Genomic DNA, 57,671 nt, shown 5'->3' on the forward strand with positions numbered 1-57,671 from the left:
CGGCGGAAATGATCCTGATGTAGCTATTAGTTTTCCATTAAGAAAAATTTCCGCAACGTCATCAATAACGCCCAATGATAAATAAAGTTTATTCTTGCCGTTTTTAACATTTAAGTCGAATTCTTTTCTATACCAAGCGTAACCATCATAACCGTTATAACCTTCATCTTCCCATCTAGATGGAACTTTTATCGGGTCCCAATCTGAATCATTATAATTTGGATTTGCCCACATTTTGTTATCGCCGAGATTAAATTTCCAAAGTCCGTTCAAATTTTCAATTCTTGAGAATTTTTGCTCGGCGGCAATTCCGCTGTTTATTATTATAAGTAAGGCAAATCCAATTATGTATAATCTAATGTTCATGATGTTAAACCATTATATTGTATTTAATTTCTTAACAAAATTATTTAGTCTCAATAATATTATCAACAAATGCTTCAAAATATTTTGATCTTAATTTATCATAAGCATACAAACTGCTAAGTAATTCTTCGCAAAAATCAGTGTATTCCGTATCTGAATTTTCTATTACCGAATTCTTAATTGTATTAATGCAATTAAGTGAACCAAGCTGTGCCAAACTTAACGCAATGATTTTTTTATCATTTGTGTCTTCAGTTTCTCCAAGCATTTCAATTAAATTATCTTCAAAATTAGATAATTTGTATTTACCAATATTTTCAACCGTGCTCATTACAACACCATGGTTTTCCGAATCTAATGATTTTTCAATGTTCTTCATTATTAGATCTAATGTAACATAATCGGATGTATTTTTTGAAGTAATATAGTTTTGAGCATTCATTTGAAAAGTTGCCAATATTAAAAGCGCGAAAACCGAAATGAATTTTACGGTTAATTTTGTTGTGTTTAAGTTTCTCATTGTAAAGCCCTCCATTTGGTGTTGAAAAAATATTATTTGTTTTGTTTTCCATTGTCATTTGTACGTAAATTATTGTCACAAGTTGTCATTAGTTTTATTTCTTTGCGATCTAAATAATTTTACGTTCACCAATTAAGACGAGAACTGCACGAGGAGAGTTGTCAAATAATTGTTACAATTTGTCACAAGTTGTCATGAATAAAATTTGAGGAGAAAAAGAAAAGATCAAGTAATTTTTGTTTATGATAAAAGCTTATATCCTATTCCGTGAATAGTAATTATTTTTTTTGGCTCATTAGGATTCGCTTCAATTTTCTGCCGTAGTTTTAAAATAAAATTATCAATTGTTCTCGAGGTTGTATAAACATCATTTCCCCAAACATTGGAAAGGAGATCATCCCTAGAAACAGTTTTATTTTTATTATTCCACAAGTAATGCAGTACATCAAATTCTTTGGATGAAAGATTTAAGGATTCACCATTTTCAGTAGCGTTGTAAGAATTAAAATTGACTTCAATTCTACCAATTTTAATTTTTTCTGAAGACTCGGATTCGGAATCGCCTCTGCGAAGAACCGCTTTTACTCGAGCCAATAATTCTCTTAAACTAAAAGGTTTAGTTATATAATCGTCAGCGCCAATTTCCAATCCAAGTACTTTGTCAATTTCCTCGCTTTTTGCGGTGAGCATAATAATTGGAGTTTTAATACCCAAACTTCTTGCCTTTTTGCAAACATCGAAACCAGATAATTTTGGTAGCATTACATCGAGTAAAATTAAATTATAAAAGTTATCCTTAATTTTTTTCAAACCTTCTTCGCCGTCTGATGCGAAATCAACTTCATAACCGTCATATTTTAAATTGTTGCCAAGTCCTAACTGCATTGTTTCTTCGTCTTCAACTATTAAGATCTTTTTCATTTTGTTTACTTAACCATTAATTTTGGGAAAAATTAATTTAAACTTACTTCCGGCGCCAAGTTTACTTTCAACAATTACATTTCCATTATGCGCTTCCATAATGTTTTTAACTAAAGTTAAACCCAAGCCGCTACCTTTTGTATTATGCACATTTCCGGTTGTTACTCTAAAAAATTTGTCAAATATTTTTTTCTGATTTTCTTTAGAAATGCCGATTCCGTTATCGCTTATTTCCAAGTAGATTGCGTCGTTGTTCATTCCGGTCGAAATTTCAATAACGCAATTATTTTCACAATATTTAATAGCGTTGTCAATCAAATTGAAAATTGCTTCCATTACGGATTCTTTATCTATTGAAATTTCCGGAAGGTTTTCAAATTTATTTACTTTGCATTTATTTTTTGTACCGTTCAACTCATGCTGATAAGTATTCAAGACTTCATCAAGAATTAAATTCAAATTCTCATTCTTAAAATTATATTTTTTATTATTTGATTCCATTTTAGAAAAATTTAAAATTGAATTTACTATTCTTGTTAATCTTTCGGTTTCTTTTCTAATAATTTTATAATATTCAATTTTTTGTTCTTCCGAATCAACTCTGTTTAACTCCAATGTTTCGGCAAACATTCCAATTAGCGAAAGCGGAGTTCTTATCTCATGCGAAACGTTTGAAACAAAATCCGATTTAAGTTGAGATAATTTTATTTCTTTTCTAATTGTAACAAAAAGAAAAAATACACCAAGAAGGATTAAAACGTTTAAAAAAATAAGGATTATTAAATTAGTAAAAGTTCTTTCTTCAACAAGATCTTTAATTGTGCTTCCGGGCGTGCTAATACCTAAATAGTAATTTGGCAAATTCCATAATTCTTTGTATTCAATTAATTTATCGAATGAAACATTAGTGCCGCCGGTATAACTAACCAAAGATTTATCATGAAAAATTGAAATCATAAAATCTTTAGTGGAAATACTGTTGATCTTTTTCATTAATATATCATTGATAAACCTTTTGGTATTTAGAACTAAAGTGGCGGATATATTTTTATTATTACTAATTATAAAAGAAAGCAGAGGCGTGTTATCCAATGTATTTTTTAATGGCTGCACTTTTGTATAGCCTAAATTTTTAAAATCTTTCAATGAATTTAATGTCTCGGCGTTATCATTTAAAATTTTCTGCATTTTAATTACAGCATTTTGAGATTTTTTAATTTTATTTGAGGCATAAAATTCCATATTTGCCGAATTTAGGCTGTCCGAAATTATTATTAATGATATGGAAGGATTTGCTTTGCAGAACTCACTCATTTTATCTTCAAAATATAGAGAGTCATTCAAAACTATATTATTTATGTTTTTAATCCAGCTTTGAAAACTATCTTCCGTATATTGATTAACGCTAAAAATAATAGTGTTCAGTTGTTCCGCGTAAATCTTTTCGAGGAATTTTTCATCTTCAGAAATGTTATTTAATTGAATATAAGTATAGATGATTAAAGGCAGCAGTAAAATTAAAACAATAATCAGAATAAATTTTTTTAATGAGGAAAACATAAATTATTTAATTTCTTTTTACGAACACTTCATTTATAAATTTTTCTTTAATTAAATATCACCAATCTTTTTAATTAGCTTAGTCCAAAGTTCACTGCCATTTTCACCGTTTGTCATAATTACAATTCCCGAACCATCTTTTGGACTAAATTGCGAATAACACCTAAATCCGGTTTGATTTGCGCCGCTATGGTAAATAACATCTCCCGTTATTGTTGAATCAATTGCCCAGCCTAATCCTCTAAAAGCCTGAAATCCTAAATTTCTTCCCGGTCTTTCGGTAACTTCTCTGGATTCAACCCGAACTTGATGAGATAACATTTCGGTAATTAAATTATTTGAAATAATAGAATTCTTATTTTTGTAAGAATTCATTAATTCTAAAATTATTTTCGCATAATCATTTGAAGTTGTATAAAGCGTAAACGCCGCATTTGCGTGTAAATATTTTTTTCTTTCATTGCAATTGCCTAGTGAATTATGTCCGGTTGAAATTTGTCCATCGAAATTATCACGCCAAACAAAACTTGTCGATTTCAAATTCAGCTTATCAAATAAGTTATCATTAGCAAATATTTCTAAAGGCTGTTTGGTAATATTTTCAATAACTCTTTGCAGATAATAAATTCCTTCTCCCGAATAATTAAATTTAAGTCCCGGTTTGAAATAAACGGGAATAGGTCCGTTTCGCTCTTCATCGCCCATTCTCCAATTTGGCATTCCGCTTGTGTGCGTTAAAATCATTCGCGCTGTTATTTGTTTGGTATAATCGTCATCTGCGCTAACAAAATTTTCAGCATAATAATTAAACAACGGTGTATCTAGATCAAGTATTCCTTTTTGTACTAATTTTAATGCTAACATCGCGAATACAGGTTTACTCATTGAACAAGCTTCAAACATTGTATTTTCTTCAACGGGCGTTTTGGTTCCAGCGTCGGATATCCCAAATGTTTTGGAATAAGAAATTTGATTATTATTAATAATTGATATTGAAACCCCGGGTACGTTTAATTCCGATATTAGTTTAGGGGTTAGACTTTCCACAATTTTTATTTTATCGGAAATATCTGGAACAACATTTAATAATGATTTATCTATTTTTGATATTGAACAAAATGCAGCCCATCTTACGTTATTATCTTCGTCATATAAAAGTTTCTGTAATTCCGGAACGGATGACGAAACAATTTCTTTAAATTTGCCTAACGCCAACGCCGAACACCAACGTACATTTGAATTGTCATCTTTTAAAGCGTTTATTAAATATGGAATTGACTGAATTCCTTTCGGTGATATTTTCTCCAGCGCAATTGCCGAGCACCATCTCACATTTTCATTATTCATTGTTAGTGATTCTATTAGCTGATTTACAGAAGACTCTCCGATTTTAACCAATTCATCAATCGCTTCTCCGTTAACCCAAGGATCTTCATCGCTAAATTTATCAATAAGAGATTTGATTTTGTTCAATTGATTTGAAGTATTTGGCTGAGCAATTAAAAACTCATTTCCAATTAGAATAATAATTAATATTGCGGGTATGATATTTTTTGAGGTAGTCATTTTATTTATATATCTTTTTACAGTTTAAGGTTTCACTCAATTCTTCTTCGAATGAAAAAATAATTGGAATTCCGCCGGTGTGAATGAAAACCACCGGAATATTTTTATCAATTATATTTTTTTCCGCAAGATCAAATAACGCTGACATAACTTTCCCGGTATAAATCGGATCGAGTAAAATTCCTTCTAAATTTGCGCAATTGAAAATCGCGTTTTTACTTTCTTCAGTAATGACGCCATATTCAGTATGATAATTATCATAACACTCAATAATAATATTTCTTTCTGTATTATAATTTAAAATTGCAGAACTTTCATCAATTAGTTCTTTCGTTCTTTTTATAATTGCTTCTTTTGTCCTTGAAACGCTTATACCTATTATTCTTGCATTCGGAAGAAATAATTGCGCGCCCAAGATTATTCCCGCATAAGTTCCGCATGAACCGATTCCTAATATTATTTGCACATTATCATTATCCAACTGATTTGATAATTCTTGCATTGCTTTCACATAACCCAAAGAGCCTAATCCGGTGCTTCCACCAATTGGAATAATAAAAGGTTTTTTACCAATTGCAGAAAGTTCATCAGCCCAAAATTTCATTTCATTTTCTAAACTTGAGTTTGCGTCGTCATCCACTAAATATCTAATATCCGCGTTATACAAAACATCAAGGAGCATATTTCCTTTGACTTTCATAAAGTCGGGACCGCCTAAAACGAGTTTTATATCTAAACCGAATTTTCTCGCGGCTGCAGCTGTCATTCTTGCATGATTAGATTGAATTCCGCCTGCAGTTAAAACCACATCAAAATTTCCATTTAAAATTTCGGCAAAATCATATTCAAGTTTTCTGGCTTTATTTCCGCCTCCTGCAAATCCCGTAAGATCATCTCGTTTTATAAGAAGTTGTGATAACCCGATTCTTTCAGCTAATCTTTTTGCATTCTGCAGCGGAGTAGGCAGATTTGAAAGTTTGACATTTGGAATATTGTCTAAGTTACCATTCATTTTTATAATTATTCGGTATATGTTTTATTTATTAAAATATTTAAAATCATCCAAATCAAATTTAGTCATTGTTGTTAAATAAAATTATTATTTTTAAGAACAAGTTTAGATATTTTTCTAAACATTTTTGGTGTTATATTTAAATCAATGGTTACAATAGTCGATGTTTTTAATTGCATAAATTGTTTGAAAGATTACCTGTTGTAAGCTAAAAATAAAGATTATAAATTTGACGAATTATTTATAGTAAAAATATTTTCAACGGGTATTCATGTTCTATCTCAAAAACAAAACATTTCTTATATCAATTATTTTCATTTTTCTCACATCAAATATTCTTTATTCTCAATACTCAACCATAAAAGGTACAGTAATAGATTCAACTACAAAAGAAATTCTTCCGGGAGCAAATATTCTAATTTCGAAGACGAATTTCGGAACGGCAAGTGATAAAGACGGTAGATTTATAATTAAAAACATTCCTTCCGGGAACTATCAAATTATTGCTAGTTACGTTGGCTACGAAGAAAAAAAAATAGATGTGAAATTATCGTCCGGACGCACAACTGAAATTCTCATAAAATTAAATATCGAAAGTATTGAAAGCAAAACGGTAACAGTTACCGCGCAAGCAAACAGTCAGATTGAAGCTATAGCAAAGCAATTAAATGCCGAACAAATTAAAAATGTTGTGTCTTCAGAACGTATATTAAAATTGCCGAATGGAAACGCGGCTGATATTGCGAGCAGACTTCCAGGAATATCGTTGATTCGGAGTGGAGGTGAAGGCGCCGAAATTGTTATACGCGGTTTAGCGCCTCAGTATAATCAAATTACAATTGACGGTATTCAGCTTCCACCGAATATTGCGGTGAACGGAGAATATACCAATTCAACATTAGTCGGTGACCGAGCCACAAATTTAAGTATGATATCATCCGGCATTCTCGGCGGAATTGAAGTAATTAAATCAATCACGCCGGATATGGATGCGGCGGTATTCGGAGGAATTGTAAATTTTGATTTGAAAAGAGCAAAACTGGATAGTTCCGCTTTGCCATCATTTGAAGTCGTAACTCAAGGCGGTTACAATTCGATAAAAGATAATTATAAAAATTACAGAATTTCGGGTGTTTATCAGCAGAGGTTTTTTTCTCAAGACTTAGGAGTTTTTATTCAAGGGTCATTTGAAAACAGAAATCCAAGCGGAAATACCTTATACGCAAATTATTATCTTAACGATAAACTTCATGGTGATTTGGGTAAACCTGAATTGACAAGTGTAAGTTTAGGTGATTATTTAACTAGATATGAAAGATCGGATATTACTTCGGTAATTGACTATAAACATACTTTCGGAGAAATTGAATTTAAAAATCTTTTATCACAATACGATATAAAAAGAGAATATAGAGGACAGTCAATGAACTCAAACGGCGTCAGTTATTCGGCGACTGATATTAAAGATAAATTAAGTTCGATAGTAAATATTTTTAGAATTAAAAATGAAATTCCTTATTTCAATATTGATTTGAAACTCGCGCATGCTTATTCGGAAAGCGATTCTCCCCAAAAATTATCAATAGGATTCAGTCAAAGATATAATTTCGGAAACATTTCAAGAATGACTCCAAAGGATTTGGTAGCTAAAGTTGTACCTAACGAAAACGCGGCTCGTTATGGTGGAATTTCTAATACCTCGAATTTGGTAAAAGATAGAACTTATACAATTCTTGCTGATCTGATTTCGAATAATTATACAACTGAAAATTTTATGGCAAATATAAAATTTGGCGGATCGTTTCAATACCGTAAAAGATTATATGATTATAATCAATGGTCCGGACCTTCATCCGCTCCTTCCGTTTCAATTTCACAAATATTAAACAATTATTGGGGAACTCAGCAAGTCAACTATAGTTCGGTAATTAAAAACTTTATCGATAAAGATTATTCGTTTGGTGATTATTTCAATGGAGAATATTCAATTAATTTTCCAATAGACGTAAAACTATTAAATTTGATTTATGATAATTATTGGACTCCGGCAATAACGCCTAACGATAAATTTCAATCGACAATTCAAGATTATAATGGAACAGAAAATAGAAGTGCCGGATACTTAATGGCAAAAATTAATTACGGCGATTTGTTAACGATTGTTCCAGGTGTACGATATCAAAACTTAACTACTACTTATTTAGGTTATAGAATTATAATAACTCTTCCGGAAAATTACGATTATAAAATTGCCGAAAGAACTGTATCCAATGGTTATTGGCTTCCGATGCTGCATTTGATATATAAGCCGGTGTCTTGGTTTCAATTACATTTCGCGTATACAAATACATTAAATTATCCGCCGTACTCCGCTATTGTTCCAAGTTATACAATTGATCAAACTTCAATAAGATATAATAATTATGCACTTAAACCGGCTACATCAGAAAACTATGATCTTGTATTTTCATTTTTCAATAATGAGATTGGACTTTTTTCAATCAATGGATTTAAAAAGAAAATTGAGAATCTCGTTTTTTCAAATCACACATTTGAAACCAATTTAAGCGCGTATCCCGATCTGCCGCAGAATAGCAGTCAATTATATTCTTTCGATACTTATATAAATAATCCGTTTCCAATTGATGTATTGGGAATTGAAACAGAATGGCAAACACATTTTTGGTATCTTCCGCAGCCGTTTTCTTGGTTGGAATTTACTATAAACTACGCGCACATTTTTTCACAAGCTTCTTACCCAAAAGGTGAATTGTATTTTGATTATAAAGAAGACGGTTCATACGAAAGAATAGTGCTTAACGAATTTTATAAGTCAAGACTTTTAAACCAACCCAACGATATTCTAAATTCTTCCCTGGGTATTGAATACAAAGGATTTTCAGGAAGAGTATCCGTTGTTTATATAAACAATATATTTCAGAAAGCGGATTTTTGGCTGCAGAACAGAATTGTTTCGGATAAATCGGTTAGATGGGATATTTCAATAAGGCAATCTCTTCCGTGGCTCAATTCACAATTATATCTTGATTTAATTAATTTGACCGGAACAGATGAGACAAGTCTAAACGAAAGGACTTATTATCCTCAGTCAATTTCACGCTACGGCATGTTTGCTAATTTAGGATTTAGAATTAATTTGTAATAATTTTCGTTAGAAGAATTTAAGTTTATATTTTATTAAAATTTTTCCATTAATATCTATATCGATTTTACTCTTAAAAAAGTTTGCTATTTTAACATCTCTTACTTACTATTTTACTTTTATAAATGAACCTTTTTGTTATAATAGAATTGTTTGACAAAAATTAAATTTGAAAATAAAGAAAGGCAGCGCTTCAAATGAGCAAAATAAAAAGTAATAAAAAAGAATTATCCGCAGAACAACTCGGAGAGCTTTTAAAGACCTTAAAACTTCGTTTTGAAAAAAACATGAATCGACATAAAGAAATTTCTTGGGAAAAAGTAGAAGCAAGACTTAAGCAAAATAAAGAAAAATTATGGTCGCTGAATGAAATGGAAAATACCGGCGGTGAACCGGATGTTGTAGGATTTGAAAAAGCGACAAACGAAATTATTTTTTATGATTGTTCAGAAGAATCTCCAAAAGGCAGAAGAAGTTTTTGCTACGATCGTGAAGCTTTAGATTCGAGGAAAGAACATAAACCACAGAATAATGTTATTGACGCGGCGGAATCTATTGGCATTGAATTGCTGGACGAACAGCAATACCGTAATTTACAAAAACTTGGAAGTTTTGATTTGAAATCATCAAGCTGGATAAAAACGCCGGATGAAATTCGCAAACTTGGCGGAGCAGTTTTCTGCGACAGAAGATACAATACCGTCTTTGTTTATCATAACGGAGCCGAATCATATTATGCGGCAAGAGGTTTTCGAGGATCTTTAAAAATATAATGTTAACTCAAGTATATTTTCAAAAAAATAAATTCTGAATTATCATTCTATTAATGATTTTATCAAAAATATAAATTGATTTTCAGTATTTGTTCATTTTTATTATTGATCAGAACATAATTTGTGGTATATAATTTGAGGATTAATATAAAGAAATTATTGGGTTAATTATGATCAAACATAAATACTTCTTTGTTGTTCTTATAAATTTTTTAATTATCAAAAATTCATTCGCCCAACAAGGTTTTTTCCTTAACGATTGGCAGCCTAAAATAATTGATAGTCCGGCAGAATTTACTGATTTTACAAAACCTTCAGAAGTTTCAGATTTAACTTTAATAATTGATTTTGCGGATACCTTAACAAAAGTTCCTAAATATGTATTTGGGAATAACGCCAACACATATTCTACAATAATGTGGAATAACGCCAAACTTGTCAATGATTTAAGAAATTTAGATATTCACGTTTTAAGATACCCGGGCGGAAATCTTTCAAATGAATTTTTCTGGGATCGTGCACCTAATAACAAACCTTCCGATATTCCAAATGATGTTAATGTTTGGTACGGAAAAAACGAAGAAAATTGGACTATGTCTGTCGGTAACTATTACAGATTACTAGACACTTTAAGCGTTACCGGAATAATTACAATTAATTATGCTTACGCAAGATACGGAACTTCATCTGATCCGGTTTCGCAAGCCGCGCATTATGCGGCAGATTGGGTTAGGTATGATAATGGCAGAACAAAATTTTGGGAAATCGGAAATGAAAATTTTGGTAATTGGAATAAAGGATATCAGATTGATCAGACATTAAACAAAGATGGGCAGCCAAAAATAATTGACGGCGGTTTATACGGCATGCACGCGCTTGTATTTGCAGATTCAATGAAAGCCGCTGCTGCAGAAATTGGTAATGAAATCTTTATTGGATTTCAAGCATATGATGAAGAGACTTCATGGGACGCGGTTCAGACTAATTGGAATGAAAAGATGATGGCGGTTGTTGGTGATGCGCCTGATTTTTATATTGTTCATAATTATTTTACGCCTTATGATCAAAATTCAAATGCGGATGTAATATTGGATTCATACACAAAGACAGTAAATTTTAAAAATCAAGTGAACAAAGATCTCAATGAAATTGGACTTGCGCCTAAACCCGTTGCATTGACTGAATTTAATATTTTTGCCGTTGGTTCTAAACAAATGATTTCCAACATAAATGGAATGCATAGCGCTCTTGTAATTGGTGAAGCGATAAAACAGGAATATGGCTTGGTAAACAGGTGGAATTTGGCAAATGGCTGGAGTGAAGGAAATGATCATGGAGCTTTTGCCAGAGGAGAACCGAACGTTAATGATTTTACACCTTATCCGACTTTTTATCACATGACATTCTTTCAAAAATATTTTGGAGATGTATTGGTTAAGTCAAAATTTAACAAAGCGCTAAATTCCGATATAACCGCGTTTACTTCTAGTTTTAATTCGGGGCAAGCGGGAATAGCATTATTTAACACATCATCAAATAATAAAACACTTAAAATTGATCTGCAAAATTTTGAAGCGGGTGAAAATATATATTGGTATCAGCTTCAAGATGAATTTGCGAACGGTAATTTTTCAAGTAAAGTTTTTATAAATGGTAATGGCCCAAATCAAGCGTCTGGCGGGCCGAATAACTATTCTGAAATTCCACCGTATTCATTCTCAATAGAAGATTCGATAAAGATAAATTGCCCTCCATTTTCGGCAATTTATATGTTGATTGACGGAAAGACAATTGTAAACGTAGAAAATACCGCAGATAATCTAAAACCGGAAATTTTTGAATTATATCAAAATTATCCAAACCCGTTTAATCCTTCAACAATAATAAGATATTCAATTCCTAAAAAATCTAATGTTAGCCTTAAAGTATATGATTTGTTAGGGAAAGAAATAGCAACACTTGTAAATAGCGAAAAATTACCCGGGAATTATGAAGTTGAGTTTAGCGCTTATGGACTTGCAAGCGGTGTATATTTCTATAAGTTAAATGCTGATAATTTTTCAAAAATTAAAAAGTTAATGATACTTAAGTAATTTTATCTATTAAAATAATTACTCACTTAATGAAATAATAGAGAATTATAAAATCAGCAAATTTTTATAGTCAATAATAATAAGGCCGAAAGCTCAGAAATTATTTTCCTTGAATGTATTGATTCCTCCTCATTTAAATATTCAACTTAATTTCAATCAAATAGTTCAATTACTTTTGTTTATTATATTTAAGTATTTTCAAAAACGACTTAATTTATAATTCCTAAACATTCGTCGTATATCCAATATCTTTATGAAGATAAAATCAAATTTACACGCTTATCAATCAATTATGAATTAACTGACTAAAAAAAACAACATTTGTTTAAAGTAATGTAAGATACTTAATTATTAATAGGATATAATGTCAAAGAGAAATGAAATTTCGCTTATTGCTATTTTTTTACTTAACTCTACCAATAAAGTGAGTTGAGCAACTTGGATAGATTGTATTATTTTACAAGTTTGTGATAAAGATCAAATTGATAAAAAATACTTTTATTATACTAAATAAAATAATACAATTAATATTATATTGAATTTAAATAACTAAAAATATATGTTGTAATAAACAAGAAAGTAATTTATATGTAAAATAATATTTAAATATACTCATTAGAGTAATTATGAAGACATCTCTATCTATTTTAACTACGTTATTATTTTTTACATCAATATTTGCTCAAACACCGGGGACAGTAATCTGGGAATTTCAAGCGTCGGGAGAAATAAACTCATCTCCGGCTATTGATGATAACGGAATAATATATTTCGGTAGCAGCGACAGCAGTATGTATGCGGTTTATCCGGATGGAACACAAAAATGGAAATATAGGACAGAAGGAGAAATTTATTCTTCACCGGCAATAGGAAATGACGGAACAATATACTTTGGATCATACGATAGTTGTTTCTATGCGCTAAATCCGGATGGAACATTAAATTGGAAATATGAGACAAAAGGAAAAGTAAAATCATCACCGGCAATAAGTGAAGACGGAACAATATACTTTGGATCATATGACAGTTGTTTTTACGCAATAAATAATGATGGAACGTTAAAATGGAAATATAAAACCGGGGGAATAATAGAACCATCACCGGCAATAGGAAATGACGGAAGCATATATATTGGATCAGATGATAATGTATTTTACTCATTTAGCAAGGATGGAATTGTAAACTGGACCTATAATGGTAGTGGTTTTTCATCAGCTTCATTGGGATTCAATGGAAGAATTTATGTTTTATGTAAAGGTATATTATTTGTACTTAATAATGATGGTTTGATGAAATATTCTTGTGATATTTCTGACACTACCTCCAAGTTTTCGCCTCTTGTTGATTTGAATGAAAGCGTATATTTTAAAGTGTTCAAATATTCTGGGTCGGCCGGCGGGATCGAATTTTTAATTTCAATTAATAACGAAGGTGAAGAGAAATGGAAATATGGAAGCGACTATTTAGTTCCTGCATTCTTATGTGATACTTCAATATATTTAGTTGATTCACATTTGGAAAAAATTAATTATGAAGGGAAAGAAATATGGTCAATTTATAACTCTTCATTTTTACCTAATTCATATATTGCAATGAATAAAGCTGGCTTGCTGTATTTATGTTCAGCAAACAAATTAATCGCAATAAAAACTGATAATGATGATTTAACAAAAAGCTCATGGCCATCTATTAGGCAAAACTCAAAGAATACCGGAAGTATAGAAAATTATCCATATGCGCTTGTCGCAAAAAATCATATTTCGATAGATAGTTCCGGAACAATTTTACTTGATACATCCCCATCATATGATCCGAATGGAGAACAGCTTACATATTTATGGAAAATAAAAAAACAACCGGAAGGAAGCTCAATAATTTTAACAGATTCAACTTCACCAATAATTAATGTTGAAATTCCTAGAACTAGAGGTGAATATATATTTAGTGTAGAAGTAAAGAATCAAAAAGGAAAAATATCTTCAACAATAGTAACGATAAGCAATTTGCTTAAGTGGAAATTTAAAACCAATGGGGCAATTGCTTCATCTCCGGCAATTGGAAATGATGGTACAATATATTTTGGATCAGATGATAAAAATTTATACGCGATAAATACGGATGGAACAAAAAAATGGGAATTTAAAACTGAAGGATGGATAAAATCATCACCGGCAATTGGTAAAGATGGTACACTATATTTCTATTCAACAGCTTATAATACTGATTTTTATGCAGTTAATCCAGATGGTACACTTAAATGGAAATATAATACAGATTATCAAATACATTCATCACCAGCCATTGATATTGATGGAAGTGTTTATACGTTAAGTAGAAATGGTAATAATTATAATTTATTGTCGTACAATTCAGATGGTTCGTTAAATTGGAAATATAGTCTTAGTATCGATAGTGATAATTCACCGGTAATCGGAAGCGATGGGACTATTTATGTTACCGGGTATCGACTTTTATATGCAATAAATCCGGATGGGACAAAAAAATGGGAATGTCCTCTTTTAGCCTCAGAAAGTTCATCTCCCGCAATAGATAATAATGGTACTATATATATTAAAAGTAAAGATTATTCTTCATTTCCAAGTAAATTAATTATTTCGGCAATAAATGAAGACGGTACAAAAAAATGGGAAATTAAAACTGAAGGAAATGATTATTCTTCTGCTGTGATAGGTCTTGATGGTACAATTTATGTTTCAGTTGATACAACATTGTACGCAATATTTCCAGATGGAAGCCAAAAATGGAAAGTTCATCTAAATAATTACTTTTCTTCAACACCGGCAATAGGCAATGATGGAAATATTTATATCGGTACAACAAATGGAAAATTTTATGCAATTAGTTCTTCCGGTGAAATATTATGGAAATATGATGCGTTTCAATTAATAAAATCATCTCCCGCAATAAGTAATGATGGAACAATTTATTTTGGATCTACTAACGGTAACTTATATGCAATTTTTTCAGACAGCAAAGGGTTAGCTGATAGTCCTTGGCCAAAGTTTAGAAAAAATAATTTAAATACCGGTAATGCATATAATAATTTAACACTAAGGGCAAAAGTAAAAAGTAATTCATTTAAGTTGGCATTTGGAATAATAACATTAGATGGATCACCCTCTTTTGTTCCAAATGGAAGTGCGGTAAGTTACCAGTGGGCTATAGTAAAAAAACCGGATAATGCATTTATAGATATAAAAAATCCAACATCCGTTGTAACTGAAATTGATATTCCAAGACTTCATGCATCTTATATTTTATCTCTAAAAATTACAGATACAATGGGAGATTCATCTTTTACATATGTATATATAAACAATGAAAAATATTGGGAAATTCAAATTGATGATAATTATAATCTTTTTTCACCAGCAATTGGTAAGGACGGAACTTTATATTTTGCAAGCCCATATGATAAAAAACTATATGCCTTAAATCCGGATGGAACAAAAAAATGGGAATTGACAGTAAACGAACTTATTTACCATACTCCGACAATCTTTGATAATAATATATATGTTACAGCTTATAATAAGATAATATCATGTAGTTTTTATGGAACAAAAAATTGGGAATATCAAACAACTGACTTTATCTCACATGATATAGTGATTGGAATTGATGGAACAATTTTTTTTGGTACTGATTCTTGGTCGGGCTTGAATAACCAAAAATTCTATGCACTCAATTCGGACGGGACAAAAAAATGGGAATATGTTATAGCTGAAAGGTTTTGTTCATTTCCAACAATTGGAAGTGATGGAACAATATATATTGGATCACAAGATGGATATTTATATGCGATAAATCCGGATGGAACAAAAAAATGGAGATTATTTGGTGATTTGTTTTCTACATCATCAATTGGTGGCGATGGGACAATATATGGCGTATCGCATAATAGAAATTTATACGCGATAAATCCTGATGGAAAAAAAAAATGGGAAGTTGAAACAAATTCCAGAATAACCTCTTCACCGGCAATAGGTGTTGACGGAACAATATATATTGGGTCAGATGATAAAAATTTATACGCGATAAATCCTGATGGAACAAAAAAATGGGAATTTGGAAATATAGGACACGTTTATACTACACCAATTATTGGAAAAGACGGTACTGTTTATATAGCATCATATGATAGTACATTATATGCAATAAATTTCAATGGAGAAAAAATCTGGGAATATAAAACTGAAGTAGAAATAAACAGGCCTATAAAAATGAGTGATAAAGGTCTTATCTATTTAGCAGTTGGTAATAAACTTTTTGCAATATTTACAGAAAGTGATGGTGTAGCAAATAGCCCTTGGCCAGAACCTGGAGGCAATAAATTTAACTCCGGAATGTCTCATTACATTGTTCCCGGTTTCTCAGCTGATACTTTATCCGGTAAATTTCCTCTTACCGTTCACTTTTCGGATGCTTCTTTTGGAAACATTTTTAATTGGCATTGGGATTTTGGCGATGGACAAACAAGTACTGAAATGAATCCGGTTCATACTTATGCTTACCCCGATTCATTTACAGTTACTTTAATAATTTCTAATCCAAGTAAAACAGATACGTTAACAAAAGAAAACTACATTGTTGCATTAAACGCTACGGGAATTGCAGATAATTCAGAACTGCCCAAAGAATTTAAGTTATATGAAAATTATCCCAATCCTTTTAATCCTCAGACAAATATAGAATTTGATGTTAAGGAAAAAACAACAGTAAAGCTGAGAGTATATAACGTAGTTGGTCAATTGGTAACAACACTCACGGATAATATGCTGGAAGCGGGACATTATAAATATCAGTTCAATGGAAATAATTTAGCATCGGGAATATACTTCTACAAAATAGAAATGGGAAAATATGTTTCAGTTAAAAAGATAATATTGTTAAAATAACGGTAAATGAATTTATTAAAAAAGATATTGGATTTCCTCAAAGGTGATTATATGAATAAACATATCAAGGTAACAATAATTTTATTGTTATTTATTTTTGGTAATATATTTGCTCAAACACCGGGAACAGTCAACTGGGAATTTCAAACAAGAGGTAACGAAATAACATCACCAGCTATTGATGATGATGGGACAATATATTTCGGCTCTTCTGATAGCAGTTTGTATGCATTAAATTCTGATGGCACTAAAAAATGGGAATTTAAAACTGGCGGTATTATTACTTCTTCTCCAGCTATAGGGAATAATGGCACTATTTACTTTGGATCACATGATCGTAAATTATACGCAATAAATCCGGATGGAACAAAAAAATGGGACTATGAAACTGGTTGGAAAATATATTATGCTCCAGCAATAGGTGAAGATGAAACAATTTATATTAAATCTGATGATTCGTATTTGTATGCATTTAATTCTGATGGATATTTAAAATGGACTTATTTATATAGCAGCTATGAATCTGGAGAAAATAAAGACTTTTTTAGCTCAGCAATAATTGATGATGATGGTATTATATATCCTGTTAATCCAATTATTGGAAATTCTTTTGGGTTAAATCCAAATGGAACTGAAAATGAAAAAATTATACCACAAGTTGAAAAATACTTTAAAGGTGTAATTGATAATGATAGTAATTATTGCATGCGTAAATCTGATAGTCATGGTGAAGGAGAAGATCGTTTTTGGCTAAAATTAAGAGATAAAAATGGTAGCGGCGGATGGAGTAATGATTCATATTTATACTATCCGATAATTGGAAATGATTAGACAATTTATACTATTCAAAGAAATGAGAAACTGATAGCGCTTAATTTTTCTGGTGAAGTGAAATGGGATGCAAATATTAGTCTAAATGATTGTGCCCCTTTAGCAATGGATAGAGTTGGAAATCTTCTTGTTCCGCAAATTGGCGGTAAACTTACGTCAATACTATCAACAAGTACGGGATTAGCAGATACACCATGGCCCAAATTTAATAAAGATTATAAAAACACATCAAGAGCTGAAAAATTTCCCAATGCTATTGTAACTGAAGAATTTATTTCGAAAAAAGATCCTGGAATAATAACTCTTGATGCATCACTATCAAATGATAAAGAAGGATTAGAGTTGACTTATTTATGGTCGGTAGTAAAACAACCGGAAGGAAGCGAAATAATATTAGCAGATTCTACATCCCCCATAATTCAAGTAAATATTCCTCCAAATAGAGGCGAATACTATTTCAAGGTTAGGGCAACAAATAGCAAAGGTAAATATTCAACCAATGTAGTACATATTAGTACTTTACTTAAGCGGCAATTATCCAACTATATGGATTATTTAGCTATGAGCTTAGATGGTACCTTATATTATATTGATTACTATAAATTTTACGCATTTTACCCAGATGGGACAAAAAAATGGGAAATTAATATATCTGAACATATAGAGTATAGAGTAACTTCTACAACAATAGGATATGACGGTACAGTTTATTTTAGTACATCAAATGATTATTTGTACTCAATTAATTCAGATGGTTCTGAAAAGTGGAAATTTAAAACGGATGGATATATCAGATATGCTCCGGCAATTGGATCTGATGGGACATTATATTTTGGAACCAATAGGAACAAGTTCTATGCTATAGATTATGATGGAAATAAAAAATGGGAGATAGAAGATGATTTTCCGGCTGAGTCCTCGCCTGCAATTGGTATGGATGGAACAATATATTTCGGCACAGATATTTTATATGCTTTTGATCCAAACGGAACAATTAAATGGAACAGTTCAGCTGATAGATTCTGGGATTCTGCACCAGCGATAGATACAGAGGGCACTATCTGTATTGTATGTGGAGACCACAATATGTATGCAATTAATCCTGATGGAACAACTAAATGGAAATTCTTAGCGGATGCTGGTATTTTTTCATCCGCTGTTATCGGTTCAGATGGTTCAATATATTTTGGGACTCAAGGGAGTACTTTTTTTGCACTAAGTTCAGATGGTACAAAAAAATGGGAATTTGAAGCAAATGGTGAAATTTATTCACCTCCCGTAATTGGAAATGATGGAACAATATTTTTTGGTACTGATAGTTGGTCGAGCTCGAATAACCAGAAATTCTATGCACTCAATACGGACGGGACAAAAAAATGGGAATATAATTTTTATGAAGGAGATAAGTTCTTTCCTGCCATTGACAATGACGGCACTATTTATTTCGGGAACTATGCATTGTATAGTGATTGTACTGGTTTGGCAAATAGTCCGTGGCCCAAATCTTCAAAAAATAATCAAAATAATTCGATATCAAATAGTAATCCATTAGTTCCGCATGCGTTAGTTACTCAGAATAAATTTTCTATGAAATATGGGACAATTACTTTGGATGGTTCTCCATCGTATGATCCAGATGGTGATAACCTGAACTTTCTATGGAGTATCTATAAAAAACCAGAAGGATGTATTGTAAATATAGAAGACTCAAATTCTGCAAAAACTGAAGTAATAATTCCCCAAATACCCGGGATATTTATTTTCTTGTTAAAAGTTACTGATACCAATGACGGAACATCATATGCTAGTATAACCATAAATAATGAGAATAAATGGGAGTTTTCTCTTCCTTTTAGATCAAGATTTTCTCCGGCTTTAGATTCTGAAGGTAATATTTATGTCTCTGCAGGTCATAGCTTATATTCATTAAATCATGAAGGAACCTAAAAATGGGAGTTAGATTTGGAAAGTGAAATACGATGCTCTCCTATAATTGATCAAGATGGATGGATTTATGTAACAACCTATGATTATAAATTACATGCGATAAATCCTAATGGAATTAAAATCTGGGAGTTTGAAAAAGTTAGATATCATCGACCAGCAATAGGTTTTAACATAAGTAGTGATTTGAAAAATGAAAAAGTGATCTATATTGCATCTGCATCTTGGAATAAAAAAATGTATGCTCTAAATAAATCAGGAAATTTAATATGGGAATTTCAAGCAGATGGCTCTTGTTGTTCGCCTTCAATAGGTGAAGATGGAATTATTTATTTTGGATCAATAGACAAAAACATATATGCATTAAATCCGGACGGTTCCCTAAAATGGAAATATAATACAGAAGAACAATTTGAGGTTCCTTTTACTTCACCAGTCATCGATGGAGATGGTTCAATATACATTGCTTATTCCTATGGCACATTATATTGTCTTGATCAAAATGGTTCTTTAAAATGGAAATATGATAACGAATCTAACTACAATTATGAATCTTCTCCAATAATAGGAAATGATGGAACACTTTACATAATGTCGTCTAATGATAGAATACTGATGGCATTAAATAATGATGGAACAAAAAAATGGGAATTTGAAAGTAATATAAGTAAAAATGAATTTTCACCAATAATTGGATACGATGGAAAAATTTATATAAATTCACAAGGGTTTTGTATCTTAAATCCTATGGGAGAATTAATTTATAAATTTGATTTGCGAAGTTTGGAATATTCTTCTCCAACAATAAATGAAGAAGGAACAATTTATATTAATTCCGATTATTCAATTTATGCATTAGATACTGAAAGCAAAGGTCTTGCCAATAGTCCTTGGCCAAAGTCTGGAGGCAATAAATTTAATTCCGGAATGTCTCATTACATTGTTCCCGGTTTCTCAGCTGATACTTTATCTGGTAAATTTCCACTTACCGTTCACTTTTCGGATACTTCTTTTGGTAATGTTTTTAACCGGCATTGGGATTTTGGCGATGGACAAACTAGTACTGAAAAAAATCCGATTCATACTTATGCTTACCCCGATTCATTTACGGTTACTTTAATAATTTCTAATCCTAGTAATACAGATACGTTAACAAAAGAAAATTACATTGCCGCATTAAACACAACCGGAATAGCGGATAATTCAGAACTGCCCAAAGAATTTAAGTTATATGAAAACGATCCTAATCTGTTTAACCCGCAGACAAATATAGCATTTGATGTTAAGGAAAAAACAACAGTAAAATTGAGAGTATATAACGTAGTTGGTCAATTGGTAACAACACTTACGGATAATATGTTGGAAGCGGGACATTATAAATATCAGTTCAATGGAAATAATTTAGCATCGGGAATATATTTCTATAAAATAGAAATGGGAAAATATGTTTCAGTTAAAAAGATGATGCTGCTGAAATAAAAGCGGAATTGAATTTATTAAAAAAAAGATATTGGATTTCCTCAAAGGTGATAGTATGAATAAACAAATCAAGACAACAATAATTTTATTGTTATTTATTTTTGGTAATATATTTGCTCAAACACCGGGAACTTTAAAGTGGAAATATCAAACAAATTATAAAATTTCTACTTTCCCCGTAATTGGTTTAGATAACACAATCTATTTTTTATCAAGTGATAGTTATCTAAATGCATTAAAGAATGGTACCCTAGCTTGGTCAAGATATTGTGAGTTAAACTCATTACCGACTCTTGATAAGTATGATAATATTTACATTTCAACCGGTTATGATATTTCAGTTATAACCCCACATAATGGGGTAAAGGAAAATTACTACTTAAATGAATATATAAATGGTCCTTCTGCTATTAGTGAAGATGGAACTTTTTATGCTTCTTCAAATGAAGCAAATATTTTTGCATATAGCGCTGATGGGGAAAGAAAGTGGATTTTTGAAACACATTCTTATATTTATGAAAATAACTCAATTGCAATTGGTCTTGACGGCACAATTTATTTTTGTACGGCTAAATTTTTATACGCACTAACAAATGAAGCTGAACTAAAATGGAAATTAGAGTTTAATGAAAATATTAATTCTCCACTTTCTATAGGAAATGACGGAACAATATTCTTTTCCACACAAGACAGTACACTTAATGCAATAAATCCAGACGGTACTAATAAATGGTATTACAATTCTCCTTTTCAAATAACAAGTGGTATTTCAATTTCTGAAGATGGTACTATTTTTTTTGGTTCTGATAATTCTTTATTTGCATTAACTCAAAATGGTAATGAAAAATGGCATTTCGATACAAATGGAAAAATAACTTCTACACCAGCAATTGATAATTACGGCTCAATATATTTTGGATCAAACGATAGAAAATTTTATGCATTAGATAATCAAGGAAATGAAAAATGGGCATTTTCAACAAATGGAAGCATTAACACTTCTCCAAACATTGATAATAGTGGTATTGTATATTTTGGTTCGGATGATGGAAATTTGTATGCACTCTATTCAGATTGCAATGGATTGGCAAAGGGATCTTGGACAAGTTTTGGCAAAGACAACATAAATTCAAACAATAATATTAATAAAAATGCTCCAATTGCAAAGTTGAAAGAAAGGGATATTTTTCTAAATTCAATATCTAATGCTGTTTTAGATGCTTCCGGTTCCATTGAACCAAACAATGGTAAATTAGAATTTTTATGGAAAGTTTTAAAACAACCTGAAAATGAAAATATTATATTAGATGATTCTACTTCCTCTAAAATTGAAGTAAATATACCTGCATTTAGTTCAGTTATTTTCTCTGTTAAAGTAACGAATGAACTTGGAATATCTTCTTATGAATGTGTGAATGTTTCAAATGAAAAAAAATGGGAATTTTCACTTGATAGAAATTATTGTTCACCGGCCGCTATTGGTACTGACAACTCAATTTATTTTATCTCAGATAAATTATATTCTTTAGATTCATTAGGTAATAAGAAATGGGATTGGACAATTTCAGAACACTTTATTGATGAAATTTATCCTGTCGTAGGGAATAATGGAATTATTTATTATATGTATTATTATGGCTTGGTTGCATTAAATCCGGATGGATCTTTTAAATGGAGTTATAACACTGACTACCTTGGAGATTATTCAAATCCAATTATTGATAATCAAGGTAATATATATGTTTTTATTCACCAATATTTACATGCCTTTGATATGAATGGAAATATAAAATGGAAATTTTTTGCGCCTATTTACAATAATGTTTCAATTATATTGGGACCAGATGAGACTATCTATTTTTTTTACGATAAGAATCTTTACGCAATCAACTCAAATGGAACAATGAAATGGCAATTAAATTTACCACAATTTAATTGGTGGAATCATCCCGAACTAACAATTGGAAAAGATGGAATAATCTACTTTTCAACTAACGAAAATAAATTATTTGCAATTTATCCAACCGGACATTTAAAATGGATTTATAAAAATGTATCCAACGTTCCGCCTTCCATTGATGAAGAAGGGAATCTTTATTTTGCCAATAAAGATACACTAATCTCAATTAATTCAGATGCAGAAATAAGGTGGAAATTTAAAACAAATGGAAAAATTAATTATAGTCCTACTATTAGTTCTTCGGGTAATATATATTTTGGATCAGAAGATACATATTTATATGTATTAAACTCTGAAGGTAAAGAAGTAAGGAAAATTAGAACCAACGGCGAAATAAAATCATCCATTTCCTTATCTGAAAGCGGGACAATTTACTTTAGTACTTCAAATCATAAATTCTATGCTTTCGCAAGTGAGAGTAAAGGATTGGCTGAAATTGGATGGCCAAAATATTTAAAAAATAATCAAAATAACCTTGATTGTTCAAATGAGAATTTTCCTAAAGCAATTGTAGAAAAATATTTTGTATTTGCAGAAAGCGACAAATTAGTTTTGGATGCTTCAAAATCGTTTGACCCAAATAATCGTCCAATTTCATTTACATGGCAAGTTTTTAATCAATCGGATTCTAACTTTACATTTATCGATTCAAAATCTGAAAAATTAAAACTTGATTTACCGAAAAGATTTAATGCAGAATTTGTTGTAAAAGTAACAAATAATTTGGGAATGTCATCATATGCAACAATTAAAGTCAGTTCAGAAAAGAAATGGGAATATGAAACTTACAATGAAATAGTTACTTCGCAAGCAATAGGAAATGATGGAACTATCTACATAAATAATACGCGAGATTTAATTGCAATTAATAAGAATGGTGAAAAAAAATGGGTTTGCAAAAATTGGTTTAATGATTATCAAGGACCTATTGTTGGGAAAAATGGATTGTTGTATTTAAATGATTATGATAGTCTATTTGCTATTGATAGTAAGGGAATATTTATATGGAAAATTAAAAGTTATGTACCAATTATATATAACGATGATTTGCTTTGTTCTGCATCTGAAAAAGGAATTAAACTAATAAATGCAAATGATGGAACAATTAAGAAAGAATACAATTTCTCTTTAAATTCATTTAAATTATTAGCAACTGGAAATGACGGTACAATATATTTTTGTAGTTCAAATTATTCTAATAAAACATACCTTAGCGCTCTTGATACAGATGGCACAATAAAGTGGAGTTTACAACTTAATGGAATAATAGGAAATTTAGCAATCGGAAGTGATGGTACACTATATTTTGCAATTAATTATGGATTTTATGCTGTAAGTGCGGATGGAATTTTAAAGTGGAACATTAAAATAGATGGGTACGATTGCAGTTCACCGGCTATTGGACTTGATGGAACAATTTATTTCTCTACAAATTTAGACTATGACAATAACAAATTTTACGCTGTTGATAAATTTGGTAATATTAAATGGCATTATAAAACAGATTCAAAATATGATGATAATGGTGGATATAGCATTTGTTCATCACCATTAATTGGTAATGACGGAACAATTTACTTTGGATCAGTTGATCATAAATTATATGCATTTGATTCAAATGGTATTTTGAAATGGACATTTTTAACAAATGATAAAATAATTTCTTCCCCGGCAATGGGTGATGACGGGACTTTATATGTTGGTTCTATTGATGGTAAACTTTATGCAATAAAAACAGAAAGTACGGGTCTTGCAAAAAGTTCTTGGCCAAAATTCAAAAATGATAATTTTAACTCCTCAAGCGCATTTAACCCAAAGTCACCTCACGCAGCTATTAAATCACATTATGTTTTTGCAGACCCAGATGGAAATGCATTACTTGATGCTTCAGAATCAACAGATCCAAACAATAGCAAATTGTCATTTTTGTGGAAGGTTATTTCTCAACCAAAGAATAACAATTTTATTTTAACCGATTCAACTTCGTCAACATTAAACATAAAAATTCCGCCACGAACAAATTTTACTTTTTCAGTAAAAGTAACAAATGAAATGGGTCTTTTTTCATACAATATTGTTGAAATAAGTTCAATAATGAAATGGAAATTATTAACAAATGGAGATTTTTCCAGTCCGGCATTAATAAATGATTCAACAATTTGTTTTTCTTCATATTATAAAATTTATTCAATCAATTCTTATGGGAAAATAAATTGGTCAAATAAATTCTATGGAAATGATAAACCTGTAATTGACATAAACCAAAATTCAATTCTATATATTGGAGGAAGTATAAATATTATCAATGGAAATTTTAATTGGAGCTCCGGAGGTTCAACACTTCCAACAACAAATGATGATTTTATCTATGGAGGCGCTTTTAGAAAATTTTATAGATTAAATAAACAAGGGAAACTACTAAGTGAATTTAATGTTAGTGATACATTAAAATATCAACCTGTTATTGGTCCAGACGGAAGTATTTATTTTTCTACACAAGATAAATATTTGTACTCCTTAAATCAATATGCTGAATTAAAATGGGAATATAAATTAGATTTCAAAGCTACTTCACCAATATCCGTTGATAAGGATGGTACTCTTTATTTTGGATGCGCGAATAATAAATTATATGCGGTTAATCCGGATGCAACTATTAAATGGACATTCGAAACCGGTAATATAATAAAATCATCTGCTTCAATTGGACCTGATGGCACAATTTACTTTGGCTCCACAGATAATAAACTTTATGCTTTGAATAATGATGGAACAATAAAATGGGAATTTTCCACAAATGGTCAAATTCTATCATCGCCAACAATTGGTAAAGATAGTATAATATATTTTGGGTCATTGGATTCAAACTTCTATGCATTAAATACGGATGGCTCATTAAATTGGAAATTTTCAACTGAAGGAAGCATTTATACTTCAGCTGTAATAAGTAATGATGGTTCATTATATTTTGGATCAAGTGATAAATATCTATATGCGTTAAATTGTTCAAGTTTGGGCTTAGCTGAAAGTCCATGGCCTAAAGCTAGCAAAAACAATTATAATAATCCTAACTGTTCTAATGTTAATTATCCTTTAGCTATTGTGAATAATAGAAAAATTCTACAAAACTCCGGAACAATAAATCTTGATGCAACAGCTTCATTTGATCCTAATGGCGATGAATTAAGCTACTTATGGAAAGTATTTAAACAACCTACAAATAGCAACATTACAATTTCTTCCCCAAATTCTAAAATAGTTACAATAAATATTCCTCAAATAAAGGGGGATTATATTTTTATAGTAAAAGTTACCGATAACAATGGAAATTCTTCATATAATACGGTTTATTTTTATAATCAACTTAAGTGGGATTTTAATATTGGGAGCAATTATAATTCCTCACCGGCTATTGATGATGACGGAACAATTTACACTTATGCAGAAAAAAACAAAATATTTGCTATAAATCCGGATGGTACAAAAAAATGGGAATTTGTTCTTTGGGAAAATGTAAATACTAATGAAAATGACTTTAAGAATTTTATCAATTCAGCAACATTAACCATTGGACATAATGGAACAATTTACTGTCCTTCTTTAGATTCTAGCATTTATGCAATAAATCATGATGGGACTCTAAAATGGAAATTTGAAAATATTAGTATTAGAAATCCCAAAATATTTATTGGACCAGACGACAAATTATATTTTATAACAAATAATTCTCAATTAGTATCATTATTTCCCAATGGTACCGAAAACTTTAGAACAAGTCTCATTGGAAATCGAATTCTAGGTATTAATAAAATTGGTACTAAATTTATTGCTGAATCGTCTGAAATTTATTATTACAATGAAAGTTATAACTTTTTTGCGGGAGGATCTGATTGGATCTCTGCTTTTTCTATTGGAAACAATGGTGCTATTTATTACAGTAATTTTGATGGCGATGGTGAAAGTCAATATACACATATAATTGCAAAAAATACGGATGGAACAAGTAAATGGATCCAGTATTCTAGAAGTTTTACTAGTTTCACAGTAGTTGGAATGGATGAGACTTTATACTTTGGAACTGAATACGATAGTTATGAGTACCATGGTGCAAATGCACTTTATGCAATTGATATTACCGGAAACTATAAATGGGAAACTTTACTAAAGTCACCTATTATTTCATCTCCAGCATTGGGATCAGACGGAACTATTTATGTTGGAACAATCGATAGTACGTTTTACGCATTTGATTCTCTTGGAAATAGAATTTGGGAATTCCCAACGGGTGGTAAAATTTACTCATCACCAGCCATTGCAGATGATGGAACAATTTATTTTTGCTCTGATGACAATAAACTTTACGCTCTAGCTTCAGAAAGCAAAGGTCTTGCGAAAAGTTCATGGCCAAAATATATGGCAAATAATAAAAACAATGGTTTAGTAAACGGAACCATTACGGACATAAATGTAGAGAATTTGCACTTACTTGCTTTGGATTATAAACTTTATAATAACTATCCCAATCCTTTTAACCCGCAGACAAATATAGAATTTGATGTTAAGGAAAAAACAACAGTAAAGCTGAGAGTATATAACGTAGTTGGTCAATTGGTAACAACACTTACGGATAATATGTTGGAAGCGGGACATTATAAATATCAGTTCAATGGAAATAATTTAGCATCGGGAATATATTTCTATAAAATAGAAATGGGAAAATATGTTTCAGTAAAAAAGATGATGCTGCTGAAATAAAATTAAAATTGAATTTATTAAAAAATAGATATTGGATTTACTCAAAGGTGATAGTATGAATAAATATATCAAGACAACAATAATTTTATTGTTATTTATATTTGGTAATATATTTGCTCAAACACCGGGAACAGTAATCTGGGAATTTCAAGCGTCCGGCAAAATAAACTCATCTCCGGCAATAGATGATAACGGAATAATATATTTCGGGAGCAACGATAGCAGTATGTATTCTGTTTATCCGGATGGAACACAAAAGTGGAAATATAAGACTGAAGGAATAATTTATTCATCACCGGCAATAGGGAATGACGGGACAATATACTTTGGATCATACGATAGTTGTTTCTATGCGCTAAATCCGGATGGAACATTAAATTGGAAATATGAGACAAAAGGAAAAGTAAATTCATCACCTGCAATAAGTGAAGATGGAACAATATACTATGGATCATACGATAGTTGTTTTTACGCAATAAATAATGATGGAACATTAAAATGGAAATATAAAACCGGGGGAATAATAGAACCATCACCGGCAATAGGAAATGACGGAAGCATATATATTGGATCAGATGATAATGTATTTTACTCATTCAGCAAAGATGGAATTGTAAACTGGAAATTACAAACAAATTATTCATCATATGGAAGCAATGGATTTGAATCAGCAGCATTGGGTTATAATGGAATAATTTATGTACCAAGCAAAAGTGAAAATAAAATTTATGCGTTAAATAGAGATGGCAGTGTAGTATTATACATTGACAATTATTCTCTTTCAATTTGGGGAAATTATTATCAACCAGATAATTTCCCAATTCTTATTGACCAATATGAAAATATTTATTTTCAGTATTCTACACAAAATGAGGATGGTATTAACTATTATAATTATTGTTATAGTAAAAAGCTGATTTTAAATGGGAGGTAAATTTACAAACTAGATCATTCCCAATATTGTGTAATGATGAGACTATTTATTTCCCAAGTAATTTTATAGAAGTACTTAATTTGGAAGGTGAAAAATTATGGCATACTAAAGATGAAAACCATTATTTTAATAGTAAACCAACAATGATGTCTGATGGAACCTTACTTATAAATAAAAATGAAAAATTATATGCAATAACAACTAAAGATAAAGGACTATCAAAAAGTTCATGGCCTAAGTTTAGACAAAATTTAAAAAATACCGGAAGTATTGAAAATTACCCTTATGCTCTTGTCGCGGAAAATCATTTTAAGTTAGATAGTTCCGGAACAATTTCACTTGATGCGACTCCATCATATGACCCGAATGGCGAACAGCTTACATTTTTATGGAAAATAAAAAAAAACCCGGAAGGAAGCTCAGTAATTTTAACTGATTCAACTTCTGCGGTAATCCAAGTTAATATTCCAAAGAATAGAGGAGAATATATATTTCTATTAGAGGCAAAAAACGAAAAAGGTAAAACAGCATCTATGGTTGTAGAAGTAAATAATTTAATAAAATGGGAATTTCAAACTGGTTCGTACATAAATTCTTCCTCTGCAATTGGAAATGATGGAACAATATATATTGCATCATATGATAAAAATTTATGTGCAATAAATTCGGATGGAACTGAAAAATGGGAATTTCAAACTAATATTATTAAACGTTCTTCTCCTGCAATTGGTAATGATGGTACAATATATGTAGGATCAACCGATTATAATTTATACGCGATAAATCCGGATGGAACAAAAAAATGGGATTTTCCAAGTGGTGGTGGAATAGAATCTTCACCGGCAATTGGAAATGATGGAACAATATATATCGGTTCAGAAGATAATAATTTATACGCGATAAATCCTGATGGAACAAAAAGATGGGAATTTCAAACTTTTGATGATATATATTCTTCTCCTGCAATAGGAAAAGATGGAACAATATATGTTGGATCATGGGATAATAATTTATACGCAATAAACCCGGATGGAACAAAAAATGGGATTTTAAAACTGGTTCGTATATATATTCTTCACCGGCAATAGGAAATGATGGAACAATATATGTTGGATCATGGGATAATAATTTATACGCGATAAATTCGGATGGAACTGAAAAATGGAAATTTCAAACTGGTTCGAACATATATTCTTCCCCTGCAATAGGAAAAGATGGAACAATATATATTGGATCTTATGATAATAATTTATACGCGATAAATCCGGATGGAACAAAAAAATGGGAATTTCAAACTGGTTCGTACATATATTCTTCACCGGCAATCGGAAAAGATGGAACAATATATATTGGATCTTATGATAATAATTTATATGCACTCAATCCGGATGGAACTAAAAAATGGGGCTATAAATTATATGGTTCAATTTCTTCACCAACAATAAATAAAAATGGTACTCTTTATTTAGTTACTTCCGGTCATCAAAACAAACTTTATGCAATTAATACCGATAGCAAGGGATTGGCTGATAGTCCTTGGCCTAAGTTCAGAAAAGATATTTATAACAACGCAAATTCTGAATATATATTAAATCCTAAAGCAAGAGTAATTAAGAATTATTTTTCAATGACTTTTGGTAAAATTATTTTGGATGCATCACCATCATCATCATACAATGGAAGCAGCTTAAGTTATTTATGGAGTGTCGTTAAAAAACCAAATGAAATAGGATTAAATATAAAAGGTTCAACATCAGTTATTTGTGAAATAGAAATTCCCAAAATTCATGGAGAATATATTATTTCTTTACAAGTTACTGATAGTGAAGGAAATAAGTCATTGACAATTGTTAGTATAGCCAATGAAATATTATGGAAATATAAAACTGGTAATCATATAAGTAGTTCTCCGGCAATAGGCAACGATGAAACAATATATATTGGATCTGCATATAATTTATATGCAGTAAATCCGGATGGAACAAAAAATGGGAATTTCAAACTGGTTCGTACATATATTCTTCACCGGCTATAGGAAATGATGGAACAATATATATTGGATCTAGTGATAATAATTTATATGCAATAAATCCGGATGGAACAAAAAAATGGGAATTTAATATTGATTATGGAATAATTTCATCACCGGCAATAGGTAATGATGGTACAATATATGTTGGATCAACCGATTATAATTTATACGCGATAAATCCTGATGGAACAAAAAAATGGGAATTTAAAACTGGTTCGAACATATATTCTTCACCGGTAATAAGTAATGATGGAACAATATATTTTGGATCGTATGATAAAAATTTATATGCAATAAATCCGGATGGAACTGAAAAATGGAAATTTCAAACTGGTTCGTACATATATTCTTCACCTGCAATAGGAAAAGATGGAACAATATATATTGGATCTAGTGATAATAATTTATATGCAATAAATCCGGATGGAACAATAAAATGGGAATATCAAACTGGTTCGTACATATATTCATCACCGGCAATAGGAAAAGATGGAACAATTTATGTTGGTAGCGAAGAATTTTTATATGCATTCAGTCAGAATGGAATAATAAAATGGGAATTTTATGATGGCTTCAGTATAATCTCTTCACTTGCAATAGGTAATGATGGAACAATATATTTTGGATCTGATGATCATAAATTATACGCAATAAATCCTGATGGAATAAAAAAATGGAATTTAAAACTGGTAATTCAATAAGATCTACACCGGCTATAGGTAATGACGGAACAATATATTTTGGATCAGATGATTATTATTTCTATGCTATATTTTCTGAAAGTACGGGATTAGCCGACAGTCCATGGCCTAAATCAGGAGGGAATAATTTTAATTCCGGAATGTCTCATTACATTGTTCCCGGTTTCTCCGCTGATACTTTATCCGGTAAATTTCCTCTTACTGTTCACTTTTCGGATGCTTCATTTGGAAACATTTTTAATTGGCATTGGGATTTTGGCGATGGACAAACAAGTATTGAAAAGAATCCGGTTCATACTTATGCTTACCCCGATTCATTTACGGTTACATTAATAATTTCTAATCCAAGTAAAACAGATACGTTAACAAAAGAAAATTATATTGCCGCATTAAACACAACCGGAATAGCAGATAATTCAGAACTACCCAAAGAATTTAAGTTATATGAAAATTATCCCAATCCGTTTAACCCGCAGACAAATATAGAGTTTGATGTAAAGGAAAAACAACAGTAAAGCTGAGAGTATATAACGTAGTTGGTCAATTGGTAACAACACTTACGGATAATATGTTGGAAGCGGGACATTATAAATATCAGTTCAATGGAAATAATTTAGCATCGGGAATATACTTCTACAAAATAGAAATGGGAAAATATGTTTCAATAAAAAAGATGATGCTGCTGAAATAAGGAGAAAACATGAAGAATTTCTTGAAATTTATTTTTCTTATTACCGTATTTTTTTCTACAAATCTGATTAGCCAAAATATTCAATTAAAAACTGTTATAGAAGAATTTGAAGTAAAAACGTGGGAAGATGGTCCCGAAAGTGCTGAACTTACAAATCATGAAGTATCTGGTCATAAAGACGGAAACTATATTGTATACTGGAAAGGAGATGTGGAGAGAGATTATGAAAGCAGATACTATGGAAATTTGTACAACAATGAAGGAATATTATTAAAAAAGAACATAAGATTTTTTAAGGAATTATCTTTAAATGATTATTCACTCGTAGATTTTTCCCCAAAAATAATTTTTAATAGAGATAATAGTTTTAAGGTTTTTGGAATTTGTAAAGATGATGGTTATTATGTTGTTTATGAGGAATATGACAGATATGGCGATTTAGTAAAGGGGTGGACTAAAATATTTATACTAAGTTATTTAGATAGATTTATTGTTTCATCAGATTCTACGGGGAATTTTATAGTTGCAAATGAAAATAGGTATTTAAATCGTGGAATATTCGTTCAAAAATTTGATATCGATGGAAATAGGATTAATGAAATAAAACCGATTTCATCGGGAAATTCCCCAAAAATTTGTATAAATAATAAAGGAGACTTTTTAGCTGCATGGACAGAAAGTACGATTTATACAAAAAAAGTTGGGCAATTATTTAATTCAAATTGTGATCCGATTTCTGAAATATTCACAATTCAAGATTCATTACAATATTTTAATTCTAACTCAAATAATTGTTCAATTACATACAATAAAAATAATTTTATTTTTCTTCTTTTCAAAATTACTAAATAATCAAATTAATTTAAACTTACATTTAATTTCAATAAATAATACGGATAGTTTAATCTCGATAAAAATAGATGAAAATTTATCATTATTTCATAATGTATTATTTGTAAATGACAGTACTAATTTTATCTTTGGTACTAATTATGAAATATTTGAAAATGGAAAAGTTCGGTCTTCTGTAATAGGCCAAAAATTCAATTTAAATGGATCAATTATTGGCAACGCTATTATAGTTTATTCAAGTACTGATTCATTATATAAGCCAACTTATTTTGAAGATGATATTTATAAGTTTAGTTATGCAAAATTAAATTTACAAAGCCACTTAATAAATGATAATAAAATTTTACTAACATGGGAAAGATCAATTGGAAATAATTTTCAAAATAATAAGAATAAAGGTATTTATGGAATTACATATAACTTAAACGGGCAAGTAAGTGAATTAATTAATATGAGTAATAGTCCCAATTATTCTAGGATATTTTCTTCTGATATTTATCCAGAATCAAATGGAAACTTTAAGATAATGTGGAGTGACAATAGAGAACAAGATGAAAAGAATATAAATAACATAGGTGTTTATCAAAAAGAATTTGATGCAGATGGTAAGATTGCTAACGAAGAAACAGATTTACAATTGAAGAGGTATCCCTTATTTTATCTAAAACTATCAAATGATAATTTTGTTTTGATTTATTATGAGTATAATCCTAATCAGAAATTATTTTCTCAAATTTTTTCCAAAAATGGGGAAAAAATTGGTGAAAAATTATGTTTTGCGAATATCGATGACGATTCAGAAATGAGGTTTTCTACCTTATCTTATACAAAAGGTATATCGCTTAAAGATAAATATTTTCTTACATGGGGAGAAGGAACTGAATATAATGAAAATATTTATGGACAACTATTTGCAAATAATGGAGAACCAGTAGACACTATAATTAAAATAAATTCAAATTCAAGTGCTGAGACTAGAGCATTTGATGGGATACAAATTCGCAGTTCAAAATCAAAAGAATTTATTATTACATGGAATTATAAAAAAGATTACTTTAATGAAGATAGTGTAGAATTAATGGGTCAATATTTTGATAATGAAGGCAATAAAGTTGGAAATAATTTTAGTATTTGCAATCGGACTTATCGTGACTACAATTATAAACGTCAGTTAAACACACAATCTTCTGATCTGATTCTTGTTCCATGGAAAACTATTCTTACATCATATTTTGATGCAATTGTTGGTCAATTTTTTATTAAAGACGGAATATCCTTTGGATCAAAAATTATTTTAGAAAATTTTTCCGTATTAACTCAACGATTTTATGATATTTATAGACCAATTGTAAGAGTAGAACATGATGAAGAAGGAAATTTTGTTGTTTCATGGGATGATAATGGAGAACTAATTCAAATAATTTATATTCAGTTTTTTAATAAATATGGTGGAAAAATAGGCTATACAATTGAAAATTTTAATGAGGGTAAATTAGGAATAATGTCCGAATACAAACTTAAATTAAGCAATGGAAAATTATATTTAACATGGGTAAGTGACGGCAGAATCTTTGCAAAAGTATTTAGTTATCAAGATATACTTGTAGATTTGAACGAAGAAATAGAAAACTTACCTAAAAGCCTTTCACTTTACCAAAACTATCCAAATCCATTTAATCCAACAACGAAGATAAAATATAGTATTCCGGCAAACGAAAAACGTGAAACGGCAAACGTGAAAATTATTGTATATGATGTTTTAGGAAAAGAGATAAAAACATTGGTTAACGAAAACAAATCTCCCGGAAATTATGAAGTAAACTTTGATGCTTCTAATCTTGCAAACGGAGTTTATTATTATCAATTAAAATCCGGCGACTTTGTTCAAACTAAAAAGATGGTATTGTTGAAGTAAAAGTTAATACACGGGATATTATGAAAACACAAATTTATTATTTGGTCATTTCCCTACTTTTTTTTGCTTCGGTAAATTTTGGGCAGGATAGTTTGTTTAGAACAATAGTTCCGGAATTTAATGTATGTATTGATACTGCTGGATTACATAATTCTAGTAAAGGAAGTTTAGAATTTGCAAACAATTCAAATGGAGTTTCAGTACTTGCATGGGTTGATTCTAGGAATGAAGACAGAAATATTTATGCTCAAATTTTTTCTGGAAGCGGTGAAAAAAATGGAATAAATATTAAAGTTACGGATAATCCGCTTTCTGATAAATCCTATTATATGGGGAAAATTTTACTTAATGATAGAAATGAGTTTATTGTAACCTGGACAAGTAATTATAAAGAATATCTTCAAAGATATGATAAAAATGGAAATAAAATAGGTGAAAATATAAGTTTAGATACACTTTTAGGTTTTAATTTATCAAGTGATAGCTCTTTATATAAATTACAATATTTTTCTTTTGCTCCGTTTTCAGATGGAAATTTTTTAGTAGGTTATAAAAAAAACGATACTGATACACTTTTCTTTCAAAACTTTAATATTTGGGGATCAATTGTTGGCAGAAATTTTATTCTTGATTTGAAGCCAGAAGACAACTTTAATTTAATCCAATTATTCCCCATTAAAAACGGAGAAATATTTTATACTCTATGGGAATACAATAAACAATACAAAGTTAAAATTATTAATGTTCTCGAAAATGAAATTTATGAATATCTAATTACAGAAAACGCAGATTATTTTAATGAATTTGAATTTCAAACAATAGATTCAAATAGTGTTGCGTTATTATATTCATTACGAGAACAATACAAAAGAATGTTTAAAATAGTTTTATTTGACAACAATGGAATACAAAAAAATACATTAGAAGTTAGTAACGGTTTAGATTTTAATGTAATATTTCTTAAAAATGAATTCTATGTAATAAATGAAAATTGTTTTGGACCTGGATGCGATGGTAGTGGCGGGATTTATGGCTATTACTTGACTTATCAAAGATATAATTATCAAGGAGAAGAGGTTGACAATCCTGTTTATGTTAATTCTGATACTGGAAATTTTGAGTTTAAATTTGCTAAACTAAAAAATGAAGAAATATTAGTTTCTTGGTTTGAAAGAGATACATATAGTACTAATATTTGTTCACAAATACTACCTAAAAGTGAGAGCGCTAAAAAACCAATTCTTAAAATAAATGATGATATACCTTATGCATTCCAAGGGAACCCGGATTTTGCCATTGATAATGATAAAAATATAGTAACTGTTTTTGAAGATGATAGAAATGGTAATTGGGATATTTATTCGCAAAAAATTGATTCTCAAAGCAATTTAATTGGTTCAAGTTATAAGGTAAATGATGATACGACAAACTCGGATCAACTTTTACCATCAGTTTCTTTTGAAAAAAATGGTAATTATATGATTGGTTGGATAGATAATAGATTTAATGATAGTAGAGCCTACGTGCAAGTATATTCTATGGAAGGTGAAAAAATTGAAAATAATATTGATTTCGGATCGGCAATTAAAAACATTAAAATTAATTCCATTGAAGATAAATTCATTGTAACATGTTCTTCTAATGACGATACAGCAATATTTAGCAGATTATATTCAAATAAGGGAAACCCAATAAGTAACAAAATTCAAGTTACTGGTTTAATGGGAAATATTGGTGGCTATATTGAGATAAAAAATTTTGATGTTCAAACTACAAACGATGGAAAATATTTTATTTATTGGAAAATGTTTAATAATGACTATCAAATTGAAATAAGAGGTCAACTTATTGATACATTAGGGAACAAAGTAGGCCCAGTCATTCAAATAAATAAGGAAACTGAACTTGAAGATAATAATGAAAATTTGCTAGATAAAATTATTATTATATGGCAGTTTGGAGATTACAATATTTATACTAGAATAATGTTGAGTAGCGGAGAGTTTATTACCCCAATACTGAAAGTTAATGAAAATATATATGATTATAATCTAAAGAATATTCCTGAAATTTATAAGGATGAGAATAATAATTTTATTGCTTACTGGGATCAGTATATACAAATATTTACAAATGAAGCTATTAAATTTGGCTCAAATAAAAAAATTATTCATTCTGATGCCAATAAACATGGCTTTTATTTAAATAGTAAATCACTTTTAGATGATCAAAAAATATATGTAGTTAGTGAAAAACTTATTCATGATTATGGAACTAATTATGATGTAAAATTAGAAATTTACCAATTGAATTATATAATTACTAAAACTGAAAACAATAAAATTGTTCTAATTGATAATTATTTATTATCCCAAAACTACCCAAATCCGTTTAACCCAACAACTAAGATAAAATATAGTATTCCGGAAAACGTAAAAAGTGAAAAGGAAAATGTGAAACTTATTGTATTTGATGTTTTAGGTAAAGAAATAAAAACATTGGTTAACGAAAACAAATCGCCCGGAAATTATGAAGTAGAATTTAATGCAAGTTATTTAAGCAGCGGAATTTATTTTTATAAAATTCAAGCGGGAAAATTTATAGAAACTAAAAAAATGATATTAATTAAATAAATTATTCAAATTCATGGTTGTTTATTTATTAATTATTTATTTTTAAATAAAATTATATTTCGAACATGGAGTTGTTATGAAAAGACTAAACCTTCTTTTTATAATTCTTTTCAATTCTTCAATTTACTCACAAGAATTTTTTACGCCACAAACTAATATTAACTTGCAAGACCCAGATATAGCATTTTGGTTAGATTATGATAATGACAATGATTTGGATATTCTAGTTTGTAAATATTCTACAACAGATCTTAAGACCGATTTATTTATTTATGAAAATTATAATTATACGTTTAATACAAAAATAACTTTGCCGAGAATTTATAATCATATTTTTAAAATTGTACTTGAAGATTACAATAATGATGGAAATGTGGATATTGTTGTTAATGGTAGGGTCAATAGTGATTACAAAATAACTCTATTTTTTTATAATAAACAAAATAATTCATTCGAGTGGAATTATCTAAATCTAAACCCCAATAAATATCAAAATTTTGACTGTGGTGATTACAATAATGACGGCATTATGGATATTATAACAACAGAAATTACTGACTGGAGTACTCACGATGGTTTATTAAAAATATGGAACAAAGAAAATAATGATAACTATTCTTATACCAATATACAAATTACACATGCTGGTGAAGGTACATGTAAATTTGGGGATTGTGATAATGATGGAGATCTAGATATTCTTTTGAGTGATGGAATATTGATTAACAATAATAGTGCTTTTTAAAGTTAAATACTGTTATTTTTCCTATTTCTGATACTGGTCCAACTGAATGGGTTGATTATGACTCAGACGGTGATCTTGATGTTTTTTTTAGCGGCTGGATTACTAGCTCCGATGGAATAACAGCTGGTCCAAAAATAATATTATATAAAAACGTTAATAATAATTTTATTGAAATGGCTTCCTTAATTATTAGCGTAATTACTCAAGGCACAAGTGAGTGGGGAGATTATGATAATGATGGAGATCTTGATTTATTAATGAATGGATGGACTGATTCGTATCTCCCTTCCAGTAAAATTTATAAAAATGAGGGAAATGATATTTTCTCTGAAGTATCTGAAAACATTTTAAATACTACAAATGGAAAATGGGGAGATTATAATAATGATGGCTATCTTGATATTTTATTATCTGGTTCTTATATACCGACAAATCCATTAAGTTATGTATATAGAAACATTATACATGCAAAAAAAATTAGTTATTCAATTCAAATGCCTAATTGTGGAAACACAAATGATCCGATTGAAATATTTAGCGGAAATATTTATGAAGGTAATAAAATAGAATTTCCGGAATATACGCTTCCAACCGAATTAAGTTTTTTCCAAAACTTTTACAATATGCTCGTAGGCGCTCAAATTGTATTCCCAAATAATGTCTTGAAAGAAAATATTCATATAAATGTAAATCTAAATATTTTGTGTGAAAGCGGATTATCTGATAATCCAACAACAGAAGATATTTTGGAATTACTCTCGCTTTATGTTCAAGTTACCGGAGATTCTTCAGGCACACACGATTTATCTGATTATTATAGTTTAATCGATAACGCAGAAATCTTGATAAAAATTCCTATAGAAAATATTCAAAGTTTTATTGATATAACTGATTTAGAAAATAATAAGTTCATTACATACATCACAAAAAATGAATCTGGTTTAATTACTGAAGGAATTCGCGGAGAATTGGATTCTTTGTATTACACAATTTATTCAAATAATCTTACAGAAATTAATTTAGGTTATAAACAAAATGTAACTGATATAAAGAACATATCGGAAATTCCAATTACATACGCGCTTTATCAAAATTTTCCAAATCCATTTAATCCTAGTACATCAATTAAATTCTCTATTCCAGAAACGGCTAATGTGAAACTTATTGTATATGATGTTTTAGGAAAAGCAATAACAACATTAGTAAATGAAAACAAATCACCCGGAATTTATGAAGTAGATTTTAATGGGTCCGAGTTATCAAGTGGAATTTATTTCTATAAAATAGAAATGGGCAAATATGTTTCAGTTAAAAAGATGATGTTAATCAAATAAATGTACAATTATATGTTTTATTTAAAATCTGTAAAAAATCTTAAAAATTATTTTTATAAATATTATAATCATAAAAATTAGTTTAGAAGGCTAAAACTTAATAATTATTTTACTCCTGGAAAATATTGGCAAGACTCATATTACCGGGTCGGTAGCAATGTAAACAGAAAAATATAGGTAAAATTGATAATTAGCATTTCGAAGATATACTATTTGCCGTTTAAGAAGATTTAAAAAACGTAAATTTAGTTAAATTGAATATTGGGATGGGTAAAAAGTAATTCTGTAAAGCAATTTTAGTAATATCCGCTAAATTCCTTGTTAAATAATCACTTATTTGCAGCAATCTGTCAACAATAAAAGTAACAACTATCTTAATTACAATTATTTAAAAAATAATTCATTATCAAAAAAACTTTCAATATGGCAAAATTATTTTCAAAATGAAAAAAAATATTATTAAATGGAAAGAATAATTAAATAATGCGCCATTTTAATAGGCATAAATATTGAGTATATTTATTCAAATTCATAATTCATATAATTATTTATAAAAAAAATATTTATGAACAAAGGAAATATCTTAATAGTAGATGATCAACTTGAAATAAGAGAACTAATTTCAAAATTATTGAATCTGGAAAATTACAATTCATTTTGTGCTGAAAATATTGATGACGGTTTAAAAATAATTTCCGATGAAGATATTCAAGTAATTGTACTCGATGTAAGATTAAATAACATTAACAGTATTGAATATATTCCGGAATTTAAAAAGAAAAATCCGCTGATTGAAATAATTATGCTTACCGCATACGGCAGAATAAATGACGGTGTTCAATCGATAAAGCTTGGGGCATTTGATTATATTACAAAAGGAGATGATGACGATAAAATAATTCCAACGGTTGAAAAGGCAATGGAAAAGAATAGATTGTCGTCTAAATTAAATAAGCTTGAAAATAAAATTAGAAGTAAATTCAAATATGATAATATTATCGGATGTTCAAAAATAATAAAAGATAATATTGAACTCGCAAAGAAATTCACGGATTCCGATACAACGATTCTGCTGACGGGAGAAACCGGAACAGGTAAGGAAGTATTTGCTCAAGCAATTCATTATGAAAGTTATAGGTCCGGCAAACCGTTTGTTGCAATAAATTGCAGCAGTATTCCAAAAGATATACTGGAATCGGAATTGTTCGGGTATAAAAAAGGTGCTTTTACTGGCGCTAATTCAAACAAAAAAGGTCTGTTTGAAGAGGCTGATGGAGGAACATTATTTTTAGATGAAATAAGCGAGATGTCCGTAAATCTGCAGGCAAAATTACTAAGAGTACTTGAAACAAATACTTTTATTAAACCCGGTGATTCAAAGGAAACTAAGGTTGATGTTAGAATTATTTCCGCAACAAATAAAAACATTGATGAAGAAATTAAAAAAGAAATGTTCAGAAAAGATTTGTTTTATAGAATCAGTACTTTTGTTTTAAATTTGCCCCCATTAAGGGAAAGAAAAGAAGATATTACGATTCTTGCGGAATATTTTATTACTCACTTCTCCAAAAAATTTAACAAGCCAATTGATAATATTGATCCGGATTTTCATATTAAACTGATTATGTATCCATTCCCCGGAAATGTTCGCGAGTTGAGAAATTTGTGCGAAAGAGTTGTAATCCTTGCTGAGAACGGAAATATTTATTCAAAATACCTCCCGCAGGAGTTTTTCTTTCAACAAGAAAATCCTGATTATGTAAATAATATTTTGTCATTAAATGATTTGGAAAAACAGCACATTCAAAAAATACTCGCGTTTACACAAAATAATAAGAACAAAGCAGCAGATTTACTGGGCATTGGTTTAACAACACTATATAGAAAAATTGAACAATATGAAATAAAGTAATATTGATGTTATCGCTAAAAACAAAAATTTACGGCAGTTTTTCTATAATTATTTTTACAATTATAGCATTGGTACTTTGCGGCATATATTCTTTAAACGAACTTGCCCAAGACTCTAGAGCAATTATTAAGGATAATTATCATTCAATTGATTATTCGTTTTTAATGATTGAGGAATTAGATAAATTCGAAGAGATCAGCCTTTCAAAAGATATTCATAACTATTCAGAAAAATTGACAAAGAAAGACTCATTGTTAAAAGTATTATCCAATTTTAGCGAAACATTGCTTCTGCAGAAAAATAATGTTACTGAAAAAGGTGAACTGGAACTTGTTAATCAGCTTGAAGTTTTTTTCAAAAATTGCAGAAATAAAATAATTAGAGACAGCAATTCCAACCGGAATGCCGAAACGAGTATTGGATCTGAAATTCATTCAATGAGAAAAATTGTAGGTGATATTTATAAATTAAATATGAATAGTATAATTCACAAAAATGCAATAGCAAAAAATACATCAGAAAAAGTTATAACGCTTATGTCAATAATTTCTTTCGGCAGTTTGTTAATTATACTTTTCTTTCTTGTAAAATTTCCAAATTACATAATTAAACCAATTGTGGAACTTACTTCCAAAATCAAAGCTATATCAGTTAAAAGTTTCGATCAGAAAATTAATTTCAAATCAGCCGATGAAATTGGTTCCTTGACAAATGCTTTTAATGTAATGACAGAAAGATTAAAGGAATTTGAGGAGCAGCATATTGATCAAAAAATATTTGATAAAAAAAGAATTGAAAGTTTGGTTTATGGTTTAAATGATGGAATAATACTTCTTGATGAATACAATAATATCGTTCTGATAAATTCCAAAGCGATAAAGTTATTTTCGTTAGAACAAATACAGACGCAAAATAAAAATATTTATGAATTAAGGAAACATTCAGACAAATTGGATAAGTATTGGGAAAAAATATTTAATGAAAATAATAAAAACGGACAAATAGAAATTTATGATGTAGATTCCGAACAATACTTTAATGTTGACAATATTGAAATAAAACTTGAAAAAGCCTTAAACAATAAGAGTGAAATTAAAGGAAAAGTTCTGATATTTAAAAATGTTACATTATTTAAAGAAAAGGATTTGGCAAAAACAAATTTAATCGCGACAGTTTCGCACGAATTAAAAACTCCAATTTCATCAATCAATTTGAGTTTGAAATTATTGAACGATATCAGATTAGGCGCATTAAATGACGAACAAATAAAATTAGTTGAAGCAATTTCTTTACAGAATAGAAAACTATTAAGGGTAGTAAATGAATTATTGGATTTTGCGCAAGTTGAAACGGGAAGAATTAATTTAATAATTGAACAGACTGATCCAATTCAATTGATAGATTTGGCAATTTCTGCGCTATTGGTTTTATTTTCGGAAAAAGAGATTGAGCTTGATTTTGAATTAATGGAAAATCCTCCATTAATAAAAGCCGACAAAGAAAAATCTGTTTGGATTTTGGTTAATTTATTAACTAACGCTATAAGATATTCTTCACTAAAGGGAAGAATTAAAATTAAATTGGAAAAAATTGAAAACTATTTAATGTATTCAGTTATTGATAATGGTTCAGGCATATCCCAAGATGAGCTTGAAAACATTTTTAAGAAATTTGTACGTTCTGATAATAAAAAAGGGACCGGACTCGGCTTATCTATAGCAAAGGAAATGGTGGAAACGCAAGGCGGGAAAATTTGGGTAGAGAGTAAATTTCATGAAGGTTCTCAATTTCATTTCACGCTGCCAATCGCATAACTGTTTTTCCATTTTGAAAAATATTTTTCAAAATAGAAACTTTCTCATCAACTTTAAAAAATAACCTCAATATTTACCTTTTTTTACGTGTTTTTTTTGAACTATCAAAATGGCATGTAAGTTGCAAAATGTATAATGTAATTTATATAACAACAAAATGAAGAAGAATATAAAATTTACACCAGTGCAGATTTTAAGTTTTGGCTACTTAATAATTATTTTGATTGGAGCTTTTTTATTGATGCTCCCGATTTCTTCTGTACAGCAGACTTCACAAAATTTTATTGACGCTTTTTTTACTTCAACATCCGCAATTTCTACAACGGGTTTAATTGTAGTTGATACCGGAACATATTATTCATTTTTTGGACAAATTATCATTTTGATTTTAATTCAAATCGGCGGCATCGGATATATGGCTATTTACGTAATTATAGTGATGCTTACGAGCAATAAATTTTCAATAAGCAGTAAAAAATTCTTACGCGAATCAATTTCAAGGCTACCAAATATAAATTTAATAGGTTTTGGAAAATTAATAGTTATTTATGCTTCTGTAATTGAGCTGATTGGAACAGTATTATATTTTATTGTCTTTATTGAAAAATATTCAATCGGAGAGGCTTTATATATTTCAGTATTTCATTCAATCTCTGCATTCTGCACCGCAGGATTTTCACTATTCTCTGATAGTTTTGTTTTATATCAATCTAATTGGATTGTTAACCTTAATACAAATTTTTTAGTCATTTCAGGTGCAATCGGATTTTTTGTAATATTTGATATTTTACAGAAATTTAAAAGAAATTCATCCCAAAATAAATTTACGCTGCAGTCCAAATTGGTAATTTCAACCTCGTTTTATTTGTATGCAATTGGGAGTATTTTAGTATTTCTAATTGAGGGTAATAAATTTTCAGCAAATATACTTGATAATATTTTATTTAGCTCATTTCAAGCAATTTCCGCATCAAGTACGGTTGGGTTTAATTCTGTCGACATAGGACAATTAACATCATCAAGTTTATTTATTTTAGTGATACTCATGTTTGTTGGAGGATCTCCCGGAAGCACAGCGGGAGGAATCAAAACAATTTCTTTTGCATTGCTGTCCATTTTTTCATTTGCTTTGATAAAAGATAAAAAAAATGTAATAGTGTTTAAGCGAAGTATAAATTTCAGTAACTTTTATAAATCTGTAGGTCAGATATTTATTGGTTTTACATCCGTGGTTATTTTTACATTGTTATTAACAATTTCGGAACACACTGATTTTATTAAATTACTATTTGAAGCAACCTCCGCATTTGGCACGGTTGGATTATCGACAGGGATTACATTTAACCTGACATACCTTGGAAAAATCTATATCACAATTTTAATGTTGATTGGAAGAATTGGTCCATTTGCTTTAGGATTAATATTCCTTACAAAATCCAACGGTAATCATTTTAATTATCCTGAGGAAGAACTTTTTATTTCATAATTGGAGTTAAAAATGAAAAACTTTGCTGTATTGGGATTAGGAAATTTCGGTTTTAATATTGCCCGCAATCTTTCGGAGAAAGGTAAAAATGTTTTGGCAATAGATTCCGATCCAAATCAAATTGAAAAGATCAAAAACATCGTAAACGATGCAATAATCGGCGACATTAAAAATAAAGCTGTATTAACTGAGTTTTTGGATCAATCAATTGATACGGCTATTATAAGTACCGGTGATAATGAGTTTGATAGTATTTTGGCAGTGCATCATATTAAAGAAATTGGCGTACAAAATATTATTGTAAAAGCAAATAATGATATGCACGCGCAAATATTAAAGCTTATGGGCGCGACTGAAATAATATTCCCTGAAAAAGATATTGCAGAATGGATAGCGACAAGATTATCAGAACCAAATTTAATTGAAAGGATTCCTTTATCGGAAGATTATTCAATTGTTGAATATGCATGTCCGGATAAATTTGCAGGTAATACTCTTCGCAAAATTCAATTAAGATCTAAATTCAACATTTTACTTATTGCTGTAAAAGACATTTTAACAAACGAATTTGTTTTAATGCCGGACGCAGATTTTAAGTTTAAACCGGATACAATTCTTCTATTAATGGGGAAAAAGAAAGATATAAATCAGATGAAATTAAAATATTGACACTTATTAAAAGAATATAGTAAAGGGTGAAAATATGTTATTAAATATTCGAGTTCCAATTTATGATCAAAAGGATTTGATTGGAACAGCATTCAAAGAATTTGAAACGGACATCCAACCGTTTTTAGAACTATCCCTTCAGGATGACGCATGGGAAGGAACCAGAAAAATAAATTCAATGGTTGCAAATATTAATACTGATAAAATTTACATCGATTTGGAAAATTATTACATACATAATAATGAAGATTTTAAAAGTGTAAGAAAAAATTTTATCTCCAATGGTTGGAACTTATAAATAGCTTTATAGTTATTTAAGTAACTTAAATTTCATATATGAAGATCAATCAAGAAAATATTTTTAAAAATAATTATTATAGCATTTTATAAATTGTTTAAAAATACTATTTTAACACACATTTTTTTAACAATAAAGCGAGAAAATTAAAATGCCAGATTCTGATGAACCTGACGCTAATTTAAGTAATAAACAATTTCAAAAAATCTTCTTACGGAAATAACCCCACAAACTAATTGGTTTATCTCCGTGATTTAAAGAATCGGAGATGCCTATGAAAAATTTAATTCTTTTACCCGAATTAAAAGAAATTATCGAAACCAAAAATTGGCAAGTACTTAAAGATATTTCTGAAGATATTCATCCGGCCGAAATTGCGGAATTAATAACCGCGCTTGAACCTGATGAAGTATGGGAATTAATTGAAAAATTGGAATTACCAAAGAGAGCCGAAGTTTTTACTCATTTAGATTTATCTTTACAAATTCAAATTTCAGAAATTATTGATAGAAAAAAATTGGCGGAGTTACTTACTGAATTACCGTCTGATGATAGAGTTGACCTTTTTAAAAAATTTCCACCGGAAAAACAGGAATATATATTACCCGCTTTAGCCCAAGCTGAAAGAGAAGATATAAGAAAATTGTCTTCCTATCCTGAAAAAAGCGCAGGTTCGGTAATGACCTCCGAATATGTTTCTTTCCTGCAAAATATATCTGTACAAGAAGCAATAAATAGATTAAGACTTGAAGCGCCCAAAAAAGAAACAATTTATTATAGTTATATTATTGATGAATCTAGAATATTAATTGGAGCAGTTTCTCTTACCGATTTAATAATGGCAAACCCAAATTCCATAATTAAAGATATTATGCAGGAAGAAGTAATTTATGCAAATGTTGATGAAGATCAGGAAACAGCGGCGAGAAAAATACAAAAATTTGATCTGCTTGCAATTCCGGTTGTAAATATGAATCATGTATTAGTCGGTATTATTACTCATGACGATGCTTTAGATATTATTACACAAGAACAAACTGAAGACTTTGAAAAAATTATGGCAATTGCCGGTTCGCATGAATCAGGCGTTTATCTGCAAACATCTGCATTTACGCATTTTAAAAATAGAGCAGTATGGATAATTGGACTGGCAGCACTTGGATTGGTCTCAGGAATAATAATTCATTCTTTTGAATCGACATTAACCGGTTTGATGATACTTGCGCTTTATATGCCAATGGTTGCTGATACAGGCGGAAATACCGGCAGTCAATCTGCTACTGTAATTGTGCGTGCCTTGGCATTAGGCGAAGTTTCGTTTAAAGATATAATTAAAATATTATGGAAAGAATTACGGATATCGGTTTTGTTAGCTTTAGCGCTTGGAATACTTTCTTGGGGAAAAGTTATGTTCCTTTCGCGTGGTAGTGATATACCAAATGGATTTACATTAAACAATATCGGAGTTACAATTGCAATTGCTCTTTCTCTTCAAGTTGTTACATCAACATTAATTGGAGCAATATTGCCTTTAGCGGCATCAAAATTTAAATTTGATCCTGCTATAGTTGCTAGTCCGGCTTTAACTACTATTGTGGATATTACAGGATTGTTGATTTATTTTACAACGGCTAAATTACTTCTTAACCTATAAAAGTGAAATTGATTGAAATTTACTTTTATTGATTTATTGTTTGGAAGAAAATTAATATTACCATAATATGATTGTTTAATTCCGCATAAATTTATTTAAACTTATTTGCTCGTTTAAAAATTTGCAAATATTTAAATTCTAGTTTCTTCGGAAGGCTCAATATGTATTAATACTTCTCGTATTTTATAATTTGAAAGCATAATAATATCCTTAACATTATGCGCTATTAAATGACCTTTACTTACAGTTAAATTTCCGTTTACAACAATATGCGCGTCTACATAATACTCGAATCCCATTTTTCTAACAAAACATTTTTCGACTTCAATAACTTGGTCAACCTTCAATGCCGTTTTCTTGATTTCATTTATCAATTCATCCGAAATATTTGCATCTGTAAGTTCATAAAGCGTGGGTTTTAATAATCTGAAACCGTTGTACAAAATTATTAAAGATGCGAATAAAGCGGCAAAATCATCGGCACTTTCATAACCTTCTCCGCCTATTATTGCAATTAGAATTCCAATAAACGCGGCTGAAGAAGTAATCGCGTCGCTTCTATGATGCCACGCGTCATTTTTAACCGCGGTACTTTCAATTGTTGAACCAATTTTTATAATCTTTCTAAATAAAAATTCTTTAATAAAAATTACGAGTAATAAAACGACTAATGTAAATTTCTCCGGCGCGTGATGCGGTGTAATTATTTCGTGAATACTTTGATAAATAATGATAAATGCGGCAAGAAATAATGAAATAGCTACAACCGCAGCTGCCAAAGGTTCGGCTTTGCCGTGTCCGTACGGATGATTTTCATCGGCGGGCTTTGCCGCATATTTTAATCCGGTTAATACAACAAACGAAGTAAACACATCAGAAATTGATTCAATACCATCGGCCACAAGCGCATACGAATTACCGACTATACCGCTAATTATTTTTACGCTTGCAAGAATTAAACTTGTGAATATTCCGGCTAGAGCAGCTTTAATTCCTTTCTTCAATAATTTTTGTGTGCTCACTTAAATCCCTTAAAATGAAATTAAAAAATATGTTTAATTTTTTTAACTCGTTATGAAAATTTATCTATTATAAATATTTTCTTCTATATTCGATCAAACTAATTAAGATTTTTAACTTCAACTTATATCTAAGTTATAGAGCAACATTATTTTTAAGTATTTATTATAATTTTAAAAAGTTAAAATATTTCGTAAAATTAAAAGTTACTTGAACTCTTTTTGGTTTTGCGCTAATTTAAGTTATAATTTAATCCAAAAAAAATGAGACTATAAAATGAACAATACTAGAATATATAAAATGCAGTTTTCCGGTGTTTATCATCTCTTGATTAAAAAAGCGGAAAAAAAAGGTCGCACTAAGGAAGAAGTGGACGAAATTATTTTTTGGCTCACTGGATATAATAAGCATTCATTAAAAGAGCAGATCGATATTAAAAGTGATTTTGAAACTTTTTTTGCGCAAGCTCCTAAAATAAATCCTAATGTTTCAAAAATTACCGGAGTAATTTGCGGTTACAGAGTTGAGGAAATTGAAGATAAGCTGATTCAAAAAGTTCGTTATTTAGATAAATTAATAGATGAATTGGCAAAAGGAAAACCAATGGATAAGATATTAAGAAAGTAATCCGATTGATAAAATATAATTTATATTATTTGATAGTTTAGTTGAATTACCGTATTAGTATTAAATTCCGAATAATGTACAAAGTCTTTTCCGTTCCAATATTTAATGTTAGATTTAATAATATTGCAGTATTCATCGGTATCGGTAAAAGGCGGATTTAATTTGCCATGCGCGACAAGTGAATCTCGTCTGGCTCTAAAATTACTTTGTATAATTACCTCAATGTCTTTAAAATTATAATCTACTCTATATCCGATCGAACCTTGTTCGATATCATTATAATAAGAAGAGCCAAAACAATACTTCTTTGTTACTGTATTATCATTAAAACTCCCGATATTATAACTAGGAGTTCTCACACCATAGTATATATCATAATCAGATTTTGGAAAAAGAATTAAGGACTTCATTTTATTTACTTTGTAATTTCTAATTAAATATTCATCGGTCGTAGGTCTAACGGATGTTAAAGTATCCAATGAGTAAGAAAAAAACACCAAGTCCTGAAAGCCGTTATCATAACCCGCGCCGATAAATTCCTTTATGCCGTCGTTATCAATATCTTTAATTGTGCCTTCTTGAGAATGACCTGAAGCCCAAAAAGTCCCCGGTAATCTTTTTCCCGTTCTTAAATCTATTCTGTAAATCGCGGAACTAAACGAATCTGAATTATTTGAGATTAAAACCAGTGATTTTTTGCCTGCCATTGTTAATGTGTCAATAATTATTATTGAGTACCTATTTATTAATTTACCTCTGTTCGATTCGGCAATGTCTGAAAATTTATGTGCCCAAATTATTTTTTTATTCTTATCATAACATTTTAGTAATAAGCTTCTTTCCGCATTCTCATTTTTACTAAATTCATTAACACTAATTACTTCATTAATTCCATCATTATTGATATCAAAAATTCTGGTATTATGACGGGCAATATTAATACTTAAATTGTAATTAGATAATCTTTCATTAAAAGACCATAATGTTTTGCCGTTTTTATTTCTAATATGTAGAAAATTGCCGTCAGCATAGTACGAGTATGGATTATCATCCAAATCGATTAGGTATAGAAAAGAAAATAATACCGCTAATAAAATTGCGGCAACCGCGCTCATCCAATTTTTTTTCACAAATTTTGCCGAACGTATAATTAATTTCTGTTTCTTTATTTCTATTAAATCACGTCTGTTAAGTATTGATTCAATATTTTCAAATACTTCCAATTTAAGATTTCTGTTTGGGTATTTTTCTTTAAGACCTTTCAAGAAGTTTTCGGCATATTTTTCTTCGCTTTTATGAAATATGAAAACTTTTAAATCGGAGAAAAAAATGGTGTTTATTTTCTTCTTAATTATTTCCTTTCCGGTACTAAGCAATTCTCCATTTTCGCTAACTCCGCCGGTAAAAGCGATATTCCCAACCAAATTTAAAGTATAAGCGGGATTATAAAATTTTAATATTTCTTCCAGGAATGAAAATGTTAACGCGGCACCAAGTGAACTGCCTTCGTAAAAACCTTCTTTTTTGTCAAAGCTTATTATAACTTCATGATAATTGTTAACCTTTTTAACAAACCTTTTGGAAAGCGAAACAGCAAATTGCCATGAGATTTTACATTGCGATAAAATATTTTCTTCAATATTTTTTTCGCTTGGAATAATGATGAATTTATTTGAAGAATGTGTTTTATTGATACGAACGGTTACTGATTCCAATATGCCGTAAAAACCGGATTGATTGTTTTTAAAAATTAATGGAAAAACTGCTTTCTTATAAAAAGAATTTATTTGGTCTTTACCTTCCAAAATATTTTTTAACTTTGTTAGACTCGTTTCTATTCTGGGGATTTCAACCTCAAGAAATGCCAAAGGCTCAAATAAAAATCGGTAAGAACTAATCATTTTTAATTCATTAAGAATAACAATCGTCTGAACAATATCGGAACCGAAGGATTCAATTTTAGACACAATTAACTTGTACTCATTTATGAATTCAGATAAAAATGCTTCCGAAATATTGCGGTCGTTCAACTTAAGTACGGCGAGGAAATACTTATTAAACTCAAAAATATTTAAATGAGGGTAAGGAGAATTATTTCTAATTCCTATTAGATATACTCGAAGTTCTTCGAGATCGAAAATGGAAATATTGTTTTCCATATTAATTTCACAATCAAAAATCAATCATATAATCAAATATGATTACATAAATATAATTAAAACTTTTAAAAAATATAATTATTCATATGAGCAACTATTAATAGTTAAACATTAATGGCCGAAATTCCTCAATTAAATTTAATATAAACCGATGTGAAGAATGTAAGTAAGTATTTGATCCAATTTACAAAAAGATAAATTTCTCTTATGTTAAATTGATAATTAAAATTAATACAATAAAAACCAAATGAATGTAAATTAGTTAACGAAGCGATGAAAAAAAATTGCCAATGGCAGATAGCATAATATATACAACGGCTAAGTTAAATGACGCAATTGTTTGGACTCAAGATTCAGATTTCAAAGGATTTGAATCAGTCAAATATTTTGTCAAAAAATAATTTGTACAACGCACATTTAAAAAAATCATTTAACTTTTTACGCAAATTATTTTGCGAACTTTTTCAAATAAAGAAATTATTTTTGACTTCGCACTGATAATAAAAAAAGAAGTCATATTTCGTAAATATTAATATATTTTTGTCTTCTCTCTGCAATTAAATCCATTACCTCTTTTCTTTCATCATCAATCATGTACTTCCAAGTAAGAATTTCTTTCATTGTTCGTAAACATCCTTTACATAAACATGTTTCAGCGTCGAGGTCACAGTGATCATTACAAGGCGATTCAATTTCGATTTGAGTATTCATAAAACTATAATTCCAATTAACTTAAAATTTTGGAGTGAAAGATAAAAAAAAAATATATGGGACGAGATATCTTTTATAAAATTCTAAAGATTTTTTTGGTATGGAAATCTTATTGTTATAAATAGACAATACTATATAATTTTTTCTATCAAAAAACATTTGTTAGGAAAATTTACCAATAACCTAATTTGTCCTGAATTTTAACTGTGGATTTAAGTTTAGTAAAAAATTGATCCTAAGTAATAATGTCGATCTTTTCCATTCTTCATTTATTGGGACTTAAGTATTTTATATAATTCAGAATACGTTCACAAAGACTTTTAATCTTCAGATTTCTCTTTAAATATCTAATTAAATTTTATTCTAATGTTTACTATCTCCGCGTCACTTGCAAGTTTTACCGGCGGTCCCCAAGAGCCTACTCCGGATGAAACATAATATTGTGTATCATCTTTTTTCAGATAACCCCAGCTTACTTCATAAATTAATCCGGTAATAAAATTAAGCGGAAACATCTGACCATTATGTGTATGACCGGAAAGCTGTAGATCAATCATGTTTTCTTTTGCTTCATTTAAGCCTGAAGGTGTATGATCCAATAAAATTGTTGGCAGATTTTCTGTTTTATTTTTGAGAATTTCATTTAATGGTTTCCTCATATTTCCCATAAAACTTCCGCCTCTATCTTCTCTGCCAATAATATAGAACGAATCATTTATTTTAATAATTGAATCACGCAAAACCTTAATTTTATTATCTTCCATAAATTTTACTGAATTATCCGCACCATTAATAAATTCGTGATTCCCTGTACAAGCAAAAGTGCCGTATTTTGATTCAATCTGTTTTAAGCTTGATCCAATTCCATTTCTATTAAGAATAACCGGTTTGTCATCAACTATATCACCAGGCAGCAAAATAATATCCGCTTTTAATTCATTTACTTTCGCAATAATTTTTTTTAGAAAATCTTCATCATTAATTGGTGAAAGATGAAGATCTGAAAACATCGCAATGTTTAGTTCATTAAGCGAACTGTTTTTCTTAGGGAGTGTTAATTCTAATGTTTTTATTCTAATATTTGCTCTATTAATAAATCCTGCCGTACAAATTAGTAATACTAAAATTGTTGATCCTAATCCCAAAAAGAGTTTTGTTAAATTATTAGGCGAACTCAATGATGCGGGCAGAAACGGTACAAAATGGTTAATCAATCTTACAAAATCAATCAAAAGTAATATCAATACAAAATAAAGGAGAAACGCAAACCAGAATGAGCCAATCCATAAAAGTGAATCATGTAAAAACGGAGGAATTTTTTCAGAAAATATTTTTATAAAAATATATGAAAGTGAAAAAAGTAAAAATACAATTATATAAAAAGGTTTGAGAAAAGGTAAATAGCTCAAACTCTGCCAGCCTCTAATAAATATGTAGGAATTGATAAGAGTATAAATCGAAATAAAAACAATAAAAAAAATGTTCATTATGCGTCCTTGGATTATTAAGTCTATTTAGATGAAATAAATTTAATGCTTTTATAAAATATTATTTATCATAAAATGTAATGTAATTATCAATGACAAATAATTTTCATGCTTATTTTTATTCATTCAATTCAATACATACAAAAAAAGTCTAGAATGTGAAGATAAAAGAATATTATCCATTGCGGGGGGAGGCAGTAACTCTTGTTATAAAGCTATCAATAAGAAATATTGAAATTAAGTTTGGTCAAAGCTTTTAAAGAACCTCAGTTTACTTTAGTTGTAATAGAGCAATAATTTTGGAAAAAAGAAGTACTTGTAATGCAAATTAAAATATATAAAGCATAAATTTAAGTTGCTATGTTTTATATAATCCAATTGATAATTTGACATAATTACATCAAACCACAACTTAAAATTTTCATTTTATTAAAGAAAAACAAAATTTTAAACTAGCATTCTTATTTAATTTCAAAAAATTTCTTTAAAATATTTTATAACTTTTTGCTCAAATCCCTTTAGATAATTTTAATAAAAAAGAAATTAATATTACATAGAGAAATTTTTATTTCATTAGAAATAGAATGGTTTATAAAAATAATTTAGCGAAACATACATGACTTGTAATACTAACAATTCATTTAAGAAAACATCGGACAAGAATATATAGAACAGATATAAACTTAAAAGCTCTTTAAAACAAAAAAACCTTGTAATTTATTATTTTACAAGGCTTTGTAAGCGGGGCCGACGAGACTCGAACTCGCGACCTCCTGCGTGACAGGCAGGCGTTCTAACCAACTGAACTACGACCCCAATAAACTAAGAGCAAAAAATTGTGAATGAAATAATAACGTATTTTTTAATATTTCGCAATAAAATTATTCCAACTCTCCAAAACTTACGCCAATCGCTTTTGCCGTTACAACAGATTGATGATTTTTTGTTACCAATTTTTGACGTGAGATTGCGTCCTCTATTTTAACGCTTACAATTTCATTTCCTTTTAACGCGACCATTCTTCCGAATTTTTGCTTAATTACGTGCTCAATTGCATAAGTCCCGAATTTAGTAGATAAAATTCTATCATAAGGTGTAGGACTGCCGCCTCTCTGTAAATGTCCTAAAACTGTATATCTGGTTTCTATACCGGTAGTATCTTCAATTTTCTTTGCAACATATTCGGCTATTCCGCCCAATTGTATAGGGTCGGTTCGTTTAATATCTTTAGCCTTTACAATAAGTTCACCGTCTATTGGTTTTGCGCCTTCAGCAACACAAATTAAACTAAATCTTTTACCCTGCATATGTCGCTGAGTAACTTTTTCAAAAATTGCGTCCCATGAAAACGGTATTTCAGGAATAAGAATAATATCAGCGCCGCCTGCAAGTCCGCCGTTTAAAGCTATCCATCCGGCGTATCTTCCCATTGCTTCAAGTACCATTACTCTATGATGAGTAGAAGCGGTTGTGTGCAATCTGTCTAAAGCTTCGGAAACTACATAAACCGCGGAATCGTGTCCAAAAGTCTGATCGGTTGCTTCAAGATCGTTATCTATTGTTTTAGGAACACCGACAATATTCATTCCCATATCGCTTAACTTTTTTGATATGTGCATTGTACCGTCGCCGCCTATTGCAATCAGCGCATCCAAATCCCAAGCTTCATAATGTTTTAAAGCCATGTCGGATCGGTCAACTATTTTAACTTGTCCGTCATAAATTTCGGGCCAATGAAACGGGTCGCCTTTGTTGGATGAACCTAAAATACTGCCTCCTTGAGCCAATATTCCGGAAACATCTTTATTATAAAGTTCGCAAGCTTTGCCGTTTACCAAACCTTCGAAACCATCTTGAATTCCCAAAACGGTCAATCCATGATCATGCGCGGGTTTTGCGACGCCGCGTATTACCGCATTTAAACCGGGACAATCTCCGCCGCCGGTAAGTAATGCTATTCTTTTTATTTGTTTAACTTTTGCCATCTTTTATCCAAATAATTGTAAGGTGAAATATATGATTTTTAAAATATATTATCTATTGACCTTTAACTTTCGAAAATTTTTTGCGTTGTTTTAAAGTGCTGCTTAACTAATTTTAATAAAATTTCTTTTCCGTATGTTTTATAAATATTTTTTGCGGTGATCTCTACTTCACTTGACGCGCCTTTTAAAACTTTATATCCATCCCATTTTTTTTTATTAAACCAATTATTCAGTTCATTTCTCGCAAGAATTGAAGCCGCCGCAACTCCGTAATATTTTTCGGCTTTGGGTATTTGGATAAAATTAACATTCGCAAATTTGTTGTTTAACGAAATATTCAACGGCGCTTTACTGAATTGATCGACAATTACTGTTTCGGTTTTGAAATTTTGGTAAATTTCTTCAATAACTTTTGAATGTCCCCAATTTAGTAATTTATTTAAATTACTAAATTCTTCATAAAGCTGATTATATTTTTCGGGTTTAATGGAAATAACCGAATAATTTTTTGGATATTTGCTTTTAATTAAACTTGCTAATTCGTCTATTTTTGTATCGGATAATTCTTTGCTGTCCCTAACACCAATTTCCGCCAAATAGTTTTGAATATTTTCATTCACGAAAAATCCGGCTATAACCAACGGTCCAAAAAAATCTCCTTTACCGCTTTCGTCGGTTCCGATATATTCGGCGTAAGTTTTTTCCGGTTCTTCCTTAAAATCTAAGGTGAATTTATTATTTACCAAATTGTTCAACTTATGGTAATCCGGAGATAATTGATTTCCCTGAATAACGACCTTTAATCCTTTTTTGCCAAAGTAAACCTGCACTTTATATTTATTCTTATTTATAAACGAATCGATTTCATAATTATATGGCTTTAGTTCAATATTCCCGGTTTTTATTCCGCTCGAGCTTAATATTTCTAAAATCTCATTCATTTTTTTAAGCGCGGAATTTTGAATTATATTTGAAATCATTTGATAATGAATCTTCTTTTTTGATGTTTTTGAAATTATTATTACGAAATTAAGTTCGCTATAAATTTAATATTATAAAAATAATATTTTATTAGTATTTTAATAATCATTAGAGTTATAAATGAATTAAAATGCCTACAATATTTAATAGAAAATTATTTTTTTTATTTCTGTTTTTGTTTCTTAATTCTAACAGCATTTATTTTTGCCAGTCAGGAAATTTCAGCTCATCAAAGGACCAGTATAATGATTTAATGTTTGACAGAATTTCCATTGAAAATGGACTCTCTCAAATTACCGTTCACGCTATTCTAAAAGATAGTAAAGGATTTTTATGGTTTGGAACCGAAGACGGACTTAACAGATATGACGGTTACAGTTTTTTGGTTTATAAAAATGATCCCACCAATCCTAATTCAATTTCTGATAATTTTATTTGGACAATATTTGAAGACAGCGACTTTAATTTATGGATCGGTACGAACGGCGGCGGACTAAATAAATATAATTATGAGACAAATGGTTTTGAGCATTTCTTAAATGATCCGCAAAAATCAAATTCGTTAAGTGAAAATAATATTCGAACAATAATTCAAAATACTAACGGAAATTTACTTATTGGAACAAACAGCAAAGGTATTGCGGAGTTTAATTATAAAAATAGAATTTTCAATAAAATTTTAATAAATAATTCAATTCAGTTGAGTCCCCAACTAAACGCTGTACGCTCATTATTACTCGATGGAAAAAAATTATGGATTGGAACGGAAGGCGGCGGTTTGCTTGAATTTGATCAAAGTACGAATAAAATCTCCAAATATTCTGTTGAATCGGAAAAGAATAAACTGAGCAGCAATATTATTTGGGCTCTTACATCTTCTGAAAAATTTATTTGGGTTGGTACTTATAACGGCGGTTTAAATAGAATTGATAAAAAAACAAAAGAAGTTACTCAATTTAAAAGCAAAGAAAATTCAACAAGTTTGGTAAACAATAATATTACTGATCTAAATTTAAGCAACTCGAATATATTATGGATCGCAACCGAAGGCGGATTGAGCATTTTTAATATTTTTACCGAAAAATTTATTAACTACACACACAATATCTCCGATCTGAAAAGCTTAAGCAAGAATTTAATAAGAACAATTTATGTAGATAAAAATAATT

General features: G+C 29.8%; 39 protein-coding genes, 1 tRNA gene and 1 pseudogene (2 of these 41 running past the window's edge). 28 read left to right on the forward strand and 13 right to left on the reverse strand.

Annotation, left to right across the window (positions count from 1 at the left end; all coding sequences use genetic code 11):
- From IPK06_01905 to IPK06_01930, 6 genes are all read right to left on the reverse strand, one after another.
- Positions 1–366, reverse strand: partial view of a beta galactosidase jelly roll domain-containing protein gene (locus IPK06_01905; protein ID MBK7978771.1) — the beginning only. It extends 705 nt beyond the left edge of the window; only the first 366 of its 1,071 coding nucleotides appear in the window; its start codon is at positions 364–366; its stop codon lies beyond the left edge, outside the window.
- 40 nt (positions 367–406) lie between these two features.
- A complete protein-coding gene (locus IPK06_01910) occupies positions 407–886 on the reverse strand; it encodes a hypothetical protein (GenBank protein MBK7978772.1) in 480 nt (159 codons plus the stop codon).
- A gap of 240 nt (positions 887–1,126) precedes the next feature.
- Positions 1,127–1,807: a response regulator transcription factor gene (locus IPK06_01915; GenBank protein ID MBK7978773.1), complete on the reverse strand. Its 681-nt coding sequence runs from the start codon at positions 1,805–1,807 to the stop codon at positions 1,127–1,129.
- A gap of 9 nt (positions 1,808–1,816) precedes the next feature.
- Entirely contained in the window at positions 1,817–3,367 is a 1,551-nt protein-coding gene (locus IPK06_01920) for a HAMP domain-containing histidine kinase (GenBank protein MBK7978774.1), read from the reverse strand.
- A 51-nt stretch (positions 3,368–3,418) separates the two neighbouring features.
- Entirely contained in the window at positions 3,419–4,933 is a 1,515-nt protein-coding gene (locus IPK06_01925; protein MBK7978775.1) for a serine hydrolase, read from the reverse strand.
- Position 4,934: 1 nt separating this feature from the next.
- On the reverse strand, positions 4,935–5,945 hold the full coding sequence (locus tag IPK06_01930) for a pyridoxal-phosphate dependent enzyme (protein ID MBK7978776.1): 1,011 nt from the start codon (positions 5,943–5,945) through the stop codon (positions 4,935–4,937).
- 271 nt (positions 5,946–6,216) lie between these two features.
- Between IPK06_01930 and IPK06_01935 the strand changes: the two genes are divergently transcribed.
- The 26 genes and pseudogenes from IPK06_01935 (at position 6,217) to mgtE (ending at position 47,532) form a co-directional block, all read left to right on the forward strand.
- Positions 6,217–9,108, forward strand: a complete 2,892-nt coding sequence (locus tag IPK06_01935; protein MBK7978777.1) for a carboxypeptidase-like regulatory domain-containing protein — start codon at positions 6,217–6,219, stop codon at positions 9,106–9,108.
- Between the two features lie 197 nt (positions 9,109–9,305).
- Positions 9,306–9,881 (forward strand): DUF4256 domain-containing protein, encoded by a 576-nt coding sequence (locus tag IPK06_01940; GenBank protein MBK7978778.1) that lies wholly within the window; start codon positions 9,306–9,308, stop codon positions 9,879–9,881.
- 170 nt (positions 9,882–10,051) lie between these two features.
- Complete coding sequence (locus tag IPK06_01945) at positions 10,052–11,974, forward strand: T9SS type A sorting domain-containing protein (GenBank protein MBK7978779.1); 1,923 nt, start codon at positions 10,052–10,054, stop codon at positions 11,972–11,974.
- Between the two features lie 626 nt (positions 11,975–12,600).
- Entirely contained in the window at positions 12,601–16,893 is a 4,293-nt protein-coding gene (locus IPK06_01950) for a PQQ-binding-like beta-propeller repeat protein (protein MBK7978780.1), read from the forward strand.
- A gap of 51 nt (positions 16,894–16,944) precedes the next feature.
- A complete protein-coding gene (locus IPK06_01955; GenBank protein ID MBK7978781.1) occupies positions 16,945–17,724 on the forward strand; it encodes a PQQ-like beta-propeller repeat protein in 780 nt (259 codons plus the stop codon).
- A gap of 57 nt (positions 17,725–17,781) precedes the next feature.
- Positions 17,782–19,671, forward strand: a complete 1,890-nt coding sequence (locus IPK06_01960; protein ID MBK7978782.1) for a PQQ-binding-like beta-propeller repeat protein — start codon at positions 17,782–17,784, stop codon at positions 19,669–19,671.
- 15 nt (positions 19,672–19,686) lie between these two features.
- Positions 19,687–21,147 (forward strand): PQQ-binding-like beta-propeller repeat protein, encoded by a 1,461-nt coding sequence (locus IPK06_01965; protein MBK7978783.1) that lies wholly within the window; start codon positions 19,687–19,689, stop codon positions 21,145–21,147.
- A gap of 55 nt (positions 21,148–21,202) precedes the next feature.
- The gene (locus IPK06_01970; protein MBK7978784.1) at positions 21,203–27,862 is read left to right on the forward strand and encodes a PQQ-binding-like beta-propeller repeat protein; all 6,660 of its coding nucleotides are present in this window, start codon (positions 21,203–21,205) and stop codon (positions 27,860–27,862) included.
- A 55-nt stretch (positions 27,863–27,917) separates the two neighbouring features.
- Positions 27,918–28,796: a PQQ-like beta-propeller repeat protein gene (locus tag IPK06_01975; protein ID MBK7978785.1), complete on the forward strand. Its 879-nt coding sequence runs from the start codon at positions 27,918–27,920 to the stop codon at positions 28,794–28,796.
- Positions 28,797–29,329: 533 nt separating this feature from the next.
- A complete protein-coding gene (locus tag IPK06_01980) occupies positions 29,330–29,884 on the forward strand; it encodes a PQQ-like beta-propeller repeat protein (protein MBK7978786.1) in 555 nt (184 codons plus the stop codon).
- Positions 29,809–30,261 (forward strand): annotated as a pseudogene (locus IPK06_01985) (PQQ-like beta-propeller repeat protein). The gene IPK06_01980 and the pseudogene IPK06_01985 overlap by 76 nt, the downstream one beginning before the upstream one ends.
- 162 nt (positions 30,262–30,423) lie before the next feature.
- Positions 30,424–30,831, forward strand: a complete 408-nt coding sequence (locus tag IPK06_01990) for a PQQ-binding-like beta-propeller repeat protein (protein MBK7978787.1) — start codon at positions 30,424–30,426, stop codon at positions 30,829–30,831.
- A complete protein-coding gene (locus IPK06_01995) occupies positions 30,756–31,529 on the forward strand; it encodes a PQQ-like beta-propeller repeat protein (GenBank protein ID MBK7978788.1) in 774 nt (257 codons plus the stop codon). The genes IPK06_01990 and IPK06_01995 overlap by 76 nt, the downstream gene beginning before the upstream one ends.
- On the forward strand, positions 31,502–32,044 hold the full coding sequence (locus tag IPK06_02000; GenBank protein MBK7978789.1) for a PKD domain-containing protein: 543 nt from the start codon (positions 31,502–31,504) through the stop codon (positions 32,042–32,044). The genes IPK06_01995 and IPK06_02000 overlap by 28 nt, the downstream gene beginning before the upstream one ends.
- A gap of 2 nt (positions 32,045–32,046) precedes the next feature.
- Complete coding sequence (locus IPK06_02005; GenBank protein MBK7978790.1) at positions 32,047–32,220, forward strand: T9SS type A sorting domain-containing protein; 174 nt, start codon at positions 32,047–32,049, stop codon at positions 32,218–32,220.
- A 9-nt stretch (positions 32,221–32,229) separates the two neighbouring features.
- Positions 32,230–33,072, forward strand: a complete 843-nt coding sequence (locus IPK06_02010; protein ID MBK7978791.1) for a hypothetical protein — start codon at positions 32,230–32,232, stop codon at positions 33,070–33,072.
- A gap of 1,501 nt (positions 33,073–34,573) precedes the next feature.
- On the forward strand, positions 34,574–34,987 hold the full coding sequence (locus IPK06_02015; GenBank protein MBK7978792.1) for a T9SS type A sorting domain-containing protein: 414 nt from the start codon (positions 34,574–34,576) through the stop codon (positions 34,985–34,987).
- Positions 34,988–35,859: 872 nt separating this feature from the next.
- Positions 35,860–37,620: a T9SS type A sorting domain-containing protein gene (locus IPK06_02020; protein MBK7978793.1), complete on the forward strand. Its 1,761-nt coding sequence runs from the start codon at positions 35,860–35,862 to the stop codon at positions 37,618–37,620.
- Between the two features lie 76 nt (positions 37,621–37,696).
- Positions 37,697–38,365, forward strand: a complete 669-nt coding sequence (locus IPK06_02025; protein MBK7978794.1) for a VCBS repeat-containing protein — start codon at positions 37,697–37,699, stop codon at positions 38,363–38,365.
- Between the two features lie 173 nt (positions 38,366–38,538).
- Positions 38,539–39,699, forward strand: coding sequence for a T9SS type A sorting domain-containing protein (locus IPK06_02030; GenBank protein MBK7978795.1), 1,161 nt, complete (start codon positions 38,539–38,541; stop codon positions 39,697–39,699).
- Positions 39,700–40,264: 565 nt separating this feature from the next.
- Positions 40,265–41,611: a sigma-54-dependent Fis family transcriptional regulator gene (locus tag IPK06_02035; protein ID MBK7978796.1), complete on the forward strand. Its 1,347-nt coding sequence runs from the start codon at positions 40,265–40,267 to the stop codon at positions 41,609–41,611.
- Between the two features lie 5 nt (positions 41,612–41,616).
- Complete coding sequence (locus tag IPK06_02040; GenBank protein ID MBK7978797.1) at positions 41,617–43,425, forward strand: HAMP domain-containing protein; 1,809 nt, start codon at positions 41,617–41,619, stop codon at positions 43,423–43,425.
- A gap of 157 nt (positions 43,426–43,582) precedes the next feature.
- Entirely contained in the window at positions 43,583–44,911 is a 1,329-nt protein-coding gene (locus IPK06_02045) for a Trk family potassium uptake protein (GenBank protein MBK7978798.1), read from the forward strand.
- A 12-nt stretch (positions 44,912–44,923) separates the two neighbouring features.
- The gene (locus IPK06_02050) at positions 44,924–45,580 is read left to right on the forward strand and encodes a TrkA family potassium uptake protein (protein MBK7978799.1); all 657 of its coding nucleotides are present in this window, start codon (positions 44,924–44,926) and stop codon (positions 45,578–45,580) included.
- Positions 45,581–45,614: 34 nt separating this feature from the next.
- A complete protein-coding gene (locus IPK06_02055; protein ID MBK7978800.1) occupies positions 45,615–45,878 on the forward strand; it encodes a hypothetical protein in 264 nt (87 codons plus the stop codon).
- 268 nt (positions 45,879–46,146) lie between these two features.
- The gene (gene mgtE, locus IPK06_02060) at positions 46,147–47,532 is read left to right on the forward strand and encodes a magnesium transporter (protein MBK7978801.1); all 1,386 of its coding nucleotides are present in this window, start codon (positions 46,147–46,149) and stop codon (positions 47,530–47,532) included.
- Between the two features lie 131 nt (positions 47,533–47,663).
- Here mgtE and IPK06_02065 read toward each other — a convergent pair whose 3' ends face one another.
- Positions 47,664–48,554 carry a cation transporter gene (locus IPK06_02065; protein ID MBK7978802.1) on the reverse strand — a complete coding sequence of 297 codons (891 nt, stop codon included), beginning with the start codon at positions 48,552–48,554 and terminating at the stop codon, positions 47,664–47,666.
- A gap of 274 nt (positions 48,555–48,828) precedes the next feature.
- On the opposite strand from IPK06_02065, the gene IPK06_02070 reads away from it, so the two are divergent.
- Positions 48,829–49,179 carry a DUF2200 domain-containing protein gene (locus tag IPK06_02070; protein ID MBK7978803.1) on the forward strand — a complete coding sequence of 117 codons (351 nt, stop codon included), beginning with the start codon at positions 48,829–48,831 and terminating at the stop codon, positions 49,177–49,179.
- A 20-nt stretch (positions 49,180–49,199) separates the two neighbouring features.
- Here the strand turns inward: IPK06_02070 and IPK06_02075 are convergent, their stop codons facing one another.
- From IPK06_02075 to rnhC, 6 genes are all read right to left on the reverse strand, one after another.
- Positions 49,200–51,338, reverse strand: a complete 2,139-nt coding sequence (locus IPK06_02075) for a hypothetical protein (GenBank protein ID MBK7978804.1) — start codon at positions 51,336–51,338, stop codon at positions 49,200–49,202.
- Between the two features lie 513 nt (positions 51,339–51,851).
- Positions 51,852–52,049, reverse strand: coding sequence for a DUF1289 domain-containing protein (locus IPK06_02080; protein MBK7978805.1), 198 nt, complete (start codon positions 52,047–52,049; stop codon positions 51,852–51,854).
- 347 nt (positions 52,050–52,396) lie between these two features.
- Positions 52,397–53,536: a metallophosphoesterase gene (locus tag IPK06_02085; GenBank protein MBK7978806.1), complete on the reverse strand. Its 1,140-nt coding sequence runs from the start codon at positions 53,534–53,536 to the stop codon at positions 52,397–52,399.
- Between the two features lie 742 nt (positions 53,537–54,278).
- A tRNA-Asp gene (locus IPK06_02090) sits at positions 54,279–54,352 on the reverse strand.
- 65 nt (positions 54,353–54,417) lie between these two features.
- Positions 54,418–55,521: an ATP-dependent 6-phosphofructokinase gene (locus IPK06_02095; GenBank protein MBK7978807.1), complete on the reverse strand. Its 1,104-nt coding sequence runs from the start codon at positions 55,519–55,521 to the stop codon at positions 54,418–54,420.
- Between the two features lie 62 nt (positions 55,522–55,583).
- Positions 55,584–56,462, reverse strand: a complete 879-nt coding sequence (gene rnhC, locus IPK06_02100) for a ribonuclease HIII (protein MBK7978808.1) — start codon at positions 56,460–56,462, stop codon at positions 55,584–55,586.
- A 170-nt stretch (positions 56,463–56,632) separates the two neighbouring features.
- Between rnhC and IPK06_02105 the strand changes: the two genes are divergently transcribed.
- A protein-coding gene (locus tag IPK06_02105) for a hypothetical protein (GenBank protein MBK7978809.1) crosses the window boundary here: on the forward strand, positions 56,633–57,671 show its beginning. It continues 2,189 nt past the right edge of the window; the window shows 1,039 of its 3,228 coding nt (coding positions 1–1,039); the start codon lies at positions 56,633–56,635; its stop codon lies off the right edge, out of view.

Source organism: Ignavibacteriota bacterium (assembly GCA_016713565.1).
Classification (GTDB): Bacteria; Bacteroidota; Ignavibacteria; order Ignavibacteriales; family Melioribacteraceae.

Excerpts from the sequence above, each read along its gene's own strand:
- IPK06_01910 (MBK7978772.1), bottom strand. The coding sequence starts at position 886 with ATGAGAAACTTAAACACAACAAAATTAACCGTAAAATTCATTTCGGTT.
- IPK06_01915 (MBK7978773.1), bottom strand. The coding sequence starts at position 1,807 with ATGAAAAAGATCTTAATAGTTGAAGACGAAGAAACAATGCAGTTAGGA.
- IPK06_01920 (MBK7978774.1), bottom strand. The coding sequence starts at position 3,367 with ATGTTTTCCTCATTAAAAAAATTTATTCTGATTATTGTTTTAATTTTA.
- IPK06_01925 (MBK7978775.1), bottom strand. The coding sequence starts at position 4,933 with ATGACTACCTCAAAAAATATCATACCCGCAATATTAATTATTATTCTA.
- IPK06_01930 (MBK7978776.1), bottom strand. The coding sequence starts at position 5,945 with ATGAATGGTAACTTAGACAATATTCCAAATGTCAAACTTTCAAATCTG.
- IPK06_01935 (MBK7978777.1), top strand. The coding sequence starts at position 6,217 with ATGTTCTATCTCAAAAACAAAACATTTCTTATATCAATTATTTTCATT.
- IPK06_01940 (MBK7978778.1), top strand. The coding sequence starts at position 9,306 with ATGAGCAAAATAAAAAGTAATAAAAAAGAATTATCCGCAGAACAACTC.
- IPK06_01945 (MBK7978779.1), top strand. The coding sequence starts at position 10,052 with ATGATCAAACATAAATACTTCTTTGTTGTTCTTATAAATTTTTTAATT.
- IPK06_01950 (MBK7978780.1), top strand. The coding sequence starts at position 12,601 with ATGAAGACATCTCTATCTATTTTAACTACGTTATTATTTTTTACATCA.
- IPK06_01955 (MBK7978781.1), top strand. The coding sequence starts at position 16,945 with ATGAATAAACATATCAAGGTAACAATAATTTTATTGTTATTTATTTTT.
- IPK06_01970 (MBK7978784.1), top strand. The coding sequence starts at position 21,203 with ATGAATAAACAAATCAAGACAACAATAATTTTATTGTTATTTATTTTT.
- IPK06_01975 (MBK7978785.1), top strand. The coding sequence starts at position 27,918 with ATGAATAAATATATCAAGACAACAATAATTTTATTGTTATTTATATTT.
- IPK06_01980 (MBK7978786.1), top strand. The coding sequence starts at position 29,330 with ATGGTTGTAGAAGTAAATAATTTAATAAAATGGGAATTTCAAACTGGT.
- IPK06_01990 (MBK7978787.1), top strand. The coding sequence starts at position 30,424 with ATGACTTTTGGTAAAATTATTTTGGATGCATCACCATCATCATCATAC.
- IPK06_02000 (MBK7978789.1), top strand. The coding sequence starts at position 31,502 with ATGGAATTTAAAACTGGTAATTCAATAAGATCTACACCGGCTATAGGT.
- IPK06_02010 (MBK7978791.1), top strand. The coding sequence starts at position 32,230 with ATGAAGAATTTCTTGAAATTTATTTTTCTTATTACCGTATTTTTTTCT.
- IPK06_02015 (MBK7978792.1), top strand. The coding sequence starts at position 34,574 with ATGTCCGAATACAAACTTAAATTAAGCAATGGAAAATTATATTTAACA.
- IPK06_02020 (MBK7978793.1), top strand. The coding sequence starts at position 35,860 with ATGTTTAAAATAGTTTTATTTGACAACAATGGAATACAAAAAAATACA.
- IPK06_02025 (MBK7978794.1), top strand. The coding sequence starts at position 37,697 with ATGAAAAGACTAAACCTTCTTTTTATAATTCTTTTCAATTCTTCAATT.
- IPK06_02030 (MBK7978795.1), top strand. The coding sequence starts at position 38,539 with ATGGCTTCCTTAATTATTAGCGTAATTACTCAAGGCACAAGTGAGTGG.
- IPK06_02035 (MBK7978796.1), top strand. The coding sequence starts at position 40,265 with ATGAACAAAGGAAATATCTTAATAGTAGATGATCAACTTGAAATAAGA.
- IPK06_02040 (MBK7978797.1), top strand. The coding sequence starts at position 41,617 with ATGTTATCGCTAAAAACAAAAATTTACGGCAGTTTTTCTATAATTATT.
- IPK06_02045 (MBK7978798.1), top strand. The coding sequence starts at position 43,583 with ATGAAGAAGAATATAAAATTTACACCAGTGCAGATTTTAAGTTTTGGC.
- IPK06_02050 (MBK7978799.1), top strand. The coding sequence starts at position 44,924 with ATGAAAAACTTTGCTGTATTGGGATTAGGAAATTTCGGTTTTAATATT.
- IPK06_02055 (MBK7978800.1), top strand. The coding sequence starts at position 45,615 with ATGTTATTAAATATTCGAGTTCCAATTTATGATCAAAAGGATTTGATT.
- mgtE (MBK7978801.1), top strand. The coding sequence starts at position 46,147 with ATGCCTATGAAAAATTTAATTCTTTTACCCGAATTAAAAGAAATTATC.
- IPK06_02070 (MBK7978803.1), top strand. The coding sequence starts at position 48,829 with ATGAACAATACTAGAATATATAAAATGCAGTTTTCCGGTGTTTATCAT.
- IPK06_02075 (MBK7978804.1), bottom strand. The coding sequence starts at position 51,338 with ATGGAAAACAATATTTCCATTTTCGATCTCGAAGAACTTCGAGTATAT.
- IPK06_02080 (MBK7978805.1), bottom strand. The coding sequence starts at position 52,049 with ATGAATACTCAAATCGAAATTGAATCGCCTTGTAATGATCACTGTGAC.
- IPK06_02085 (MBK7978806.1), bottom strand. The coding sequence starts at position 53,536 with ATGAACATTTTTTTTATTGTTTTTATTTCGATTTATACTCTTATCAAT.
- IPK06_02095 (MBK7978807.1), bottom strand. The coding sequence starts at position 55,521 with ATGGCAAAAGTTAAACAAATAAAAAGAATAGCATTACTTACCGGCGGC.
- rnhC (MBK7978808.1), bottom strand. The coding sequence starts at position 56,462 with ATGAATGAGATTTTAGAAATATTAAGCTCGAGCGGAATAAAAACCGGG.